The organism is Sporosarcina luteola (assembly GCF_007991495.1).
Taxonomy (GTDB): Bacteria; Bacillota; Bacilli; order Bacillales_A; family Planococcaceae; genus Sporosarcina; species Sporosarcina luteola.
In genome coordinates this window covers 1-57,671 of record NZ_BJYL01000002.1, presented here as the reverse complement: position 1 = coordinate 57,671, position 57,671 = coordinate 1, and the positions used below count along the sequence as shown (strand labels likewise).

The 57,671-nt window shown below is 46.9% G+C and carries 50 protein-coding genes; 4 read left to right on the top strand and 46 right to left on the bottom strand.

The window, feature by feature from the left end; translation table 11 throughout:
• Positions 1-405 precede the first annotated feature (405 nt).
• Complete coding sequence (locus SLU01_RS00400) at positions 406-1,011, bottom strand: 3'-5' exonuclease (protein ID WP_147054167.1); 606 nt, start codon at positions 1,009-1,011, stop codon at positions 406-408.
• 393 nt (positions 1,012-1,404) lie between these two features.
• On the opposite strand from SLU01_RS00400, the gene SLU01_RS00395 reads away from it, so the two are divergent.
• Positions 1,405-2,886: a DHA2 family efflux MFS transporter permease subunit gene (locus SLU01_RS00395; RefSeq protein ID WP_147054165.1), complete on the top strand. Its 1,482-nt coding sequence runs from the start codon at positions 1,405-1,407 to the stop codon at positions 2,884-2,886.
• Between the two features lie 590 nt (positions 2,887-3,476).
• Here the strand turns inward: SLU01_RS00395 and SLU01_RS00390 are convergent.
• The 7 genes from SLU01_RS00390 to SLU01_RS00360 form a co-directional block, all read right to left on the bottom strand.
• On the bottom strand, positions 3,477-9,593 hold the full coding sequence (locus SLU01_RS00390; protein ID WP_147054163.1) for a S8 family serine peptidase: 6,117 nt from the start codon (positions 9,591-9,593) through the stop codon (positions 3,477-3,479).
• A gap of 311 nt (positions 9,594-9,904) precedes the next feature.
• The gene (locus SLU01_RS00385) at positions 9,905-15,094 is read right to left on the bottom strand and encodes a S8 family serine peptidase (protein ID WP_147054161.1); all 5,190 of its coding nucleotides are present in this window, start codon (positions 15,092-15,094) and stop codon (positions 9,905-9,907) included.
• 272 nt (positions 15,095-15,366) lie between these two features.
• The gene (locus SLU01_RS00380; protein WP_147054159.1) at positions 15,367-16,494 is read right to left on the bottom strand and encodes a polysaccharide deacetylase family protein; all 1,128 of its coding nucleotides are present in this window, start codon (positions 16,492-16,494) and stop codon (positions 15,367-15,369) included.
• Between the two features lie 212 nt (positions 16,495-16,706).
• Positions 16,707-17,981: an efflux RND transporter periplasmic adaptor subunit gene (locus SLU01_RS00375; protein ID WP_147054157.1), complete on the bottom strand. Its 1,275-nt coding sequence runs from the start codon at positions 17,979-17,981 to the stop codon at positions 16,707-16,709.
• A complete protein-coding gene (locus tag SLU01_RS00370) occupies positions 17,982-18,668 on the bottom strand; it encodes a hypothetical protein (protein WP_147054155.1) in 687 nt (228 codons plus the stop codon). It abuts the gene before it with no gap.
• Positions 18,669-19,085: 417 nt separating this feature from the next.
• Positions 19,086-19,529, bottom strand: coding sequence for a transcriptional regulator (locus SLU01_RS00365; protein ID WP_147054153.1), 444 nt, complete (start codon positions 19,527-19,529; stop codon positions 19,086-19,088).
• Positions 19,530-19,639: 110 nt separating this feature from the next.
• On the bottom strand, positions 19,640-19,957 hold the full coding sequence (locus tag SLU01_RS00360; protein ID WP_147054151.1) for a hypothetical protein: 318 nt from the start codon (positions 19,955-19,957) through the stop codon (positions 19,640-19,642).
• 121 nt (positions 19,958-20,078) lie between these two features.
• Between SLU01_RS00360 and SLU01_RS00355 the strand changes: the two genes are divergently transcribed.
• Entirely contained in the window at positions 20,079-21,659 is a 1,581-nt protein-coding gene (locus SLU01_RS00355) for a hypothetical protein (protein WP_147054149.1), read from the top strand.
• Complete coding sequence (locus tag SLU01_RS00350) at positions 21,656-24,400, top strand: DEAD/DEAH box helicase (RefSeq protein ID WP_147054147.1); 2,745 nt, start codon at positions 21,656-21,658, stop codon at positions 24,398-24,400. The genes SLU01_RS00355 and SLU01_RS00350 overlap by 4 nt, the downstream gene beginning before the upstream one ends.
• 38 nt (positions 24,401-24,438) lie before the next feature.
• Here the strand turns inward: SLU01_RS00350 and SLU01_RS17860 are convergent, their stop codons facing one another.
• Together SLU01_RS17860 and SLU01_RS00345 are read right to left on the bottom strand one after the other, a co-directional pair.
• Positions 24,439-24,600 carry a hypothetical protein gene (locus SLU01_RS17860; RefSeq protein WP_170232527.1) on the bottom strand — a complete coding sequence of 54 codons (162 nt, stop codon included), beginning with the start codon at positions 24,598-24,600 and terminating at the stop codon, positions 24,439-24,441.
• Between the two features lie 281 nt (positions 24,601-24,881).
• Positions 24,882-25,340, bottom strand: a complete 459-nt coding sequence (locus SLU01_RS00345) for a single-stranded DNA-binding protein (protein ID WP_147054145.1) — start codon at positions 25,338-25,340, stop codon at positions 24,882-24,884.
• 265 nt (positions 25,341-25,605) lie between these two features.
• Between SLU01_RS00345 and SLU01_RS00340 the strand changes: the two genes are divergently transcribed.
• Positions 25,606-26,043, top strand: coding sequence for a YwpF family protein (locus SLU01_RS00340; protein ID WP_147054143.1), 438 nt, complete (start codon positions 25,606-25,608; stop codon positions 26,041-26,043).
• Between the two features lie 129 nt (positions 26,044-26,172).
• Here SLU01_RS00340 and SLU01_RS00335 read toward each other — a convergent pair whose 3' ends face one another.
• The 36 genes from SLU01_RS00335 to SLU01_RS18105 all read right to left on the bottom strand — a co-directional run.
• A complete protein-coding gene (locus tag SLU01_RS00335) occupies positions 26,173-26,550 on the bottom strand; it encodes a hypothetical protein (RefSeq protein WP_170232526.1) in 378 nt (125 codons plus the stop codon).
• A 98-nt stretch (positions 26,551-26,648) separates the two neighbouring features.
• Positions 26,649-27,032 (bottom strand): hypothetical protein, encoded by a 384-nt coding sequence (locus SLU01_RS00330; RefSeq protein WP_147054139.1) that lies wholly within the window; start codon positions 27,030-27,032, stop codon positions 26,649-26,651.
• Positions 27,033-27,139: 107 nt separating this feature from the next.
• A complete protein-coding gene (gene fabZ, locus SLU01_RS00325) occupies positions 27,140-27,583 on the bottom strand; it encodes a 3-hydroxyacyl-ACP dehydratase FabZ (protein ID WP_147054137.1) in 444 nt (147 codons plus the stop codon).
• Between the two features lie 74 nt (positions 27,584-27,657).
• Complete coding sequence (locus SLU01_RS00320; RefSeq protein ID WP_308507710.1) at positions 27,658-27,993, bottom strand: DNA-directed RNA polymerase subunit beta; 336 nt, start codon at positions 27,991-27,993, stop codon at positions 27,658-27,660.
• 22 nt (positions 27,994-28,015) lie between these two features.
• Complete coding sequence (locus tag SLU01_RS00315; RefSeq protein ID WP_147054135.1) at positions 28,016-28,852, bottom strand: flagellar hook-basal body protein; 837 nt, start codon at positions 28,850-28,852, stop codon at positions 28,016-28,018.
• Positions 28,853-28,880: 28 nt separating this feature from the next.
• Positions 28,881-29,705, bottom strand: a complete 825-nt coding sequence (locus tag SLU01_RS00310) for a flagellar hook-basal body protein (protein ID WP_147054134.1) — start codon at positions 29,703-29,705, stop codon at positions 28,881-28,883.
• Between the two features lie 65 nt (positions 29,706-29,770).
• Positions 29,771-30,763, bottom strand: coding sequence for a rod shape-determining protein (locus SLU01_RS00305; RefSeq protein ID WP_147054132.1), 993 nt, complete (start codon positions 30,761-30,763; stop codon positions 29,771-29,773).
• A 363-nt stretch (positions 30,764-31,126) separates the two neighbouring features.
• Positions 31,127-31,396 (bottom strand): sporulation transcriptional regulator SpoIIID, encoded by a 270-nt coding sequence (locus tag SLU01_RS00300; RefSeq protein WP_147054130.1) that lies wholly within the window; start codon positions 31,394-31,396, stop codon positions 31,127-31,129.
• A gap of 820 nt (positions 31,397-32,216) precedes the next feature.
• Positions 32,217-33,197 (bottom strand): nuclease-related domain-containing protein, encoded by a 981-nt coding sequence (locus SLU01_RS00295; protein WP_147054128.1) that lies wholly within the window; start codon positions 33,195-33,197, stop codon positions 32,217-32,219.
• A 1,383-nt stretch (positions 33,198-34,580) separates the two neighbouring features.
• On the bottom strand, positions 34,581-35,237 hold the full coding sequence (locus SLU01_RS00285; protein WP_147054124.1) for a M23 family metallopeptidase: 657 nt from the start codon (positions 35,235-35,237) through the stop codon (positions 34,581-34,583).
• Positions 35,238-35,247: 10 nt separating this feature from the next.
• Entirely contained in the window at positions 35,248-36,222 is a 975-nt protein-coding gene (gene spoIID, locus SLU01_RS00280) for a stage II sporulation protein D (protein ID WP_147054122.1), read from the bottom strand.
• Between the two features lie 106 nt (positions 36,223-36,328).
• Positions 36,329-37,627, bottom strand: coding sequence for a UDP-N-acetylglucosamine 1-carboxyvinyltransferase (gene murA, locus SLU01_RS00275; RefSeq protein ID WP_147054120.1), 1,299 nt, complete (start codon positions 37,625-37,627; stop codon positions 36,329-36,331).
• 373 nt (positions 37,628-38,000) lie between these two features.
• Complete coding sequence (locus SLU01_RS00270) at positions 38,001-38,237, bottom strand: DUF1146 family protein (RefSeq protein ID WP_147054118.1); 237 nt, start codon at positions 38,235-38,237, stop codon at positions 38,001-38,003.
• Between the two features lie 120 nt (positions 38,238-38,357).
• A complete protein-coding gene (locus SLU01_RS00265; protein WP_147054116.1) occupies positions 38,358-38,759 on the bottom strand; it encodes a F0F1 ATP synthase subunit epsilon in 402 nt (133 codons plus the stop codon).
• Between the two features lie 24 nt (positions 38,760-38,783).
• Positions 38,784-40,199, bottom strand: a complete 1,416-nt coding sequence (gene atpD / locus SLU01_RS00260; protein WP_147054115.1) for a F0F1 ATP synthase subunit beta — start codon at positions 40,197-40,199, stop codon at positions 38,784-38,786.
• 40 nt (positions 40,200-40,239) lie between these two features.
• Complete coding sequence (gene atpG / locus SLU01_RS00255; RefSeq protein ID WP_147054113.1) at positions 40,240-41,097, bottom strand: ATP synthase F1 subunit gamma; 858 nt, start codon at positions 41,095-41,097, stop codon at positions 40,240-40,242.
• A 45-nt stretch (positions 41,098-41,142) separates the two neighbouring features.
• Positions 41,143-42,654 carry a F0F1 ATP synthase subunit alpha gene (atpA, locus tag SLU01_RS00250; RefSeq protein ID WP_147054111.1) on the bottom strand — a complete coding sequence of 504 codons (1,512 nt, stop codon included), beginning with the start codon at positions 42,652-42,654 and terminating at the stop codon, positions 41,143-41,145.
• Positions 42,655-42,677: 23 nt separating this feature from the next.
• Positions 42,678-43,217 carry a F0F1 ATP synthase subunit delta gene (locus SLU01_RS00245; protein WP_147054109.1) on the bottom strand — a complete coding sequence of 180 codons (540 nt, stop codon included), beginning with the start codon at positions 43,215-43,217 and terminating at the stop codon, positions 42,678-42,680.
• Positions 43,214-43,744 carry a F0F1 ATP synthase subunit B gene (gene atpF, locus SLU01_RS00240; protein WP_246110825.1) on the bottom strand — a complete coding sequence of 177 codons (531 nt, stop codon included), beginning with the start codon at positions 43,742-43,744 and terminating at the stop codon, positions 43,214-43,216. Before atpF ends, SLU01_RS00245 begins: the two co-directional genes overlap by 4 nt.
• 191 nt (positions 43,745-43,935) lie before the next feature.
• Complete coding sequence (gene atpE / locus SLU01_RS00235) at positions 43,936-44,160, bottom strand: F0F1 ATP synthase subunit C (RefSeq protein ID WP_147054105.1); 225 nt, start codon at positions 44,158-44,160, stop codon at positions 43,936-43,938.
• Between the two features lie 70 nt (positions 44,161-44,230).
• Entirely contained in the window at positions 44,231-44,941 is a 711-nt protein-coding gene (gene atpB / locus SLU01_RS00230) for a F0F1 ATP synthase subunit A (RefSeq protein ID WP_147054103.1), read from the bottom strand.
• A gap of 29 nt (positions 44,942-44,970) precedes the next feature.
• Positions 44,971-45,345, bottom strand: a complete 375-nt coding sequence (locus tag SLU01_RS00225; protein ID WP_147054101.1) for an ATP synthase subunit I — start codon at positions 45,343-45,345, stop codon at positions 44,971-44,973.
• Between the two features lie 592 nt (positions 45,346-45,937).
• Positions 45,938-47,038, bottom strand: a complete 1,101-nt coding sequence (gene wecB, locus SLU01_RS00220) for a non-hydrolyzing UDP-N-acetylglucosamine 2-epimerase (RefSeq protein ID WP_373866377.1) — start codon at positions 47,036-47,038, stop codon at positions 45,938-45,940.
• Positions 47,039-47,105: 67 nt separating this feature from the next.
• Positions 47,106-47,735 (bottom strand): uracil phosphoribosyltransferase, encoded by a 630-nt coding sequence (upp, locus tag SLU01_RS00215; protein ID WP_147054097.1) that lies wholly within the window; start codon positions 47,733-47,735, stop codon positions 47,106-47,108.
• A gap of 116 nt (positions 47,736-47,851) precedes the next feature.
• Positions 47,852-49,105, bottom strand: a complete 1,254-nt coding sequence (glyA, locus tag SLU01_RS00210; protein ID WP_147054095.1) for a serine hydroxymethyltransferase — start codon at positions 49,103-49,105, stop codon at positions 47,852-47,854.
• A gap of 137 nt (positions 49,106-49,242) precedes the next feature.
• A complete protein-coding gene (locus SLU01_RS00205; protein WP_147054093.1) occupies positions 49,243-49,806 on the bottom strand; it encodes a TIGR01440 family protein in 564 nt (187 codons plus the stop codon).
• Between the two features lie 18 nt (positions 49,807-49,824).
• On the bottom strand, positions 49,825-50,262 hold the full coding sequence (gene rpiB / locus SLU01_RS00200) for a ribose 5-phosphate isomerase B (RefSeq protein ID WP_147054091.1): 438 nt from the start codon (positions 50,260-50,262) through the stop codon (positions 49,825-49,827).
• 137 nt (positions 50,263-50,399) lie between these two features.
• Positions 50,400-51,683, bottom strand: a complete 1,284-nt coding sequence (locus SLU01_RS00195) for a methyl-accepting chemotaxis protein (protein WP_147054089.1) — start codon at positions 51,681-51,683, stop codon at positions 50,400-50,402.
• The gene (locus SLU01_RS00190; RefSeq protein ID WP_147054087.1) at positions 51,680-52,126 is read right to left on the bottom strand and encodes a low molecular weight protein arginine phosphatase; all 447 of its coding nucleotides are present in this window, start codon (positions 52,124-52,126) and stop codon (positions 51,680-51,682) included. Before SLU01_RS00190 ends, SLU01_RS00195 begins: the two co-directional genes overlap by 4 nt.
• A gap of 60 nt (positions 52,127-52,186) precedes the next feature.
• Positions 52,187-52,687 (bottom strand): manganese efflux pump, encoded by a 501-nt coding sequence (locus tag SLU01_RS00185; protein ID WP_246110824.1) that lies wholly within the window; start codon positions 52,685-52,687, stop codon positions 52,187-52,189.
• Positions 52,688-52,758: 71 nt separating this feature from the next.
• On the bottom strand, positions 52,759-53,787 hold the full coding sequence (locus tag SLU01_RS00180) for an L-threonylcarbamoyladenylate synthase (protein WP_147054083.1): 1,029 nt from the start codon (positions 53,785-53,787) through the stop codon (positions 52,759-52,761).
• A 60-nt stretch (positions 53,788-53,847) separates the two neighbouring features.
• Positions 53,848-54,423, bottom strand: a complete 576-nt coding sequence (locus SLU01_RS00175; protein WP_147054081.1) for a stage II sporulation protein R — start codon at positions 54,421-54,423, stop codon at positions 53,848-53,850.
• Positions 54,424-54,466: 43 nt separating this feature from the next.
• Positions 54,467-55,333 (bottom strand): peptide chain release factor N(5)-glutamine methyltransferase, encoded by an 867-nt coding sequence (gene prmC / locus SLU01_RS00170; protein WP_308507709.1) that lies wholly within the window; start codon positions 55,331-55,333, stop codon positions 54,467-54,469.
• Positions 55,308-56,384 carry a peptide chain release factor 1 gene (gene prfA, locus SLU01_RS00165; protein ID WP_147054079.1) on the bottom strand — a complete coding sequence of 359 codons (1,077 nt, stop codon included), beginning with the start codon at positions 56,382-56,384 and terminating at the stop codon, positions 55,308-55,310. The genes prmC and prfA overlap by 26 nt, the downstream gene beginning before the upstream one ends.
• A 107-nt stretch (positions 56,385-56,491) precedes the next feature.
• Entirely contained in the window at positions 56,492-57,469 is a 978-nt protein-coding gene (locus SLU01_RS00160) for a VanW family protein (RefSeq protein WP_246110823.1), read from the bottom strand.
• Positions 57,466-57,671: hypothetical protein (locus SLU01_RS18105; RefSeq protein WP_218029681.1), on the bottom strand; the 206-nt coding region annotated here is incomplete at its 5' end. The genes SLU01_RS18105 and SLU01_RS00160, both read right to left, overlap by 4 nt.

Below are 57,671 nucleotides of genomic sequence, written 5' to 3'. Positions count from 1 at the left end.
GTTCCGTTTGGTTTTTCCACTGAAGTAGCATCAGGCTTTTAAAGGGAATTGACCGATTCACCGTCTTGCTCTACAAAACGATTACTTCTAGTTCCTGCTTCACGAAGGCTTCTTCCATCCTTCGATCCGGACCACGATCGGGTTTATGATTTTATCCCAACCACTGTAAGGCGGATTTCCCCACCTTCCACTAGTAGGTGTTCACCTTTAATCACTGACTTTGGCATCCGTCCCCTATATGACAATGAAAGTGAATAATTTTTGTTTCAAACCATTCACTCCTACTCAATTTGTTTTCTATTCCATTATATACTATCATTTCTTTTCGTATTTTTAAACAATTGAAAAATATGGGAAGTGTGTAAGTTGGAGGTTTTCATTCAAAAAAACCGCCTGGCTCGGCGGTTATTGGGTGCAGTATTGGTAGATAGCGGCTGTGGCGAGGCAGTCGCCGATTGCGTCATGGGCATCGTGTTCGAGTTGGAGGTGCTTGGCCAGGGTACCCAGTTTGTGGTTCGGTGTTTCTGTGATCATTTTACGTGCGAGTTTGACCGTGTCGATGACAGTGTATTCGGGGATTCGGATGCCTTCAATGTTATCGAGGGCGTAGAGGAATCCCATATCGAATGGTGCGTTGTGGGCGATGATGGGCAGGTCGTCGATGAATTCGATCAGGTCGTCGATCTTGTTTTCGATTGTCGGTGCCCATTCGACCATTTCGTTCGAGATGCCGGTAAGTCGTGTGATGGTGATTGGAATGTGACGTTCTGGGTTGATGAAAGTGTTGAGGACTTCGACGCGCTCGTGGTTGATGTATTTGAGGGCTCCGATTTGGATGATGCGGTCCGCGCCAGCTCGGAAGCCGGTTGTTTCGAAGTCGAGGACGATATAATCTGTGACGTGCCTGGATGTCGTTTTGTATTTCTTTTTCCGGTTGGCTCTTCGGGCACCCCAGTTTTGGATGTCCGTTTTTGACTGCAGCAGATCGGCGGCTTTACGGTTTGGGCTCATCTTGGATGCACATCCTTTTTATCGATTGTTTCAATTCTATTACTATATTACACGTTTTTTAAAGTATTAAACTAGATATCTGTTTTAGTGTTTCAGTTATCAGTTGCAAAGTGTTTGCGAGCATGCTATTATTGCCGTACATTTTCGAACGGAGGGTTTTAAAAATGGCAACTATTCTATTCCGAATCATGATGAATGGCTAATTGAATAGCTATGGACGGCTCTGCTTATGTGGAGTGCTCGGAATGGGACTGCCTTTTTACAATTTCATACGGAATTACTAAGAGATGGGATTGCCCTCTCTTTTTATTTTTGAGTTTTGAGAAACTCCTTTCCGACTACTTTTACGTAAGAAAGCCAACAATACTGAAGTAGATGAGAGGAGTTTTTTATATGCAGGAAACTGTGAAACCGAAAAAATATGAGTATTTGGCGGATGATCCGAATGTGAAAGTCATGCCGATCATGCTGTCACTCATTATCGGTGCTTTTTTTGCGATTTTGAATGAAACATTGCTGAATATCGCGATGGTTACGTTAATGGATGAGTTTTCGATTGAATTGCCGACCGTGCAATGGATGGCGACCGGCTTCATGCTTGTGATGGCGATTGTCATTCCGATTTCCGCGTTGCTTATGCAATGGTTCACGACGAGGCAATTGTTTCTTGGAACGATGATTGTTTTCACGATTGGTACGATTGTCAGTGCCTCAGCCCCGACGTTTTCGATTTTGCTCGTCGGACGGTTAATTCAGGCGAGTGGAACGGGCTTGTTGATGCCCATCATTTTCAACGTTTTCTTATTGATTTTCCCGCCGGAACGCCGAGGAAAAGTGATGGGGTTGATTGGCCTTGTCATTATGTTTGCGCCGGCAATTGGTCCTACACTTTCCGGAATCATTGTTGAATATCTCGGTTGGCGTTATTTATTCATCGTCGTTATTCCGTTTGCACTGTTTTCAATTTTGTTTGCAGCTAAGTATTTGATTAATGTGTCAGAAGTGACGAAGCCGAAGATTGACTTCATTTCATTGGTCTTTTCAACGGTCGGTTTCGGAGGGATTGTGTATGGTTTCAGTGCGGTCGGAGAAAGTACAGATGGATTTTTAAGCGCAAATGTGTTGCCCGCAATTATTGCAGGCGTCATCGGTATTGTTTTATTTGTGCTACGGCAATTGAAGTTGGAGGAGCCGGTAATGGATTTGCGGGTATTTCGTTACCCGATGTATACGCATGCGGTCATCCTGTTTTTGATCATTATAATGGCGATGTTTGCGTCTGAGATCATTTTGCCGATCTATATGCAAGGTCCGTTGGCGTTGACTGCCGCTGCTGCCGGCTTGGTCCTGTTGCCGGGAAGCATTTTGAATGGAATTATGTCTCCGTTCATGGGACATCTTTTTGACAAATTCGGGCCGCGCGTCCTGATGATTCCGGCGACGATCGTGTTGAGCGGAACGATGTTCATGATGAGCAGATTGACGGTCGACACTCCTGTTTGGGTCGTCGTTGTCGGGTATATTTTAATCATGTTGACTGTGTCGGCGATTATGATGCCGGCGGAGACGAATGGGTTGAATCAATTGCCGAAACGGTTGTATCCTCATGGAACCGCAGTTATGTCGACGTTGCAGCCTGTTGGCGGCGCGATTGGCGTTTCGATTTTCATCAGCATTTTGAATGCAAGGCAGATGAAGGTTTTGGAAGGCTCTGCGACTCCTGAGGATCCTGGGACGATTGATCTTGCGATGGTGGCAGGCGTTGAACTCGTCTACTTTATCGCCTTTGCGATGTCGATTGTCGCGGTTATTTTAGCTTTCTTCGTATATCGTGCGAAGCCGGATGAAGAGGTGTCGGTGGAGGAGAAGGAATAGACTAGGATAGGTGCGTTTGTTGTGTTGCGGAGTGGGTTGATTGTGTTACGATTGGTGTTCGTTGTGTTGCGGTATGGGTTGATTGTATTGCGAGGGGCTTTCGTTGTGTTGCGATTGGTGTTCGTTGTGTTGCAAACCGAATTGATTGCGTTGCGAGAGGCTTTTGTTGTGTTGCGGCGGTTTCATTGTGTTGCGAACAGAATTGATTGCGTTGCGAGGGACTTTCGTTGTGTTGCGGCGGTTTCGTTGTGTTGCGAACCGCATTGATTGCGTTGCGAGGAGCTTTCGTTGTGTTGCGGCGGTTTCGTTGTGTTGCGAGCCGAATTGATTGCGTTGCGAGGGGCTTTTGTTGTGTTGCGACGGTTTCGTTGTGTTGCGAACCGAATTGATTGCGTTGCGAGGGGCTCTTTCGTTGTGTTGCGGCGGTTTCATTGTGTTGCGAACAGAATTGATTGCGTCGCGATAGCTTTTTATTGTGTTGCGCGGAGCATTGATTGTGTTGCGCCGGAACGGACATTAGTCGCGCCCAATGCTTTTGACAAATTAAGAGAAAACCAGCCTTTCCGATTACCGGAAAGGCTGGTTTTGTTTTAGATTTCGATTGCTACGAAGCTGCCGGCATTGTCTGATTTGAACTCGACTTTGCCATTTTTCGGCTTATCATTCTTAGAAACGACTTCATTTGTTAATACATTCAGGATGTTGACTTTCTTATTGCCATACACCGACATGACAATTTCAAGCTTTTTGTTGAGCGCTGTTAATTGTTGTTTTGCTTCGCCCATTCCGCTCCAGAATGTAATTGTGTACATATCGGATACGGCACCGTCAATAGTTGATGCATCATTTTTCGCCACTGAGATTGTAAGATCAGTGTGCAAATCCTTAAATGCATTTTTATGAAGCAAGAAGACTGCGCCGTCTTTTTGGATTGTGATTTCGTTTTTCGCATCAACGAGGCTGCGTAAGACAGCTGCACTGATTTCAATGTCGGCTTCCCCGTCAAATGCTGATAGGTCGACATAAAGACTTCCATTTTTGCCGCCAACGTGATCTTCTGTAACGACGTACACATTTGTTGCAGGCTCTTCAACTTCCGGCTCTTCGACAGCTGTGACTGTTACCGTGACAGTCGCTATGAATTCACCGTTTGTCACAGTGATTTCTGTTTCACCTGCGCCCGTTGCGGTAATGAAGCCGTCAGCGATAGTTGCGACGTTTTCGTTACTGGATGTGAATGTCGATGCAGCTGTGACATCCTCATCAGAAGAAGTGCCGTCCGCTTTTGTCGTTGTTTGCGTTACTGCCAATTGATCCGTTTCACCTTCAACGAGTGCAACGTGTTGTTTATTGACTGCAAACGTGATTGTATCCGGTGTTTCCGGCTCTTCTGGTTGTTCCGGTTGTTCAGGTGCGCCCATCACTTCAAGGTAGACGAGCGTGACGTCACCGTTTGGCATGACGACGCGGACTTGCGTTTTGCCTGGTGCATGTGCGGAAACGAGTCCTCTTTGGACAGTCGCAAGCGTGTTATTGACGACGTTGAATTTCGAGTCGACTGTTGCATCGCGTTGCGTCGTGTTTCCTGCTGGCGTCACGATTGTTTCAGTTACTTTCAATTGCTTTTGCTCGCCAACTGCCATCGTCATCTCGTTCATGTTGAGTTCGTAAGTGACGATGTCTTGCGGGAGTGCTTCCACTTTCACGTAGACATAGATTGTTTCTTTAAGATTGTCTTGTTTATTGCTGTCGTAGACGTTGATGCGCAATTGGGATTGGCCCGCTTTCACACCAGTGACAAGACCTTTTTTCACTGTTGCGACTGAGTTATCGATCACTTTATACTGACCAAATCCTGTTACATCCTTTTCGAAAACATCGCCTTCAGGAGTGACCGTTGTTTCCGTTACAATCACTTGCTCTTGCTGGCCGACACCAACGTTTAAATGCGTTTGGTTGACCGTGTAAGTGACGATATTTTGTGGGTTTTTCGTTACTTCCAAGTAGACGTAGATCGTTTCTTGACCATCGATCATGACGCGTACTTGTGTCTTTCCTGCTTTCTTAGCTGTGACGAGTCCTTTTTGAACTGTTGCATGCGTGTTATTGACAACATTGTAGCGAAGATGTCCAGTGACATCTTTTTCGATGACCGTGCCGTCTGGTTTCACTGTTGTTTCCGTGACGTACAGCTGCTCTTGCTGGCCTTCGCCAAGGATCATTTGTGTTTTATTGACGGAATACGTAACTGTTTCTTCACCGACCGCCTTTTCAGTTACTTCCACTGCCACTGTTTCAGTGAAGTCTTTGTATGACACTGTAACTTCAGTTTTACCGGCTGCCACTGCTGTAATGTTGCCGTCTTCGACTGTTGCGACTGCTTCATTGGCTGAAGTGAATGTTGCGTCAGCTGTGACGTCCTTCTCTTCTTTCGTGCCATCCGCTTTTGTCGTTGTTTCAGTTACAAATAGTTGTTCCTGATGACCTGCTTCAAGGGCAACTTTTGTTTTATTCACCGCGTACGTAACTTCATCTTTCACTTCTTCAGTCACTTCGATTGCGACTGTTGCAGTGAAGTCTTCGTATGTCACAGTAATTTCAGTTTCACCAACTGCTACTGCAGTGACTACTCCGTTTTCTACTGTTGCAATTTCTTCGTCAGCTGAAGTGAATGTTACGTCTGCTGTGACGTCTTTTTCTTCTGTCGTGCCGTCTTCTTTTGTTGTTGTTTCTGTTACTGTTAATTGCTCTGAAGCACCGACTTCAAGCGTAAGAGATTCGTTGCTGACAGAATACTCAACCGTCGATTCTTCTGTCAATTCAAGTGTTGTTTTTGATATGTTTTGTACGATATCCTGTGCAAAAACAGTTACTTCACTTTCCCCTTTTGCCCCTTTCAGAGCTGCGGAGAACGTACCGTCTTGCTCAAGCGTGATTTTGTTTTCCGTCGTCTCGCCATCCTCATCTTTAACTACCGCGATGACTTCGACATACGTGTTCAAGTCGTATTCTTTATTGAACTGTTCTTTGACGATCGTTTTGTAATCAATGAATTTGTCATTGATTGAACCAGTGATCTTATTGCCCTCAGCTGTGACCGTCAATTCAGGCGCAGTCGTTTTAACGAATACTGGCTGGAGCCAAGCCGAGATGACTGTACGATCTGCTGTTTGAGAATTCAATTCTAAACCATAAACGCCGTCTGATAATGTTTTCTTATCGAATGTCTGAGCATCTGTATAGACACCGTCGAACTTGCCTGTTTTACTTTTCGGTTTCGTATGATCCCAGAAGATGTCTCCGATAATACCGTTACCATATCTTCCAGCTGTCGGTCGTTGTGCATCGAATACATTGATGGCGACCGAAGTATTCGGATCAACCTTCATGTTGAATTCGAAATTCGCTACATCACGGTTTCCATCCGTATTCGGAGAAATCGCAACGTTGTCCAGGCTGAACGTCGATACAGTCGGATGATCAGCTGCAATCGGTTCGCTCGGTACTTTAGCCATCGGATCGATTTCAACAGGAGTTCCCGTTCCACCGTCGCCGACTAAGAGCTGTTCAGCTTTATTACCAGCCGCATCTTCGTATTTCACGATGACGCTTGCGTCTTTATCCAACGCACCAACGTCGAATGTGAACGATCCATCCTGTTCAAGCTTAACTGGACCGGATGCAACGACTTCATCTTTCTTCAATACTTCGTAAGTCGCTTTCAACTTCGTGTTGATGTCGTAGCCCATGCCGTAGTCGACAAGTTCTGCTTGGTATGCGATGTAAGCGTCATCGATTTGACCGGTTGCAGTAGTGCCTTCGACCGCTCCTTCGATTGTGCCCGCTTCAGATTTAACTACGATTGGACCGACATAGTCGCCGATGACTGGCGGGTTGCCGGATACTGTTTGTGCTGTGTAGTCGATTGTGTAAAGACCGTCCGGAATCGTTGCAGAGCCGGTACCATCCCACGGTGTATAGTTACCTTTGATCGCTAACTGGTAAGAGCCTGCACCGAGTGCACTTCCCGCGTGAAGGTAGCCGATGTAGCCGTCATCGTAGACGCCGCCTTCAGGGTCCATGATGTCCCAAAGTTCTAGGAAGTTCGTCGTAACGTCGCCCGTGATTGTGAAGTAAAGCATTGCTTCGTCTTTCACGCCGTCGCCGTTGAAGCTCAGGTCAGTTTCTGTAATTTCCATGTCTTGCAGTTCAACTGCTGCTTCTCCGCCGAAATCAGCTGCGAAAGGCAATGATGCAGTCGTGCTGCCACCTGTAATGTGAATGTATCCAAGAAGTTCAGATCCAGGTGCCGGGTTTGCATTTGCGGAAGCTGTCAATGTGACGTTGAGCAGCTGCTCGCCTGAAACTGTGAATGTCGGCTTGTCGATTGTGACAGTTGCATCCGCGAAGCTTTTCGTCACTTCAACTGTTGCGTTATATGTGCCACCGTTGCCGTTTTCGTTCTTAACGAGAATTTGCTTTGTTACTTCAACATTGTTCGTCAAGTCCTGCGGGCCGAATGTAACGGTCCCTTTCTTGTTTTCAACAGTTTCACCGTCATTGTTTGCGGTGTCGATTGCGTATGCTAGAATTTCCGGGTGCGCTGCTGCGTATGCTTGTACGCGGCCGGCTCCTTGTGCGAATACGTCGTACTTGCTTGTGTCGAGGACTTTAGCTGTGTTGGAAAGCGCGACTTTGACGTCGAAGGCATCCCAATTCGGATTCGCTTGCTTTACTAGCGCCGCGATTCCCGCAATATGTGGTGTGGCCATGGAAGTTCCTGTTTTACGCGCGTAAGCTTGTTCGTAGGTGGCTTCCGGGAAATCTGCTTTGTACATCGGGATTGTTGACATGATGTTCGTGCCCGGTGCTGCGACGTCAGGTTTGATGTCGAAGTTCGGTGTGGACGGTCCGCGTGAGCTGGAGTCGTTCACTTCGTCGCCAGTCGTATAGATTAGGTTCGCTACATCGAATACGATTTTTCCGACTCCGTTATCCAACCCATCCTTGATGGCCTTTCCATCATTGTATGACATGTTGAATGAAGGGATCTCAACATCGAAAGCAGCTCCACTGCCGACGTTGGACATAGGATTATCATTTCCGTCTGCATGATCTTTTGAATTGTAGATAATGATCGCTTTAGCGCCTTTTTCCGTTGCAAATTGGATTTTTTCCGTGAATGCGATCTCTCCACGGGATACATGGACAACTTTTCCTGTGACGTCTAACTGATCATAATCGGATTCTTGACCGAAGCCAGGAATTGCGATGATATCCAACTCACCAGCCAATTCTTCTTTAAGGTTTTTTCCATATGGTGTGAAGAAGAATTTCACGTTGTTGGATAGGTTGAATCCTCCGTTTGTCACTTCCGCTTTGACAGCAGATAGTTCCGGGTTCGTCGTGTTGCCGACTGCGATGCCGAGGCGGGCTGTTGCTGGCGTGCCCATCGTTCCGCGGTTCGGCCCGGAGTTTCCTGTTGCGACAACAGAAATTGTGCCAGCGAGCATGGCGTTGTTGATAGCGAATGAGCCAGCGTCTGTTTCAGTGTTGGCGCCGCCGCCTAGTGACAGGTTGATGACGTGCATTTCTTCTTGGACTGCTGTGTCGATCGCGGCGATGATGCCTGACGTGGATCCGCTGCCGTATGCGCCAAGTACGCGGTATGCGTAAAGGTCAACTTTCGGTGCGATTCCTTTAATGCCGTATTCATTGTTGCCGATTGCAGCGATTGTTCCCGCAACGTGTGTGCCGTGGGAAGTGTAGAAAGCGCTTCCTCTGTCATTGAATTCAGGTCTGTGCGACGGGCGTTCTACAGGTGATGTTTCGGAAGCGTCGTCGTCAGCGCGCGGGCGTGCATAGTCGTTGCCTGTGTGCGGGACGAAGTTTTTGCCGCCTTTGTAGATGCCTTTGAAATCAGGGTGATCGGCGTCGATGCCTGTGTCGAGGACGGCGACTTTGATGCCTTGTCCTTCGTAACCTTCATTCCATAGTGCTTCGATTCCGAGGAATCCGATGCTTGTGTCCATTTGAGCGTCAACTTGTCCAGCTTTAGCTTTCTCTTCAAGTTTTGATTCGGATGGTGCTGGTTTTTTGAGGCCTTTTGAAGAGTTGAGTTCTTTGGATTTGTCGAGTGCGGATGCGTAAACGATTGTATCCGGCTCAACGAGTGTGACGCCTTTCACTTCGAGTAGTTTCTCGAGGTCGTCAGCTTTTACAGTTCCTGACATTCCGTTCAGGACGGTGTCATATGTGAAGCCTTCTGTGAATTGAATGCCTTTAATGACCATTTCCTTTTTCGCCATATTTTGTTGGTTGCGCACTTTTTGTTTTACTTGTTGCGCTTCAGTAGCGGAAAGGGATTTGCCTTTTTGTTTGTTGATACCTGTTTGGAGTCCGACTGATTTCTCGGATAAATGAATGATGACAGGCACCAGTTGGTTCCCTTTAACGTTTTGGAGTTGTTCATGCAGTTTTGCATCGCCACTGAGTAGGTCGAGCTGTTCAGCGATGGCTGCTTTTTGCTCCAAGGTGCTTTCATCTGAGAGTTTCTCTTTGAAAGCTTTCGTTTGTTTTTCGGTTGCTGCTTCTGCCGCATCGGCCGGATCCGTGTTTGCGGAAACCGTGTACGGCGTAAGCATGGATAGCACTAAGACGAACGCAAGGAACGTGCTTAGCAGCTTTGCAAAAGAATGATTCTTCAAAATACCTATTCCCCCTTGTAGTTTGGTAGATTCGTGCCAATACAAGATAGCATAGGGAAACTAGTTTGAAAATAGCGATTCTTGTTGATATGCGGTATATTTCAGAAAAATCGTTCAAAGGTAGGTACGTTGTTAGTTCGGAGGGATTATGGATAATCGTGGAATTATGAGAATGTAGCTAAGTTGCTAAATTGGGGATTTTGGTAGGGGGTGCCACGGTGTTTTCAAACTTTTTTTTGGGTGGCAGGCACCTCCAAAAGAAGGACCAACCTTCGCGATGATGCGGATAGGTTGGTCCTTCTCTTTTAGTTTTAGATTTGGATTGCTGTGAAGCCAACGTTTGTGTCCAGAATGATGATTTCATCCGTGGAATCAATATCTGTGAGTGTGGATGGATCTTCAGCTCCGTTTTGCCCTGTTACTTCAAGATAGACGAACGTATTGACTCCGTCCGGCAAGGTTACATTGACTTGCGTTTTGCCCGGCTTATGTGCCGAGACAAGACCTTTTGAAACGGTCGCGATTGTGTTATTGACGACTTTGAATTTCGCGTTTACCGTTACATCGCGTTGTGTCATTACCCCTGCAGGTGTGACGGTTGTTTCTGTCACTTTCAATTGCTTTTGTTCGCCGACTTCCATTTTCATGTTAGTCCGGTTAAGTTCATATGTGACTTTGTCCGGCTGAGGTTCCATAACAGTGATGTAGGCATAAATTGTTTCTTTAAGCTCACCGCTGTTTTGATCTTTCACCTCAATACGCAATTGTGATTTGCCGGCTTTCAAACCTGTCACAAGGCCTTTTTTCACTGTGGCAACTGAATTGTCAATCACCTTATAGGATAAGTCTCCTGTAACGTCCCGTTGGGAAACCACATTGCCGTCAGCTGTTACGATTGTTTCCGTTACATATAGCTGTTCCTGTTGACCGACGTTAATATACACGTCCGAAAGATTGATGGAGTAGGTTGTCGTGTATTGCGGTTTTTGTGTAACCGTCAAATAAACGATAATCGTTTCATGTCCGTCAATCAGGACACGCACTTGTGTCATGCCCGCTTCTATTGCTGTAACGAGACCTTTCTGGACAGTTGCGTAATTGTTGTTCATAACATTGTATCGAAGGCTTCCTGTAACATCTCTTTCGATGATACTGCCATCAGGTTTCAAAGTTGTTTCCGTGACATACAGTTGCTCTTGTTCGCCTACGCCAAGAGTCATCTGTGTTTTATTCACTGAGTATTTGACGATATCGACAGCTTTTTCTGTTACTTGAACTGTTACTAACGTCTTGAATTCGTTATGCGTGACCGTGATAGTCGTCTTGCCTGGTGCCACTGCTGTGACGAGACCTTTTTTAAGGGTTACAACAGCTTTGTTCGCCGGAACGAATTTCGCGTCGGCTGTGACATTCTTCTCAACTATCGAGCCATCCGCTTTTTTCGTCGTTTCTGTTAAGATAAGTTGCTCTTGCTGACCTTCTTCAAGCGTAAGAGCCGTTTTATTCACAGAATAAGTGACGATGTCTTTTTCTTTATCGGTTACTTCAACCGCTACTGTCGCTGTGAAGTCTTTGTGAGTAACTGTGATATCAGTCTTGCCTGCTCCTTTTGCTGTGACAAGGCCTTTATTAAGAGTTACGACAGCTTTGTTTGCAGGGACGAATTTCGCGTTTGCCGTGACGTCTTTCTCAACTATCGAACCGTCCGCTTTTTTCGTCGTTTCTGTTACTGTCAGCTGTTCTTTTTGACCTACTTCAAGCGTGAGGTTTGTTTTATTCACAGAATACGTGACCACGTCTACCGCTTTTTCGGTTACTTCGACCGCGACTGTCGCTGTGAAGTCTTTTAGAGTCACAGTAATGTCTGTCTTCCCTGGACCTACCGCTGTGACAAGACCTTTATGGACAGTTGCGACCGCTTTATCGCCCGATTTGAATGTAGCGTTAGACGTGACGTCCTTCTCTACAATCGAACCGTCAGCTTTTGTCGTTGTTTCTGTTACTGTCAGCTGTTCCTTTTTCCCTGCTTCAAGAGTGATTTTCGACTTGTTTACAGAATAGGAGACTGTATCAACCGCTTTTTCAGCAACTTCTACCGCCACCGTTGTCGTGAAGTTCTTGTAAGTGACTGTGATGTTCGTTTTGCCTGCGCCCACCGCTTTGACGAGACCATTTTTGACAGTTGCAACTGCTTCGTTTGCAGAAGTGAATGTTGCGCGATCTGTAACATCATTCTCTGTTGTTGGCGTTGTTTCTGTTACTGTCAATTGCTTGGACTCGCCGATTTCAAGTGCAAGCGATGTGTAATTGATTTTATATGAAATCTCTTCTTCCACTTCGTCGCCGGCTTTGTAGATGACCGCTTCAGCTTTATTGCCTGCTGCGTCTTCATACTTCACCTTGACCGAGTTGTCTTTTTTATTCAACTGTGGAAGATCGAATGAGAATTTACCGTCCTGTGCCAACTTGACTGGGCCGGATGCGATGACTTCCCCTTCTTTTATCACTTCGTAGGTCGCTTTAAGCTTCGTATTAATGTCGTAGCCCATGCCGTAGTTGACAAGTTCTGCTTGGTAAGCGATGTATGCGTCATCGATTTGACCGTTTGCAGTTGTGCCTTCGACCGTTCCCTCGATAGTGCCCGCTTCAGATTTAACTACGATTGGACCGACATAATCACCGATTACTGGCGGGTTGCCGGATACTGTTTGTGCTGTGTAATCAATTGTGTAAAGACCGTCCGGAATCGTTGCAGAGCCGGTGCCGTCCCACGGTGTGTAATTTCCTTTAATCGCTAACTGGTAAGAGCCTGCACCGAGTGCATTGCCCGCGTGAAGGTAGCCGATGTAGCCGTCATCGTAGACGCCGCCTTCAGGATCCATGATGTCCCACAATTCAAGGAAGTTCGTCGAAACGTCGCCCGTGATTGTGAAGTAAAGCATCGCTTCGTCTTTCACGCCGTCGCCGTTGAAGCTAAGATCAGTTTCTGTGATTTCCATGTCTTTAATTTCAACTGCGGCTTCTCCGCCGAAATCGGCTGCGAATGGCAAGGAGACTTCTGTATCGCCGCCTTTGATGTTGATATATCCGAGGATTTCATCGCCGGCTTTTACGTTCGCATTTTTTGGAGCTTTCAAAGTGACGTTGAGCAGCTGCTCGCCTGATAATGTGAAACTTGGTTTGTCAATTGTGACAGTTGCGCCTGCGAACGCTTTCGTCAATTGGACAGTAGCGTTATAGTTGCCGCCTTTACCATTAGCATTTTTGACAAGAATTTGCTTTGTCACTTCGACGTCGCCCATCTTGAGATCATGAGGACCGAATGTGACTGTCCCTTTCTTGTTTTCGACAGTTTCACCGTCATTGTTTGCGATGTCGATTGCGTATGCAAGGATTTCCGGGTGCGCTGCTGCGTATGCCTGTACGCGACCGGCTCCTTGTGCGAATACGTCGTACTTGCCTGTGTCAAGGACTTTAGCTGTGTTGGAAAGCGCGACTTTGACATCGAATGCATCCCAACTCGGATTCGCTTGTTTCACTAATGCCGCGATTCCCGCAATATGTGGTGTGGCCATGGAAGTTCCTGTTTTACGCGTGAAGGCCTTTTCATAGGTCGCTTCCGGGAAATCTGCTTTGTACATCGGGATTGTGGACATGATGTTCGTTCCCGGTGCTGAGACGTCAGGCTTGATGTCGAAGTTTGGTGTGGACGGTCCGCGTGAGCTGGAGTCGTTCACTTCGTCGCCTGTTGTCATTGTCTTACTGAAGTTGCCGAAAGAAATTGTGCCTTCCGCTTGTTTGAGTGCTGCACGGATTGCGTCGCCGTCCGTTTGGGACATATCGAATGTCGGGATGAATTCGAAGTCGTCGCCAAGGAATGTACCGGATACGCCTGGTGCGCCTGTTCCGCCAGCAAAGTTGTGGACGATGATGGCGATGGCGCCTTCGCCTTTCGCTGCTGCGATTTTATCGACGAATGCGATATCCCCTCGAGAGACGAGTGCGACTTTGCCGTCTACGTCAAGTCCTGCGTAGTCAGACGGTTGTCCGATGCCAGGGACTGCGACGATGCTGTATTCGCCGTTCAGTTGAGTGGCGAGGTCTTGTCCGTAAGTTGTACCCATTAGGTTAAGTGTTTTGGATAGGTTGTAGCTGCCGGAGATAATGTTTACTTCACCGGAGTAGTTCGCTTCAGGGTTTGTCGTGTTACCGACTGCGATGCCGAGACGGGCTGTGCCTGGTGTGCCCATCGTGCCACGGTTCGGTCCGGAGTTCCCAGTAGCAATGACTGAAATTGTGCCTGCGAGCATGGCGTTGTTGATGGCGAACGAGCCAGCATCTGTTTCAGTGTTGGCGCCACCGCCTAGTGACAGGTTGATGACGTGCATTTCTTCGATAACTGCTGTGTCGATTGCTTTAATGATGCCTGATGTGGCACCGCTGCCATATGCGCCGAGTACACGGTATGCGTAAAGGTCGACTTTCGGCGCGATTCCTTTAATGCCGAATTCGTTGTTGCCGATTGCGGCAATTGTCCCCGCGACGTGTGTACCGTGGGATGTGTAGAATGAGCTTCCACGATCGTTGAATTCCGGTGTGCCTGCCGGGCGTTCTACAGGTGACGTTTCGGATGCGTCGTCATCTGCGCGCGGACGTGTGTAAGTGCCGCTATTCGGAATGAAGTTCTTTCCGCCTTTGTAGATCCCTTGGAAGTCTGGATGATCGGCGTCGATGCCTGTGTCGAGAACAGCGACTTTGATGCCTTGTCCTTCATAACCTTCATTCCAAAGTGCTTTGATGCCGAGGAAACCAATGCTTGTATCCATTTGAGCATCGACTTGTCCGGCTTTGCCCTTCTCTTCAAGTTTCGAATCGGATGGGGCTGGTTTTTTAAGTCCTTTTGAAGAATTAAGTTCTTTCGATTTGCCTAGCTCCGATGCGTGCAGGATGGTGTCAGGTTCGACAAGCGTGACTCCTTTCACGTCTAGGAGTTTTGGCAGATCGTCTGCTCTGACTGTACCTGACATACCGTTTAGGACAGTGTCATAAGTGAAGCCTTCTGTGAATTGGATGCCTTTGACAACCATTTCCTTTTTCACATTGATTTGTTGGTTCCGTACTTTTTGCTTCACTTGTTGCGCTTCGTTTTTGGAGAGTGTTCGTCCTGATAATCTGTTAAGACCCGTTTGGAGCCCTACTGATTTTTCGGATAGATGGATGATGACTGGAACTTGCTGGTTCCCTTTGATGTTTTGAAGTTGTTCATGCAGTTTCGCTTCTCCGCCGAGCAGGTCGAGCTGTTCAGCGACAGCCGCTTTTTGCTGCATGACTTTTTCATCTGAGAGGTCTTCTTTGAAGGTTTTTGTTGCGTTTGTTGCAGATGTTTCAGCTGCGCCAGTCGGGTCCGAGTTTGCGGAAACCGTGTACGGCGTAAGCATGGAAAGCACTAAGACGAACGCAAGGAACGTACTTAGCAGCTTTGCAAAAGAATGTTTCTTCAAAATACCTATTCCCCCTTTAAGATTGGTAGATTGGTGCCAATACAAGATATCACAGGGGAAGAACATTGAGAATAGCGCTTTTTGTCGAAATAAAGATTATTCAGAAAGATTATCCGAAGGTGGTATAAACCCTTATTTCTTGCGGTACGAACGTATAATAGGCCCCCCACTGATGAACCAGAAAGGAATGCTTCTGAAGTATTTTCTTTTTTATGGTGCCTGCCACCCGAACAATTCAGAGTTGTTCGGGTGGCAGGCACCGCAAATTTGGTTTAGAGTGCTTGCTCGTGAAGGAAGTTCTGGACGATATGTTCATTCGGTTCATAGGTTTTCAAGTTGTAGCCTTCTTTTTGCAGCCACTCGATGATCGTCGGCAAAGCGATGGTAGTTTGGCTGCGGTCGTGAAGCAGGACGATGATGTTGTTATCGCCGGATTTGGCTGCTTTCGTCACGCCATCCTGGACGTTTTTGATGATTTGTCCCGCTTGTTTGTCGCTGTATCGCCAGTCATTGGAATCGACGTCCCAATCCCACATTTTAAAACCGTGTAAGATGAGGGATTTCTGCATGCCTTGTGTGACGTGCGGAACGCTGCCGTATGGGACACGTACGAGGTCGGCCGATTTCCCCGTTATTTCTTTGATCATCTCTGCTCCGCCAGCCATCTCGGCAATGAACGATTCGGTCGATCCGTAGACGAATGCCCGATCATGCGTCATGCTGTGCGAGCCAATGTAGTGACCGCTTTCCGAGACGGTTTTAACGATGGATTCATTATTTTTCATTTGATTGCCAAGAAAGAAGAAGGTGGCAGGCACTTCGTATTTTTCAAGTGTTGTAAGATTCTTCAGCGTGGACTGATTCGGGCCGTCATCGAACGTTAAATAGACATTCGCTTTTGAAGTTTGCGAAGGCGGCTGCTCGTCGATATGCAACTGAATCACTTCCTCGAATGCCGGATGGCTTATACGATTAAAATCATTGCGGTAAATGCGGATCGTGTGGTATTTCTGGAAGTACTCTATTTGAAACCCGATTTCTCGGGCGATATATTTCACGCTAATGAAAACTTGGTCGTCAATCATCGCAAGCGGCTCCCATTTCTGAACGGCACCATCCAACGTTGTGACGCCGGTTGTTGAATCGAATACAATCTCTTTTCCGCTTTTACGGATCGTCGTTTTCCCGTTCTTCACGTCGACGGGCAAGTAAAGAAACTTTGCGATGTCCATGAGCGGCACTTTCGTATCCCCGTCGATGACGCGAATATCTTCAAGCGGCAAAATGCGATCGTGAAGTCCGACATATCGCTTTCCGGTTTCACTCGCCTCCACCTTATCGATACCTATGAATAAAATCCAAATGATTGCTAAACTGCACACCAAAGCCCATTTCCTCATTCGCTGTCCCCACTCCCCCGTTTTATCTCCTTACTTCACTATATTGATAGAGGGACAGGGGTAGAATCAGATATTTTCAGGAGACAGGAGTGCCAGGAAATAAGTCATAAAACGAGCAAAACTTTGCGGTAATCGCGTCCGGGGTGCTGCGGCTGACTGGGAATGCTCCGCGTAAGACAACAAAAACCGCCATCATGGCGGTTTTTGTTGTCTTATTCTAGAAATCCATATTTCACATAGTTTTTCCAGCCGAATGTTCTCCATTCATTCTTCGATGGCAATTCAAGCGGCAACGGCAGAATAACGCCGAATGGTTCTTTATAATCTGCGATTTTCTGATTGTAAATGGCGACATCGCCGACTTGTAAGCCCTCTGCGATGACACCGCGTGAGTTGGATTCGAACGGTACGGCAACTTTAGTTTTGATGCCACGCCCTTGTTCATCGAGCTTCCAACCGATAGCGCTATTTTTAGAATAAGACTCGAGCCAATGGATTTTTACGGATACGGCATCCGCTTCATTGACGATAATTAACGCACTGACATTTGCGCCGAATGGAAGTGCATGGGGTTGCTCGCTCGTCTTCATGCGTATTTCGTAAATATCGAGTGGGTTTTTCCGTTCGTTTCGGTCCAGCGAGTCATACGCTTCCTGCCATCTGCTATCTGTTGCAGGGACAGCGGAAACGGAGTGGACCTCCCCTTCAATGACGGTATCCAAATTGTTTTCTTGGATGCGGACGAGGTCTCCGACTTCGATTTTCTGCCATTCATCCAGCTGTGCGTATGTCGTGATCAGTTTCATTTCGCTGTAAATTTCCGCTGCTAATGTGACACCATTTTTACTCACATTCGAAACCGTTCCGTCAACAGGGCTAATTAATGCCGGCCGCGATGGGTTTTGGTCGAGCTGTGCTTGGACGATAGCCAGTTTGCGGTCGATTTCCGATAGTTCCCGTTCCGCTTCCGCGATTGCTTGTGCAAAAGAGCCGTCTTGGCTCACGTCAACTTGGACGTCGACAGTCAACTCGATATCGCTATCCCCTGGTGTTTCGGTAGTGTTGACATTGGCGGAATTATTTTGAGCGCTGGCGCGGTCCGCTTCCAAGGCAGATAGGATTGAATGCAAAGAGCTTCGCTGTTCAAGGAGCCCTTCTTCCTCAGCGCTCCATGCCGCGAGTTGGCTCTCTGCACGTTCCGTTTGCAGTATCGCGATTTCATCCCCGACCTGCACTTGATCGCCTTCTTCGATAAGCCATGTTTCAATGGCCTCCCCGTCTCCGACGTAGACAGTGTAAATTTCTTCTGGCGTGACGAAGCCTTCTTTCTGGATCGTTTCTTCGAAGTGGCCGGGTGTCATGCGTTCGTATTGGTGGACATACAATGATTTCGGAACCGTGCTTTTATTTGAATATAAAAGGTGGATGTTCAGGGCGATGAAGGCGCTGACGATTATGGCAATCGTGATGCCCATTCGTTTATTCATCTAGAAGCCACCTCCGAAAAGTGAATTGAGGATTGCGTCGAACGGAATGTAGGCGACGGCAGCTGTGATAAGGGCCATTGCGACATGCACCCCAATGAGCATCCAAAGTTGTTCGCGCCATTTTCCGTCAGCTATGAATCCACGGATGAATCGGTATTGCAAAGTGATGATGAGTGCGCTTGTAATTGTTAGTTGGTTCAGGAATAAGATTAAATACCAATTCTCCATGACCGTGACGGCAAGCGGGCCGAATGATAAAAATGAAAGGCTGACAGATTCGCCTTTTATTGCGAAAACGATAAAGATGACCGCTTTTTCCATAAGCAGAATGCCCGTCATGAGCACTTGCAGGGGGACGAATTGCCGGGATGGAATTTTCGTTATCCACGAAAGGATGATGGCAACCCCGAAAATATGAAAGGCTATGTATATGATTGACCAGATAATCGTGCCGGCTAAAGAAGCGAATCGAGCAATGATGTAGTCCGTCGTTGTCATTGTCGTCATCAATGCCGTAATTGCTTCGGTGTTCATTCCCCAGCTGTTTCTTATGGCGAACAGGATAATTCCTGTGAGGAAAACGATGTACAGCCTTTTATGAAAGTTCCGCATCGTTCCGGTTTGTAAATGGGTGGCGAGTTCGAATGGCCTCGTCAAATAATGCCAAAACCTGTAGTCAAAGAACATGGCGACAATCCTTTCTGCTAATGAAGTGCCTTATTTTGGGCCCGTAGACTCTACTTTATCAAATCTCGCAAAATTATCAATTCTTACTAGATGGTCTATGTATGAAAATTGGAGAATTTGGCCAAACTATTTGTAGAATTTTTCATTTCCAACTAGACGTATTTCCCGGGAAATCGACAAAGGAGCGGATTTTAATGAATCATGATGAAAAACATCGATTTACTATGACAGATTTCTTGTTTGGATTAACCGGTTCCACTATATTCGTACTTGCATTGCATTTTTTTACTAGTTGAACCTAGCAAGCAAGCTATCTATACCCTCTTATTCTTTCATGGAAACTTACTGTTTTTCCAATATAAAAACACTTATCGTTTATTCTGGAACGATAAGTGTTTTTTCATGAGTTATTCAATGTTATTGCATTCCTTCCGTCAGTTGAGTGAATAAGCTTCGGTTGTTAGTTTCGAGCGCATAGTCGATCATGCGCAGTTTGTGATGGGCTTCCATCTGTTCAATCATTTTGCCGGCTTCCTCGGTGACAGCTTCGGGCATTTCGATTTTAATGTTTAATGTGCCTTCGAGGATTGTCGATAGGTGTAAGTGAAGATCCGAGATGAGGAGCAGCTGGTACAGTGGCAATCGGATGAATCGGCTGCCTCGTTGAAAAACGAATACTTCGCCTAAGTTTTCGACTTGCAGGCTTTTCATGTTGACGACGATTTCTTTCCCTTCGGATGGTACGAATTGATATACTTCACCGCCTTTAATAATAGAGAAATATTGATAGGCGAACACGAGACGTAGACGGAAATCCTCCTGGCTAGTGAAAAACGGCGTCATACGTTGAACAGAAAGCATTTTCTATCCCTCCGTCATTGAATATTCCGATTATTATTATTCTATCACAGTTGTGGCGATTTTGTGAATGATTTGTTTCTAGCATATTCAATGAGACTGAAATAAATGCTTTACGTGCGGGTAGGCGATTGGCTTTTGTCGGGACGTTCTGTCAAAAATGCTATTTCCCGTGGCTCGAAGTCGATTTGATTTTCTAGTAACTGTTGAATGATTTTCCCTTTCCCATCCATGAGAACTGTCAATTCATCTAATTTATAATTAGCGATGAGCACTTTGCGATCGCTCGTCAAAAATGTTTCCGGTGCGATGAATCCTCCGCTATTATTTTTTTCATGGATTGTTCCCCATGCTGCGTTTCTTTTCATGTTTTCATTAAATAGATGACGTTTTTCATAGAGTTGTGGGATATGTATGATTAATGTTTCCACTTGATTTCCTCCTTTTTTGTGAATGTAAGTGCTCGTATTAGATGTTTGGGATAAAAGCGTTTACGGTTGTGGTCTTAAACCTTTATAATGAAGGGAATGCTTTATTTTAGGGAGTGAGCGAATGCACATGACTGTGGAACGTGTTTCTTATTTGCATGAGCGTGAAATAGATGAATTTATGAATATGATTGAGCATTCTTTCCGGCCGGATGTACAGGAAGAGGTCGTTGTTGTTCGGAAAGCCGTGTCCATTGTCCGGAAAGGGTCCTTGTTTCACTATTGGTGTTCGGCGGATGGGTCCACGTTTGAGGTGTCGCTGGCCGATGGAACTGTGGAGAATGTTGTGAAGCTGACTTTTCCAGAGATGGACGTGTCTTGTACTTGTGATGAAAATGAGTGGTGCGTTCATAAGATGGCGGTTGTCTTCTATCTTTATTCCCAATTCAATTCCTTAACGGAGTGGATGCATAATTGGCAGCGGAGGGAGGTCGAACAGATGGCGCTGACCATATCGGAGCGGACTCCGGAGGCGTGGAATCAGGTGTTGTACAGACTGACGGCGCCGCTGCGAGATATGAACCCAAGTGAAAGTCCAAATGTGTTTTTGCATGAAAGTTCTTTGTTGGATCAGAAGATGATTCCGCTATCCCCTTTTGAATATGAATGGAAGCCGCTGTTTGAGCTGTTTTACCGGTTGCATTTACTCGATGCCGCATGGACATATCTTTATGCGCATTTGGAATTGCAAAATCATTTCACGTACCGTGAATGGCAAGTGAAGATGTGGATCAATGATCAGGTGAGTAAATTGCGCAATCACGTCCATACGCTTGGGAAGAATCCGCGGTTGTTTGAAACGGATGTTTTTTATGCGTCATTGAAAACGAATGCCCGTGAACTTGTTCTACATCATGATGGGTTGTTCCCGGCCAGGCTTGAAATCTATTCGATCATGTGGGACTTGCTGTACCCGAAAGATGCTGAGCGGGAGAGAGAGATGGCAACCCTGCTCGACGAGGACAAAGCAGATGCCCCATATTTTGCGGCTTTCTTCTATTTGACGCATGGCGATGAGGAAGCGCTTCAAAAGATTGCGGACAAGACGGGCGGCGAGCATGTCGATTATTGGCTGCCGCTTGCTGATCACGCTGCAGAGCTCGAAGATACCGATTCGTTGTACGTTATTATGGATACGATTTTCCCTCATATCGGCGGATACTTTGCCAATATCAATTCTTCGAATGAAACATATCATTTCATCCGGAAAATCGATGGCTTGCTGGAAGAAGCTGAGTTCCCGGAAGAGCGGCGGGAGGAGCTGTTCATGCTGTACGGAGAAGCGGGTGTGAGTGCATTCGGCGATTTCCTTATTGAACGCGAACGCTTCGCTGAATGGGCTGCCCTTATGCATCGGTTCAATATTCCGTATGATGGGATCGAGCCGGATACATTGAAATTCGTTTTAGCGAATGACCCCGCTTCCGTCATGCCGCTGCTCCATACGTACGCGATGCGGTTCATCCAGGAGAAGAACAGACATAGCTACCGCCGCGCCGTCAGATTGTTCAAGAATATGAAGACAGGGGCGAAAAAGAGCGGAAAAGCCGATTTCTGGAATCGGTACATCGACACGGTTCGCGAGCAATATAAAAGGCTTCGCGCGTTGTCCGAAGAAATGGAAAAGGGGAATTTGAATCTATGACGAAAACGGATGCTTTGAATCTTCTCTTCCAATTGGCAATCGACCGGAATGAAGCTGGCGGTTATAAGGTTTCTGCGACGGACGCTTCCGGCAGGACGGTTCCCCCCGACAGGCTTTCCTCTTTCCTGTATTTCAACAATGAACAGGCGTTGTATGGGTTGCTGTCGGTGACGGATGAAAATGCTGTCCATTTGAAAACGAATGATTTCCTGCAATTGTTTACAGGCAAGACGCATCCTTTCGCTTCATTCAGCGGACGGACATCGGATGATGAAGCGCATCTGGCCGCGTTGCAGGAGGCAGCGAAGGTTTGGAATGAACCTGACTTCTGGCAGCATGCAGAGTTGGACGCAGGGATGATCCGATTTGACGAGGAGAAAATCGGGATTTCTGCCCTTTCTTCGATGATTCTCCATGATGCGATTCGTGAAAAGATCGAGGCTTCTGCTATCCGGTTCGAACAGTTGCCGGCGCTGTTGCCGCATTTGCGAAAATTCGGGTGGCCGGGTGAAACTGTGACGAATATGCCTGTCCGGGTCGCTTTCCGTCTGACCGAGCCGGATGCCGAGACGGATACGGAGTGGTTGCTTGAGACGGTTGTTGTGAGTGAGCGCGGGGCACATTGGACGCCAGCTGTCCGGAAATTGAATGCCGATATGGCGGATGCTTTGCCAGCGAAGTGGAAAGAGTTTGCTGATGAAATCCGTGAAAAGCAGTCTGAAATGGCGTCTTTCCTGCGTTCGGTGGAGATTGATCCGGGTAATCGCTTTTTGTCGATGCCGATGTCTGATCCTGAAGTTCGTATGTTCATTCAGGAGGATCTCCCTGTGTTTCAGTCGTTCGGTTATTCCGTCATTTTGCCGGCATGGTTGAAGTCGGTGACGGAGTCGAAGATGCGCGTCCGGACGAATGCGAGTGTGCAGTCGTATCGTTCGGCGGCAGGCTTGGATGAAGTACTCTCTTTCGATTGGAACTTTTCGCTTGCCGGCAAAGACATCGATCAGGATTCGTTCCGGAAGTTGGTTGACGAGAATCGTGAGTATATTCGTTCAGGTGATGAATGGTTCCATATCGATCCACTTTGGCTGAAGCGGATCCGCGAGCTGATGGAGCAGGCGGATGCGGGCGAGTGGACGGTGAAGGATCTGTTGTTCCAGGAGATTCCTGAGGAGATCGTCCCGGTCGAGGATGATGATGAGGCCGATGATCCGTTGCTCGCTTTTTCAATGCAGCAATCATTGCGTGAATATGTTGATATGGTAGCGAATAAACACGGTTTGCCTGACGCAGGAGTGCCTGCCGCATTGAAGGCTGAGCTTCGTCCGTATCAGATTGAGGGCTATAATTGGCTCGTTTTCATGCGCGAGTATCGTTTTGGCGCTTGTTTAGCCGATGATATGGGTCTCGGGAAGACGGTGCAGCTCATTTCGTATTTATTGAATGTCCATGCACGCCCTGAAACGGATGCCCCTTCTTTGATCATTTGCCCGACGAGTGTGCTTGGCAACTGGCAGAAGGAGATTGAGCGGTTTGCGCCGTCGCTCATCGTGCATACACATTATGGGCCGTCACGTGCGAAGGATGAAGAGTTCGATCGGCTCGTGGCGGAACGAAAACCGGATGTCATTTTGACGACATATGGCACTGCGACTCAAGACGATGAGACGCTAGGCGGGACAGTGTTTGCGAGCATCACGCTCGATGAAGCGCAAAACATTAAGAACATGCAGACGAAGCAGTCGCGTGCGATTCGCAAATTGCATGGCGACCATCAGATTGCGTTGACGGGGACGCCAATCGAGAACCGGTTGTCGGAGCTTTGGGCGATTTTCGACTTTATCCATAAAGGGTATTTCGGAAGCTTCCGGACGTTTACAGATCAATTCATCATTCCGATTGAGCGGGATGATTCGGAACTTGAAAAGCGGAAGCTGCGTGCGAAAATCCGGCCTTTCTTGTTGCGGCGCACGAAAAACGATCCCGATTTGCAGTTGAATTTGCCGAAAAAACTTGAACAGAATGAGTATTGTCCGCTGACGACCGAGCAGGCAGCGCTCTATGAAAGCTTTATAGAGGATACGAAGTTCAAGTTGGATACGCTGACCGGATTTGAACGGAAAGGGCTCATTTTGAAAATGTTGAGCCGGTTGAAGCAGCTTTGCAATCATCCTTCGCTCTTCTTGAAGGAGCCGCATGCGCCTGCCGACCAAATGCTGGAACGGTCGGTGAAATTAAATCGAATCGTGTCGATGGCTGCAGATATTGCAGCGAATGGCGAACAATGTTTGATTTTTACGCAGTATATCGGAATGGGGCAATTGATCCGTCAATGTTTAAGCGAGTTGCATGATATCGATGTGCCTTTCTTGTCTGGCAGCATGCCGAAGGGGCAGCGCGATCATTTGGTCGAAGCGTTTCAGGCCGGCGAATTCCCGATTTTCATTTTATCATTGAAGGCTGGTGGAACCGGTTTGAATTTGACGGGTGCGAATCATGTGCTGCACGCGGATCGCTGGTGGAATCCTGCGGTTGAAAATCAGGCTACGGACCGTGCTTACCGCATCGGTCAAACGAAGTTCGTGCATGTCCATAAGTTCGTGACCGTTGGGACGATTGAAGAGAAGATCGATAAGATGTTGGAAGAGAAGGCTGCTCTTTCTGCTGATCTGATTCAATCGAGTCAATGGCTTACGGAGCTTTCGGATCGTGAATTGGATGATTTGTTGTCGTTTGAACGATAGTTTTGTCGACCCTGGTTCCGTGATGGAGCCGGGGTTTTTCATATTCGGTGTGTGGCTTGCCGCTTATGTATCGAGATGATTTTTCCGTCGCGTTCTTTTTCTTCAATATTTTTTATCCGTTCGTTCAGGTGCGCAAGAATGCGGATCAGTTCACCTACTTGCAGTTCCAGTCTGATGATTTTCCTTTCGACATTTTCCATTTACTTCCCTCCTTATAGATACGGCGGGAGCGACCCCCGCCGTGTTTGGTCGGCCAAGATCAGTTGGCCCTATGCAGCAAGCATTCCACCACTAAAGGTGACAATGCTCCCCGTTGGATACTGGGCAGATCCCCACCTGCCTAGTATCCGATCGCCTTTTATCATCCTTTTTCAACGTAGAGCTTTTTTATTTCACAAAACTATTTAGTTTGTGTACCATTCGCTTTTCCGCCGGTCCCCCTTCCCCGTTTTTCCCTATCCTTATGTATCTGCCCGATAGGTCAAAAAATTGGTAATCCATCTTTTTCGTCCTGCGGTAAATGGAAGTTCGACTTCGCTTTTTCCTGTTCACTTCCGCTTTCATTTCCGCCAGTCCGTTGCACATTCTGTTCAGGCTCTCCATACAAGTTGTCGCTGCTTCTCCGTTTCGTTGACAGGAACCGGATTTCTTCACCGATTACTTCGGTGACGAATACGCGGCTGTTGTCTTCCCGTTCATACGTTCTCGATTGAATGCGCCCACCAACTCCTATTAAAGATCCTTTTCCACAATGCTTTGCCGTGTTTTCCGCAACTTTCCCCCAAGCCGTGCAAAGTATGAAGTCGGCGTCCACTTCGCCATGCTGGTTTTTGAATTTGCGGTTTACGGCTAGGATGAAGCTCGTTTGCAATCTTCCTTCCGAAAGCCTTCTTAAAATCGGATCTTTAGTTATGCGCCCTACGAGTGCAACTTGGTTCACTAGTCCCCCTCCTTTCGTTCCATGATGCCCTCATCATACAAATGGAGCGGCCAAACTGGCAAACTCGCATAGTTGGATTATGGAGGTATTATTAACTCTTTCGTGTAATGAAATAAGGATTTTGTCGGCCCTATTATTTCCATCTACAAGGACATCAAGCGGTTGGAAACTTTCATTTATCCGTAATAACACGAGTTCGTCATGATTCTGAAGTTTTTTTGCCGATATGGTATACTTGTTGCAAAAAGTGAGGCGGGTGGCGCGTTTGAAGACATTTAAAATGATATCGGTCGGGATCTTGGCGGATGAAAAGATCCAAGACTTTCCGCTCATTGATGGGATTATTATTAATCAAGAGAATAGCCACCGGATGTGGATTCTTGAGATGTTTATCGATCAGCAGCATGAAAAGCTGTTTGAAGATTGGAAGGAGTCCGAGGAATTGTTGGAAGCGCGCGTCGTCATTTCCTATCCGGAAAACGAACCGGCGGGTTTCCGTGTTGCGGTGGATGCTGTGGAACGAATTGGGGATCATATTTCAGTCTTGCTGAAGGGACGGTTGAAACGAGCCCGCACGCAATATGCTGAGCATTTGTTGGAGGAACTGATTACCGAGGGGCTTAGTGGAGACGAGTTATTGAAGCGTTTTGAGTCGGATATGCGTGAACGTCCACGGTTGAAGAAGGACCGGGAGTTGGAGTGAGAGGCTGCCTTTGATGGCGGCTTTTTTTTACTCGTACGCGGGAGTTCTAGCACGTTGGTGACCCGATCGACGCGATTCCAACACAAGAAAAACCGCCGGGGGGTGGCGGTTTTCTTGTTCGGCTTGCGGTTAGCGGTTGTTGTTTCCAGTTGTTCCATCTTTGTTCTTACGGTCACGATTGGTGTCGGTGTCGTTCGGAGTTGTTGTGTTGTCATCTGTTAGGATGTCGTCGTTTGGTGCCGTTGTATTGTCACCATTCATGTCTCCGTTGTTACGGTTGCCATCATTGATGATTCCGTTGTCCACACCGTTGTTCCGATCGTTTCCGTTGTTGATGCCATCCATGTCCGAACCTGCACCGTTGTTGACTCGTGGTGTCGTATCACGTAATCCGTCATCTAAGTTTTCCATCGGCGTTTCGTTATTGTCCGGAACGTCGTTGTTGTTGTTGCACCCTGTCAAGACGAGACCAGATACAAGTACGAACGGTATCGCTTTTTTGAACATGAAAATTCCCTCCTTTCCACAAGCCGTCTATCATACAAATCCGTATGATACTTGTAGGTTGGCTCAAAAGGAGGGAACTATCCATACTTTTTTTGTTCTTATTCCATGCGTTCTTTCAATAAATTCTCGACATAAACGGCTTCTGCTTTGCAGTCGTATGTGTAATGCGTGTCGAGTTTTTCCTGCATCATTTGAATCGAAGCGATTTGGTCTTCGGACGGTGGTTCGCTAATAACACGCTGGATCACTTCGTTGATGCGTTGGGCGAGGTCTTCATGAAATTTCGGATCCAGTTTCATTGCATCCGGAATTTTTGAATACCATAGTGCTTTTGTCGTGATGTATTCGCGCCAAGTGGCCATGAAGTCTTCGATGCTATACTCCTCTTCATCCCAAGCGATGTTCGCCATGTATTGCTCGAACGTTTGGGTGATGGAGCGCGTGATGCTGCTTTTTATATTTGGAGAAAGATCTTTGAACATAACTGAATGGTACCTCCCACTAATAAACGTGCATGTTTGTCTGCTTTCATTCGACATTTCCAGACATTGCACTTTTCATTGTACCTAACATTTTACAGGCGTGCAAATTAATCTGCGGCCTGCTCAACCGGTCCGAGAGCAAATGTGATTTCCGTTTCACAAGCAATTTCGCCGTCTACGGTTGCAACCGCTTTCCCTTTTCCAATGGTGCCGCGCATTCTTGTAATTTCCACTTCAAGTTTCAATGTATCTCCAGGGACGACTTGCCGTTTGAAGCGACAATTGTCGATTCCTGCGAAGAACGCAAGACGACCCCGGTTCTCTTCTTTTTGAAGCATGGCGACGGCGCCGACTTGAGCAAGTGCTTCGACGATCAATACGCCCGGCATGACGGGGTATCCCGGAAAATGACCGTTGAAATAGTCTTCATTGATGGTGACGTTTTTAAGGCCAACCGCCCGTTTGCCTTCGTCAATTTCTGTAATCCTATCAACTAATAGAAATGGATAGCGATGGGGAATGATTTTTTGAATTTGTTCTGCTGTTAGCATGACGTTTATCCTCCCTATTATGTATTAGAAAAAAGCAAAAGTTGGATTTTTTAAAAAACAAAATGAAAGAGCCGTTAAGACTCTTTCCCATTTATAATATCCACAATATGGGTCCACGTCTCTTTTTTGAGCACATCACTTGGAGTGCCATCGCCGACATAGCCGTAGCCAATCATCGAGCCGAGAATTGCTGCACCCACAAGCAAGAGAAGGACGAGAATGACACGCAGCCAAATCGGTAGAATGCGGATTTGGACCCATAGTCTTCTTTTTCCACTCGTTTCCTCGTCCGCTGACTTTCTCTTTTTTTGCTTGTTTCGATCCATCCGTGAAGCGACGATTTGCCGTTCCGTGTGGTCTTTTTGATTCATATGGTCCCATTGAGGGCTTTGCTGCTTATCATCTATCATATCGAATTCTCCCTAACACGACTTATCGAATGTTATTGATCAATCCTAACATTTGATCGGCAAGCGTGACTGTCCGCGCGTTAAACTGATAGGAACGCTGAACATTAATAAGATCTGTCATTTCTTTTTCGTAATTCACATTGGATGCTTCAAGCTTTTGGTTTTCCATTCCGATGCGATTCCGGTCGGCGCCAGTCATTTCAGTTAAAATATCGGCAGGTGCGACGCCAAGATCCGCCATATTGCCAGGAAGCGCGAATAGTGTAGCGGATAGCCGGCTCATCAAGTTTTGGCGTTCTAACGTCGTTACGCCCATTTGAATTTGCTGGACTGCGCCGCTGTTATGCGTCACTTCGAGCACACCGCCAGGAAGCATATTGTAATTGCTAACGTCTTCCGCAAATGTGATCGGCTGTCCCGCACTGTCCGCGACAGGATATCCGTCGCCATTGACGAGCATTAGGTTGCCGCCTTCAACAGGCGAAACGTAAAAATTCCCTGCACGTGTGTAAACGGTTTGTTCGCCGTCTTCTCCAGGCATGATCAGGTTGAAATACTGTTTCGGTTCCGTCAATGCAAAATCGAGTTCACGACCGGTCATCTGCAAGGAGCCGACTTTCCAGTTCATTTGCGCGGAGCCGAGCATGGCGCCGACGCCGTACCGGATTCCTGCAGGTGAGTTACGCTCTGCCGTGTCGCCTTTGTCATTATTGAATTGCTGATAGAGCATTTCCTGAAAATTGGCTTCACTCGATTTATACCCGTTCGTAGCAGAATTTGCAAGGTTATTACCGATTATATCTATTTGGCTTTGCAATTGATTCATTGTATTGACTGCTGTTGTCATCGACCGTATCATTCGTTCCGGCCCCTTTCAAATCGCGTCATTAGTTGACACGCCCAATTTCCACTGCTTTTTCCATGCTCCGGTCATATGCTTGTAAGATCTTTTGATTCGCTTCGAAGGCACGGTATGCAGCAAGCATGTCCGTCATGGTTCTTCCCGCATCCACATTGGAAGCTTCCAAATAGCCTTGTTGGAATGAATAGCTGTTGTTTTGCGCCCCAGGCAAGTTGCCATCATTGCTCGCGAACAGGCCATTTCCTTGTTTCATAAGTGCTGAAGGCTGCTCCGCGAATGAAACACCGAGTGTCGCTACCGCTGCGCCGTCCTGCATGATAATGCCAGCATCTGAAATGCTGAAATTGTCATTTTGAAGCTGAATGCGTTGACCGTTTGAATCGAGAACATAATGTCCCATCGGATTCGTCAAATTGCCTGCCGCGTCAAGAGTGAAATTCCCGTTTCTCGTATAGAGTTCATTTCCTGCTCCATTTTCAAGCCGGAAGAAAAGAGCACCTTTTTCGCCGGTTTCTTCATTGACCGGAAGGTTTCCTTCAATAAGTGCAATGTCCGTCGTCAAGCCGGTTTCGCGTAGAGAACCTTGCGTGAAAAGCGGCATCGTCTCCTGCATGTAAACACCTGTCGAAAGTTCCCCGACTGGTGATAGACCTTTCAGATTGAGGCCTTTTTCCGTTGGGATACGAGTAGCATTCAGGTTTGACATGAACATTTCTGGAAATGAACGGATGCTTGACTGCTCCGCCTTGAAGCCTGGCGTATTGGCGTTCGCCATATTGTTTGCCAGCATTTCCGTTCTTCTCTGTTGCGCGATCATGCCGGAGCCGACTGTGTAAAATCCACGGAACATGGGGATCCCGCCTCCTTCTATTAATTACTTAAATTGATTTTTGATTCAATCACATGATAATTCCATCAGTATGCAATTGTTTTACCGATGCTATCCAACAGGATGCCCGTGCCGATTGCGACGCAGCTTAAAGGGTTGTCCGACACGAACACCGGCACTTTCAGTTCTTCTGCAAGCAACTGGTCGATGCCGTGCAATAACGCGCCGCCGCCTGTTAGGAAAACGCCTCGGTCGATAATGTCAGCGGATAGTTCGGGCGGTGTTTTTTCCAATACATTTTTCGCCGATTGGACGATCATTTCAACAGATTCGCTGAGCGCTTCCCGAATTTCTTCGGAATCTACGGTAATTGTCCGTGGAAGTCCCGTCACCATATCGCGGCCACGGATGTCCATCTCCTCTTTCCGGCTGCCCGGGAAGACGGTTGCGATATTCTTTTTGATCGTTTCCGCAGTTCTTTCTCCGATCAGTAATTTATGTTTTCGTTTGATTGATTGTATAATGTCATTGTCGAACATGTCGCCGGCCGCCTTGATCGATTCGGACGTGACGATATCGCCCATCGATAGGACTGCAACGTCAGTCGTTCCCCCGCCGATGTCGATGACCATATTCCCGCTCGGCTGGAAAATGTCCATCCCGGCACCGATTGCTGCGACTTTTGGTTCTTCTTCAAGATATACTTTTTTGCCGCCGGATTTTTCCGCTGCATCTTGGATCGCCTTCTGTTCGACACTCGTTATGTTTGTCGGGCAGCAAACGAGAATCCGCGGTTTCGACAAAAATCCTTTGACATCCAATTTATTAATAAAATGCCGCAACATCGCTTCCGTCACATCAAAATCGGCGATGACGCCATCTTTCATCGGACGAATGGCAATGATGTTGCCAGGAGTCCTACCTACCATTTTACTCGCTTCTTCGCCAACAGCCAACACTTTGTTCGTATGTTTGTCGATTGCAACGACTGCCGGTTCGTCAAGGACGATCCCTTTCCCTTTTACGTGAATCAACACATTCGCCGTGCCAAGGTCGATTCCAATATCCTTTGCAAACATCAATCCCGTTTCCCCTTCCAACTTCGCTCATCGAGCATACTCTTATGACTATATATTGTATCATATTGGCTCTTTTTTGAACACAAAGATTGACATCTATTTTGCATATTTTTATTCAGAAATAAAATACTTCGGGAATATTGTCGATTGGGGGTTTTTTACAAGTTTTTATGGAGAGTTGGTATTTTATTAACCCATTTTTCGTAGTTCTTTTTTATTCCATTCTAAAAGGCGTGGGTATATTCATTAAACATATGGAGATTAAATTAGGGGTTTAAATGGGCAAGCGAACCGGCTTTTTCCATGTGAAAAGACAGGGTGTCCGCCTTCCTGTAAGGATGGTCATGGCCCCGTCTATTCCCGTCACATGTTGCGGGCTTTCTTATTTTCATTCATCCATTTCATCCGTGTTGCTTCACCGCCTCTTAAATGTCTGACAGACTTATGATAGGCAAGTATTTTGGCGACTTCTTCAGACAACTCCACATCAACATTCGGCAGCCGTTCCGTTAAATCCTTATGGACCGTGCTTTTCGAATAGCCCGTCGCTTTCGCCAGTGCCCGTACTGTAAGTCCAGTGTCCAGCAACATTTTACCGAGGCGCACGCATCGCCTCCGAATTTGCTCGTGCACGCCCTCTTCCTTTCCCTGTCAGCTCCGTTTCTTCCTTTATCCTATGCGCGCCGGCGGGAAGTTATGTCTGGGCGGTGTTGGAAGCAGAGAGTTAGGGAGAATACTTTGTGATGGAATGAGAACTTTTTGGTGGAGAATGAGAACTCTGAGTGTGGAAATGAGAACTCTTTGGCGGAGAATGAGAACTTTGAGTGTGGGAATGAGAACTCTTTGGTGGAGATTGAGAACTTCGACTACGGGAATGAGAACTCCTTGAGAGAACGAGAACTTCGTGTGTGGGAATGAGAACTCTTTGGCGGGGAAAGAGAACTCTGAGTGTGGAAATGAGAACTCTTTGGTGGAGAATGAGAACTTCGTGTGTGGGAATGAGAACTCCTTGGCGGAGAATGAGAACTGTTACTATAGGAATGAGAACTCTTTGGCGAAGAATGAGAACTGTTACTGCAGGAATGAGAACTGTTATTACAGGAATGAGAACTCTTTGGCGGGGAACGAGAACTCCGGACGTGGGAATGAGAACTCCTCGGAGTAGAACGAGAACTTCAGGCATGGCATTGAGAACTATTCGATGGTGAACGAGAACACGAACTTGATAGCGTGAACTATTCTTGGATGAACGAGGTTTCCTAACGTAGCAATGCGTAAAACTTTTTTGTGGAATTGCACTAGGCGCGATTGATTTGCCGCTTAAAGCATTTGAACTTCCCGCGGAAAGCTTTCTTGCCCAATACGAAACAATTCGCGCCAAATGCCTTTGACCATCAAAAATGTAAAATAGGAAATTCCAATAAAAAGTAAAAAGCCCCACAATCTTGCGGAGCTACACCTCATTATTTATTTGCTGTTGCCTATCCATCAGAAACTCATAATGGGCATTTCGACCTTGCCCGATTAGCTTGGTAGAGGCTTTCCCAAGTAGATATTTTGCGACATGCCTGCATTCATGTTGCGTGAAGTATCTAAATTCCCTATTCGTCATTGTACATTTTATTAACGTATACCAATCCTCTATCGCTGCTTTATGTTCATCTACTCCTTTATGTCCGCAAGAAGAGCAACACCATTTTCTGGTCTCCCATTTCATCTTGAAGTTGCCACATTTCGTACAAATAACGCCTGGCATTATTTCGGCAGGATGAATATTGTATCTTTGAACCATGGGAAATGGGTTAAACTCACGGTGTTTTCTTAGCATTTCATAGGCAAGTGATCGAATTTCATGTCGGCTAAGAATATCTTGATGAACGGGGAGAGATCTTAAATGTGCTACTACGTCATACGTAAACATGATATCCATACTAGGAGATTCCTCGATTTGCATCTCGTTATTATATGCAAACGCTACTAATCCCCTTACCGGCACCTGAATGTTTCTTTCATGCAACCAATTCTCTAATAGATATATTTTCCGTTCAACCTCTGTAATCGGATTACGAAAAGGCTTGCGTTGCCCCGTAGTATATTCCTTTATAAATTGTAATGGTTTTGTCTTAACTATTATTTTTTCAGCAAGGTTCTTTACTTCTGAGATCATAATAAATGATGGTGTAATTAAAATTGAATCCATTTGAAAGTAAATTCCATCATAATTTAAAGTTACATCGTGAAGGATTGCGTGTGGATAGCGAGGTTTGAACTCGGTCAAATATTTATCATATTGGCATTCCCCGCTGTAACCCGCCTCTAGCTTGTACAGTTTCTCCTTTATTCCCTGCTTGTTTTCATTCCCCCTTCTCAATCTCCTTTCCAATGCAATCAAGCCATCCATTTCTTTAGTCCTTTCCCTTCTTTTCACTATCATTGAATCACCTCAATGCCATTGTATACCTAGTCGGTTCTATTTTGAATAGTCTGCCGGATACTCGAAGTAAAAGGGCTTAATAGGGCACTTAATTGAATTTAAATGCCGATTTTGGGGAGATAAATTGATTATTACCGTTTTAGGTACACTGCAAATACTAAAATTTGCTGAGTGATCTTGGCGCGATATGAGAGTCGTATTAGGGATTATAATTACCGCGGGAGGATTTTCATGCTATTGAAATAAGATTGCGCTAAATGCATTTGACAATCTAAAATCATTTGGGTCGATGAAATGAGAACTGTTTGATGAGAATGAGAACTTCGCTAGCGAGAATGAGAACTCTTTCGGTACTAAAGAGAACTCCACCCGAGAGAATGAGAACTATTCCGGGATAACGAGAACTATTCCGGGATAACGAGAACAACCTACGCTACAATGAGAAAAATCATTATTTGTGGAAAGGCATTTGGCGCGATAAGAGAGTCGTATTAGACGATTATACATTCCGCGGGAGGATTTTCATGCTATATGAAATAAGATCGCGCTAAATGCATTTGACAATCTAAAACCATTTTTGGTCGATGAAATGAGAACTGTTTGATGAAAAATGATAACTCCACACGAGTGTATGAGAAGTCTTTTGATACTTAAGAGGACACCGCGAGCTGGAATGAGAACTCCTCGCACGGGAATGAGAACTCTTCCTGCATTAACGAGAACTCCTCGCGCGGGAATGAGAACTCTACCGGTATTAACGAGAACTTCTCGCATGTGAATGAGAACTCTCCCGGTATTAACGAGAACTCCTAGCGCGAGATTGAGAACTCTTCCTACATTAACGAGAACTCCTCGCACGAGATTGAGAACTCTTCCTGCATTAACGAGAACTACACCCGCGGGAATGAGAACTCTTCCTGCATTAATGAGAACTCCTCGCACGAGATTGAGAACTCTTCCTGCATTAACGAGAACTACATGCGCGGGAATGAGAACTCTTCCTACATTAACGAGAACTCCCCCGCGCGAGATTGAGAACTCTCCCGGTATTAATGAGAACTCCTCGCACGGGAATGAGAACTCTTCCTGCATTAATGAGAACTCTCCCGGCATTTACGAGAACTACACGCGTGGGAATGAGAACTCTTCCTGCATTAACGAGAACTCCTCGCATGTGAATGAGAACTCTTCCGGCATTAACGAGAACTCCTCGCACGGGAATGAGAACTCTTCCGGCATTAACGAGAACTACACGCGCGGGAATGAGAAATCTCCCGGTATTAACGAGAACTCCTCGCGCGAGATTGAGAACTCTTCCTGCATTAACGAGAACTCCCCCACCACCACCAAAAAAGCCACTCTCCAAAGAGAGTGGCGGGTTGGTTAGAATCCTAGGAATGAGCGCGGGTTGACTGGGTTGCCGTCTTTGTGCACTTCGAAGTGCAGGTGTGTGCCGGCTTGGGCGTTCCATTCGTTGCTGGTGGCGGTGCCGAGTGATTGTCCTTGGATGACTTCGTCGCCTTCTTTGACGAGGATGCCGGTTAGGGAGCTGTAAATCGTCGACATTCCGTTGGCGTGTGCGATTTTGATTTCGCTGCCTTTGAATGAGTCGATAATGACTTCTTGCACTGTTCCGCTCATGGCTGCGACGACTTCGAATGGTTGGCCATCCACTGAGATCGAAACGCCTTTGTTTGTAATGTAGGTTTGATTGAAGACGAGGAGTGCATTTTCTCGCATTTCTTCGTCGGCTTCTGCATCATAGTACTCTTGTAAAATGGACACGTCATCGAAAAGTTCTTCGTCGAACGGGTATTTGAGTACTTCGTTTGCAGCGTTTGTTTCTACGACTGGCGGAGCATTTGGATCGATTGCGACGTCGGCTGTTTCGTTAGGACCTTTTTGGATGAGGGCGTTGTAACCCCAAATCATGCCGACGAAGACGACTGCGATGCCCACATAGATGGCAGGCCAGAACCATCTATTCTTTCTTGTACTCTTATTCTTTTGAGAAGGGGAATTCGGTTTTTCTTCTCGCATTGTCATCACCTCACTTGCTATTGTTTGCAAGTGTTGGTGTTTTTAAACATTCGGATTCATCAAGTTCAAACTTTTTTATTGTGGTGCCTGAATAATAGTACGGAATGATGTTTTCTGCGGTCCATCCTTTCTGGGCAAATGCCTCGGCCCCGTATTGGCTCATGCCGACGCCATGCCCGTATCCTTTCGTCGTGACGATGACAATTTTATTTGTGATGTCGTAGGCGATGTCGAAGTCGGTGGAGGCCAGTCCAAGGACTTCTCGCATTTCCCGGCCGCTCATTTCGAAATCGGTGGACACGGCTTTCTGGACGCGCCCTGTTTGATTGCGGACGAGTTGAAGGCTTTTGAAGCGATCCGCTTTCCAAACGGAGCCTAATGCTTCATTCCATTCTTCGAGCGGCAATTCAAGCCGACGTTCCACTTCCGCTGCTACGGTCGACTCTCCGGGACTTTCAACGCTTTGCAAATAAGGGACTGGGTTGCCGCTGTAGTTTTGCGCAGTTTCAGTTTTCCCGTTAGACGTTGAAAAAAACATAGCAGTGATCATTTCGTCTTCGTAGACGATTGTGTCTCCAGCTGTCGATTCAACGATGCCACGCAGCCTCTTCTCGTTTGCCTTGAACTCCTTTCCCCAGCGTTTTTTCCGTTCCGCCGCGTTTTTATACACTTGGGCAGAGACGGTTGCCGCAATCGGTTTTTTTCCGGCTTCCGTTGTCCTTAGCGCGTATGTCCGTGCCGCAATCGCTTGGGCCCTTAATGCTTCATCATGGAAGCTGATCGGCATTTCGCCCGCGACGACTCCTAAGACGTATTCCTCTAGCGGTAAAGGCTTGTCCTCTCCTTCCACAGTAATGTAGAGTACGCAAGGTTCCTCTTCCATTGCTACATTTTTTTCGGTGACAATCGGCTTTTTCATCATGATGGGAATAAAGAACAGAAGTACAATAAATAAAACGGCGAGTAGTTTGTCAAGTTTGTCCATATTCGATTGTATGATGAAAAATCATATTTAATTCAAAAAAACTGCCTCTGCATCGGTTATCGATGCGGAGGCAGTTCGAGAAGCTTCATAAATGTATGAGTTCATTTTAAACGAGTTGCTTCGATTTTTCTGTTTTCTTTTCTTCGGAAACACGTTCAATATCAGCACCAAGTGCTTTTAATTTTTTATGGAAGTCAACATAGCCTCTATCCAAATGAGCAAGCTCTGTGACACGTGTGACGCCTTCAGCGACGAGTCCTGCCAAGATGAGCGCAGCGGCTGCACGCAGGTCTGTTGCCGACACTTCTGCGCCTTGCAAATCAGACGGCCCTGAAATGATGACAGAACGTCCTTCGATTTTAACGCTCGCGTTCATGCGGCGGAATTCTTCCACATGCATGAAACGATTTTCGAATACGGTTTCCGTCAATACGCCGGTTCCGGAAGCTGTTAACATCAATGCCATCATTTGTGATTGCATATCTGTCGGGAATCCTGGATGCGGCATCGTTTTCAAATCGACTGCTTTTAGAGGATGTTTCGCCTGAATGCGAAGCCCTTCATCCAATTCAGTGATGACGACGCCCATTTCACCAAGCTTGGAAATTAACGCAGCATTATGCTCTGGAACTGCGTTGTCAATTGTCACATCGCCGCCAGTTATCGCTGCAGCGACCATGAACGTTCCCGTTTCAATACGGTCGGGAATAATATGATGTACTGTACCGTGCAGCTGACGGACGCCTTCAATACGAATCGCATCTGTTCCTGCTCCGATGACCCGGCCGCCCATTTCATTGATGAAGTTCGCTAAATCGACAATTTCCGGCTCTTTCGCCGCGTTTTCGATAATTGTCGTGCCTTTCGCTAACGCAGCAGCTGTCATGATGTTTTCAGTTGCACCGACACTCGGGAAATCCAAGTAGATCTTTGCGCCCTTCAATCCATTCACGGCTGTCGCTTCTACATGTCCATGACCGAATGTAATTTCCGCGCCCATCGCTTCGAACCCTTTCAGATGCTGATCGATCGGCCGGGAGCCAATCGCACAGCCGCCAGGGAGAGCAACGCGTGCAAAACCATTGCGCGCAAGCAATGGTCCCATTACCAAAATCGATGCCCGCATTTTCCGTACATATTCAAAATGTGCTTCACTTGCGAGCTCTTCCGTTGAATCAATGATCACTTGCCCTTGCTCAGGGTCATATTCCACTTTTGCGTTTAGGCTCTTCACCACTTCGTTGATCGTGGAAACGTCCGAAAGATTAGGCACATCGCGTATGATGTTTGGACCCTCAGACGCGAGTAATGCAGCAGCCAATATCGGCAGCACTGCATTTTTGGCACCCTCCACACGTACATTTCCGTGAAGAACACGTCCACCGTTAATAATTATTTTGTCCACAAAAAGCCCCTCCGACTCCAAATTTATACTTTTTGCCATAACTTTATCAATTAAATTTTTTCGTCATAAATTAAACATAAAAACACATACTATTCTACAACGCTCCACTTTATTAAACAAGTAACTACAGAGCTATTTTCCCTCTATCTGCAAGATAGTCTATAATATGTACCCAATTGACGATTTGTGTCTTATCTTGAATAGGCATTCATTGCTCTTACTAAATGTAATTCCCGGAAATACCCGGAATTCAAACATTTTTTTCAGTTCATGCCATCGCCCCGTATACAACAGTGTATATACGCGGCGATAGCATGCTTTCAGCTAATGGCCTACAGGTTACTTACCCAAAATCCGTTTGTCACAACCGTGTTTATTTAAATAAAGAAGGAATCCTTCCTGACCAATAGGATATGTCCAAAAAGAAATTTGATACGGTCGAACCGATCGCAAAACTCAATAAAATAAAAAGAATTTGCGCTTGAATAACATGGTTCTTTTTTATGATCTTTTCGGGCATGATTGCTTGCAATGCATAAAAGGATAGTCCGATGAAAAAAATATGCGAAACGATTGCAAGCATCGGGTTGTAAGCAAAAGCAGTGCTCATTGAATTGACTCCTTTTTCAACTAAAATTCCGCTGTATGTACGCATGAATGATGAGCCTTCGTTAAGAGAAAAAGCGGGCAGAAGAAAAGACTCCCTCTGCCCACCGCTTCGTCAAAGCTTTTATTTCATTTCGTAAACGTTGATTCGGGTGATGGCCCTTTTGAGGTCGAGTTCCATCAATTGAGCATCAAGTTTGTCTGACTTCGCTTGTAGCGCTTCTTCCGCACGCTTCGCCGCACGTTTAGCGCGATCGATATCGATGTCGGTAGACAATTCAGCGTTTTGCGCTAAAACGGTGACAACATCCGGACGAACTTCGATGAACCCGCCATGGACGGCGACACTTACAGTCGAGTTGTCTTTTTTCAGGCGAAGTGCACCGATCTGAAGCGGTGCAACCATTGCGATATGGCCGGGAAGGATCCCGATTTCACCAGTCTCAGTGGCTGCAATCACCATATCCGCTTCAGTTTCACTAACAGGGCCGTCGGGAGTGACGATATTGACTTTAATTGTCTTCATTTGTTTCCCTCCTGATCCTGTAGATTATACTTCTACGCCCATGCCTTTTGCTTTTTCGATAACTTCTTCGATGCGACCGACAAGACGGAATGCATCTTCTGGAAGGTGGTCATAACGACCGTCCAAAATTTCCTTGAAGCCTTTAACAGTTTCAGCAACCGGCACGTAAGAACCTTGTTGTCCTGTAAATTGCTCGGCAACGTGGAAGTTTTGGGATAGGAAGAATTGAATACGACGAGCGCGTCCTACGACTAACTTGTCATCTTCACTTAATTCATCCATACCAAGGATCGCGATAATATCTTGAAGTTCACGGTAACGCTGCAAAGTTGTTTGTACTTGACGTGCTATATCGTAGTGCTCTTCGCCGACGATTTCCGGGCTAAGTGCACGTGATGTAGAAGCAAGTGGGTCAACCGCAGGGTAGATACCCATTTCAGATAGTTTACGTTCAAGGTTCGTCGTTGCATCCAAGTGAGCGAATGTCGTAGCCGGAGCCGGGTCCGTATAGTCATCGGCTGGTACGTAAATCGCTTGAATTGAAGTAACAGAACCTACGTTAGTTGAAGTGATACGCTCTTGTAGCTGACCCATCTCAGTAGCAAGTGTCGGTTGGTAACCAACGGCAGAAGGCATACGGCCTAAAAGCGCGGATACTTCAGAACCTGCTTGTGTGAAACGGAAAATGTTGTCAATGAACAATAGAACGTCCGCGCCTTGTTCGTCACGGAAATATTCCGCCATTGTCAAACCAGTTAGAGCAACACGCATACGCGCACCAGGAGGCTCGTTCATTTGACCGAATACCATCGCTGTTTTATTGATAACGCCAGAGTCCGTCATTTCGTGGAACAAGTCGTTCCCTTCACGTGTACGTTCCCCAACGCCTGCGAATACGGAAATACCACCGTGTTCTTGGGCGATGTTGTTGATCAATTCTTGAATAAGAACTGTTTTACCTACACCGGCCCCACCGAAGAGGCCGATTTTACCACCTTTGATGTATGGTGCAAGCAAGTCAACAACTTTAATGCCTGTTTCAAGAATTTCAACTTCAGTTGAAAGGTTTTCGAATTGTGGAGCCAGACGGTGGATCGGATCGCGTTGTTCCGTTGCCGGAATTTCCTCTCCAAGGTCAATGATTTCTCCAAGTACGTTGAATACACGTCCAAGTGTCACGTTACCGACTGGAACTGAAATCGCTTCGCCTGTATTTACTACAGATGCACCACGCTTAAGGCCATCCGTAGATGACATCGCGATCGTGCGCACTGAGTCGTCTCCAAGGTGAAGCGCGACTTCAAGTGTCAACGTTTCAGGTTCCGCGTTCGGACGTTCGATTTGAACCTTCAATGCGTTATAGATTGCAGGAAGTTGACCGTTTTCGAATTTAACGTCAACGACCGGACCCATAACTTGAAGGATATGTCCATTACTCATGCTTTTCCCTCCTGTCTTACTTTTACCGTTCAGTACGTGCTTATTCTAAAGCCGCAACTCCGCCGACGATTTCTGTAATCTCTTGCGTAATTGCCGCTTGACGTGCACGGTTGAATGAAAGTGTTAACGAATCGATCAATTCGGATGCGTTATCTGTAGCAGTCTTCATCGCTGTCATACTGGAAGCATGTTCGCTCGCTTTTCCATCAAGCACTGCTCCGTAGATGAGGCTTTCCGCGTATTGCGGAAGAAGCGTTTCAAGAATCGCTTCTGCGGAAGGCTCAAATTCATACGAAGCAAGCGCTGACGCTGATGAAATATCCGTGAGCGGAAGCAATTTCTTTTCCGTCACTTCATGGGAGATGGCGGAGATGTAGTGGTTGTAGTACAAATACACTTCATCGTATACGCCTTCTGTGAACATGCCAACAGCTCGGTTCGCGATTGATTTTATTTCATCGAAAGAAGGGTGGTCGGAAACACCGACTAGGCTTTCGACGACGTCATAGCCGAGGCGCTCGAAGAATTCAAGCCCCTTGCGGCCGATCGCAACAATCTTCACTTCATCTTTCGATTTGTGTCGTTGTTCGATCGCCCGTCTCGCAGCACGGAAGATGTTACTGTTGTAACCACCAACTAGGCCGCGGTCGGATGAAACGACGATATAACCTGTCTTTTTCACGGGGCGGTTCACAAGCATCGGGTGGCCGGAGTCGCTTGTCGCGCTCGCAATCGCACCGACGACTTCCTCGATTTTTTCCATGTAAGGGACGAACGCTTTCGCATTCACCTCAGCACGGTTCAATTTGGAAGCTGAAACCATTTGCATCGCTTTTGTGATTTGACTCGTCTTCTTTGTCGATTTAATACGGTTTTCTATATCGCGTAATGATACCACTGGCAATTCACCACCTTATTGTTTAATTAAATCAAAATCCAGAACTTAAGACTCGGACGGTACGAAGTTTTTCTTGAATGCGTTGATTGCATCTTTCATTACATCGTCAGACGGAAGGTCTTTCGTCGTACGGATATGATCAAACACTTCAGTGTGGTTTGATTCGAGCCAGCTAGTGATTTCAGCTTCGAAACGAAGAATATCATTTACAGCAACATCGTCAAGAAGGCCGCGTGTCAACGCATATAGGATGACAACTTGATATTCGACTTTAAGCGGTTTGTTCAAGTCCTGTTTCAGAACTTCAACTGTACGCGCTCCACGGTCAAGTTTCGCTTTTGTTGCTGCGTCAAGGTCGGAACCGAATTGCGCGAACGCTTCAAGTTCACGGAACGCTGCAAGGTCAAGACGAAGTGTACCCGCAACTTTTTTCATCGCTTTGATTTGCGCGGAACCACCAACACGGGATACGGAAAGACCGGCGTTGATCGCTGGACGTACACCCGAGAAGAATAGATCCGATTGCAAGAAGATCTGTCCATCCGTGATGGAAATTACGTTCGTTGGAATGTAAGCGGAGATATCTCCAGCTTGTGTTTCAACGAATGGCAGGGCAGTGATTGAACCTGCGCCCAATGTATCGTTCAACTTCGCTGCACGCTCGAGTAGACGGGAGTGCAAGTAGAAGACGTCACCAGGATAAGCTTCACGGCCTGGAGGACGGCGAAGTAGCAAGGAAAGTTCACGGTAAGCAGCCGCTTGTTTAGAAAGGTCATCATAGACAACAAGGACGTGCTTGCCTTGGAACATGAATTCTTCACCCATTGTTACACCTGTATATGGTGCTAGGTATAGAAGTGGTGCTGGTTGTGAAGCGGATGCCGTTACAACGATTGTGTAATCTAGCGCTCCGTTTTTACGAAGTGTTTCAACAACCCCACGCACTGTGGATTCTTTTTGTCCGATTGCAACATAGATACAAATCATGTTTTGATCAGCTTGGTTTAGAATCGTATCGATTGCGACAGTTGTTTTACCAGTCTGACGGTCACCGATGATCAATTCACGCTGTCCACGGCCGATCGGTACAAGTGCATCGATCGCCTTGATGCCTGTTTGTAGTGGCTCATGAACGGATTTACGTGCCATGACGCCTTGTGCAGGACTTTCGATTGGACGAGTTTTTGTCGTTGCGATTGGACCTAATCCATCTACCGGCAAGCCGAGTGGATTGACGACGCGTCCAATTAATTCCTCACCGACAGGAACTTCCATAATACGGCCAGTTCGACGTACTTCATCGCCTTCTTTAATGTCTGTGTATGGTCCTAGGATAACGATACCAACGTTGTTCGCTTCCAAGTTTTGCGCCATACCCATGACACCAGTAGAGAACTCAAGAAGCTCTCCGGCCATGACGTTGTCGAGGCCATGAGCAAGAGCGATACCGTCACCGATTTTGATAACCGTACCGACTTCGCTTACTTCCATCTCAGACTGATAGTTTTCAATCTGCTGCTTTATCAGCGTGCTGATTTCTTCAGCTTTGATGCTCATGTATGTCACCCCTCAATTTCAAATTAGGATCCGATCAAATTACGTTGCAGTTTGTCGAGCTTCGCGCTCAAGCTGCTGTCGTAAATTTGATTGCCGATTTGAAGGCGGATGCCCCCGATCAGACTTGGATCGATTATATTTTCAATGCGTAATGATTGTTTGCCGATCTTGTTTGCGAATGTTGCTGAAATGGAGTTTGTCTCAAGCTCCGTCAAAGGACGTGTCGAGTACACTTTCGCTTCTGCGACTCCTGCAGCACTATTTGCAAGTGTATGGAATTCATCGAAGACGTTTTGTACTTCATCCATGCGTTTTGCATCCAGTAGGACGAATAATGTATTCATCACAATCGGATTGACGCCTTTGAAGATATCAGCGATCATTTCCTTCTTTTTTGCGACTGATAATTTTGGGGAACTTAGTAGTTGTCCCAATCCTTTATTGTCGCGGAACGCACTCACCAATTCTTTTAGTTCTTCTTGAATTGAGGCGGTTTGTCCTTGTTGCTGGGCAAGTTCGAACATTGCGGATGCATAGCGTTCTGCTACGACCGAATTACTCATCGGCCTTCGCCTGCCTTCACAATCGTTTCTTCAATCAAAGCACGGTTGTCTTCCTCGGAGATTTCTTTACCAAGTACTTTAGAAGCCGCCAGGATTGAAAGCGAAACGAATTCTTCGCGGACAGCTGCAACAGCTTTTTCTTTCTCTGTCGCGATTTCAAGTGTTGCGGATTCTTTCATCCGGTTCACTTCTGAGCGCGCTGCTGTGATCAGCTCTTCACGTTGTGTTTCACCTTGCTTACGAGCATTTTCAACAATCGATTGTGCGTTTTCACGCGCTTCTTTCAAAAGAGCACGTTGCTCTTCCAAAAGCTTGTGTGATTCCAAGCGGCTATTTTCAGCTGCTTCGATTTCATTTGCAATCAATTCAGCACGTTGATCCATAATCCCCATAAGTGGGCCCCATGCGAATTTCTTCAATAAGACCATGAGGATCGCGAAAAATACAATTGTGACGATAATGTCACCTAGATTCAAGCCATCCGGGTTATTCAATGATGACAGAAATCCTCCGCCGTTTGCGGACAATAGGATGAAGGTGTTTCCTAACACGATTGTTTCACTCCCTTCAAGAGCTCATGTCAATTTTCGTTATTGTATAGAAAGAACGTTATTCTTAATTTTCAACTTCAAATTAGCTTTTCAAACGTCAGTTGTTACATAAATGAATGGCGAAGGGCAGTTAGCCGCGTTCTTCGCCATTTGTAAAATTGTCTTTATTATTGATTCATTACGATGAACGCGATAACTGTCGCGATGATCGGAAGGGCCTCAACTAACGCTACCCCGATGAACATTGTAGTTTGAAGCATACCGCGTGCTTCTGGTTGACGAGCGATACCTTCAACTGTTTTAGAAACGATCAAACCGTTACCGATACCTGCTCCTAGTGCACCAAGACCAACTGCAAGTGCTGCTGCTAATAGACCGATTGAACCTGTCATTGTTTAATATCCTCCTAAAAATTCAAGTTTTTTTTGTTGTTTATCAACCCTAAATAGGGGCAATATATGTTTAATGGTCCGTTTCGACTTTATGCGCCATGTAGACCATCGTTAACATAACGAAGATGAATGCTTGGATTGCTCCGATGAAAACCGAGAAGCCTAACCAAGCGAGTGCTGGGACGACTGCTCCGATAAGACCGAAAGCACTTCCAGCTCCTAATGTCGCGAGTAGACCGATCAGGATCTCCCCTGCGAAAATGTTACCGTAAAGACGTAGACCGAGTGTCAACGTGTTTGCAAATTCCTCGATGATTTTAAGTGGTGCCAGGAATGGCATCGGCTGAAGGTATGTTTTGAAATACCCTTTTGTGCCTAATTGCTTAACTCCATAGTAATGGGTTAGCACAACAACCATCGATGCGAGCGTCAATGTAATGACTGGATCCGCTGTCGGTGATTTCCACCAAAGTTCGCCTTTCCAGACGACCCCCGCCGGTAATCCAAGCATATTTGCAACGAAAACGAACATGATCAAAGTGATTCCAAGTACGTGGAATCGGCCACCCGTTTTCCAGTCCATATTGTTCTTAATGATCCCTTTGACGAAATCCATGACCCATTCCATGAAGTTTTGCATGCCTGTGGGCTTGACTTTCAAATTACGGGTAGAAATGACGGCGATCAGGAATACAACGAGACAAGTTACAAATAGCATGAGGATGTTTGCTGGGTTAAAGTTTAATCCGAGGAAGACTATATTCGGATTTTCATGGTTCACGTTTCGTTCACCTCCCTTATGCGTGTCAGTTAGAAATGCTTTACGTGGACTACAATCCTGTCGATTAACAACAAGACGTATGGAATCATCAGTCCGATCACTGTACTGATCAGATCAAAGTTTTCCGGCATCGACAACGCAATGGCTGCCGCCGCCACACCCGATCCGAATCGCAATGCGGTTCCACCGATGGACTTTGTTTCTTTCCCCTCCGAAATAGATTGATCGAATCTTTCCATTCTACGGACAAGTATCCAAAAATTATACAATCCGAATAATGAACCTAAGATTAATCCACCGAAAACTAGTCTGAACTCAGTAAAAGCCCATCCTATGACGAACAATGCGAGCAAAAAAAAGAGCGCTTTCCTCTGCCTATTAAAAATTTGTCGCAATGTATGCATGATGGGTGATTCTCCTGATTCATATTTTCGGTTTTCCATGACGAAAGTGGATAGTACATTATGTGTATCAAACGAATGATAGACTTCGCCCTAAGAGGGCTTGTACTAATAGAGACTCCGATAACAGGTCGGAACCTACTTGTTAGTGAATCGTCGAAAGCAGGCTGATCACCAGGTGGCGTTGCTATTGCGCAAGCCGAGGGAAGCCGGTGAACGACGTCCAGTGAAAGGATGATAGAATCGTGTCGAAATGTGTATCAAGACACTTTTCATATGTATGAAACCCCTATCATTCTTACCCTTTGTTAGCATACAATAGGGGCATTTTGATGTCAATTGATTCCCGTGAAATTCTTCACAAAGTGTAGTTTTTGTCAAATTATCGTCATATTTAGAAACAAATTATTTTTCGGTAGATGCCAGTGAGGGATTTCCCTCGGTTTTATTAGATGAGTGAAGGGGCAGATAAAAAAAAACGCCGCATGTACACATAAATTCTCAAATGACCTTTTCATAGGATTTATGCGCTTTTTACGGCGTTTTTGCTTGCTTTCAGGTATTTAGTAGGCACCAGCCGATAAATCCTGTCTGTTTAATTCGTTGAAGAAAGGTATTCCTTTAGCGCACTGACAATCCGTTCGGATGCGTGTCCGTCCCCATACGGATTCGAGGCTTTCGCCATCGCGCTGTACTCGGCTTCATCAGATAAGAGGACATCGGTCAGATGGAAGATCGTGTCTTCATCTGTTCCGGCAAGTTTCAATGTTCCCGCATCGATGCCTTCAGGGCGTTCCGTTGTGTCCCGAAGCACGATGACCGGTTTCCCGAGGGATGGTGCTTCTTCTTGAATGCCGCCTGAATCGGTCAAAATGATATGCGAACGCGCTGCGAAGTTGTGGAAATCAACGACTTCAAGCGGTTCGATCAGATGAACGCGGTCATTGTTGCCAAGAATTTCATCCGCGACTTCCCGTACTGCTGGATTCATATGAATCGGATAAATGACTTGCGTATCCGGGTGCTTTTCGAGAATTCGGTTGATGGCACGGAACATATTGCGCATCGGGTCGCCCAAGTTTTCGCGACGGTGCGCAGTGAGCAAGATAAGACGGTCGTCACCGATGCTCTCAAGAATCGGATGGTGATAGCTATCGTGGACGGTCGTCTGAAGCGCATCGATCGCCGTGTTCCCTGTAATGTAAATCCGATCTTCCCGCTTTCCTTCATCTAATAGGTTGCGGGCGGATTTTTCAGTCGGCGCAAAGTGAAGATCGGCAATGACGCCTGTCAGCTGACGGTTCATTTCCTCCGGGTATGGAGAGAATTTATCCCATGTGCGAAGCCCTGCCTCGACATGACCGACTGCAATTTTATTGTAAAAAGCGGCGAGGCTTCCGATGAAGGTTGTCGATGTATCTCCGTGCACGAGAACGATGTCCGGCTGTGCTTCCTTCATGATTTGGTCAAGCCCCTCGAGGCCACGAGTTGCGACGTCAACTAACGTCTGCCGATCTTTCATAATATTAAGATCATAATCAGGTGTAATGTCGAATGCATGCAAAACTTGGTCGAGCATTTGACGATGCTGCGCTGTTACAGTGACGATCGACTCGATTGTCTCCGGATGCTTTTGCAGCTCAAGTACGAGTGGTGCCATTTTAATCGCTTCCGGTCTCGTACCGAAAATCGTCATCACTTTCCATTTTCGTTTCAATCCATTCACGCCTTCCCCATTATTTCGTGCTTATTTAAATCCGTCCTTATTTTGTTCCGAAGAGACGGTCCCCTGCATCGCCGAGACCTGGAACGATGTATCCGTGGTCGTTCAATTTTTCATCCAATGCGGCAATGTACACATCGACATCCGGATGCGCTTCAGTGAACACTTTTACGCCTTCAGGAGCAGCGATCAAGCACATGAACCGGATGTTTTTGGCACCGCGTTTTTTCAATGAATTCACAGCCTCCACTGCTGTCCCGCCTGTCGCAAGCATTGGGTCGACGAGGATGAATTCGCGTTCTGCTACGTCGGACGGAAGTTTCACGAAATACTCATGCGGCTGCAATGTTTCTGGGTCACGGAACAAACCGACGTGACCAACCCTTGCCGCCGGAATCAATTTCAAGATGCCATCGACCATGCCGATGCCTGCCCGAAGAATCGGTACAATTCCTAGTTTTTTCCCTGCCAACACATTTGATTTTGCTGTTTGAACCGGCGTTTCCACTTCCACCTCTGTCAATGGAAGGTCGCGGGTAATTTCATAAGCCATCAATGTCGCCACTTCGTCGACAAGCTCACGGAACTCCTTCGTCCCCGTGTTAACGTCCCGAATATGCGTTAATTTATGCTGAATAAGCGGGTGATCAAATACATGTACTTTTGCCATTACGAATCGCTCCTTTTGGAATGTCCTGTACATTATAACAGAAAGACATTGATTCAGACATTGTGAAATGCGCTATCAGAAAACCCGCTCTCGTTGGAGGCGGGTTTGGTCAATGATTATGCGTATAGCGGGAATTTGTCTGTTAACGCTTTGACGCGTTCTGCCGCTTCTGCTTTTGCTGCTTCGTCTTCGTGGTTTTTCAGAAGGTTTGCGATGATGGAGCCGATTTCTTTCATCTCTTCTTCTTTGAAGCCGCGTGTTGTGACGGCTGGGGTTCCGATACGGATGCCGGATGTGACGAATGGGCTTTCCGTGTCGAATGGAATGGTGTTTTTGTTCACAGTGATGCCGACTTCGTCAAGAACGTGTTCAGCGATTTTGCCTGTGAGACCGAGAGATTTCAAGTTGATAAGCAATAAATGGTTGTCCGTTCCGCCTGATACAATGTCGACACCTTCAGCCATCAAGGATTCCGCAAGCGCTCTAGCATTTTTCTTCACTTGCTGAATATGCGATTTAAACTCTGGTTTTTGGGCTTCGCCGAATGCAACCGCTTTGGCAGCGATGACGTGCATCAATGGGCCGCCTTGGATGCCAGGGAAGATTGATTTATCGATTTTACGACCGAATTCTGCAGCGAATTCTTCGTTCACGAGGATCAATCCACCGCGTGGGCCGCGTAATGTTTTATGCGTCGTCGATGTGACAAAGTGTGCGTGCGGCACTGGGTTCGGATGTTCGCCGACAGCGACAAGTCCAGCGATGTGCGCCATGTCGACCATCAGATATGCACCGACTTCATCCGCGATTTCACGGAATTTCGCGAAGTCGATTTCGCGTGGATATGCGCTTGCACCGGCAACGATCAGTTTCGGTTTGTGCTCAAGCGCTTTTTGACGGACGTCTTCGTAATCGATTTGCTCGTCTTCCTTGTTCACGCCATACTCAACGAAGTTGTACATGACGCCTGAGAAGTTCACCGGGCTGCCATGTGTCAAGTGTCCGCCGTGGGAAAGGTTCATGCCGAGAACGGTGTCGCCTGGCTCAAGCACTGTGAAATAGACAGCCATGTTCGCTTGTGCGCCGGAGTGGGCTTGGACGTTTGCGTATGCAGCGCCGAAGATTTCTTTTACGCGGTCGCGGGCGATGTTTTCGACGACGTCGACGTGTTCGCAGCCGCCGTAGTAGCGTTTACCTGGATAACCTTCAGCGTATTTATTCGTCAAGTAAGATCCTTGGGCTTCCATGACTGCTTCTGTCACGAAGTTTTCGGATGCAATCAATTCGATGTTGGCGTTCTGGCGGTTCTTTTCAGCCATGATCGCTTCGTAAACTGCTGAGTCTTCGCGTTTCACATTGCTTAAATCCATGTTTTCATTTCCCCTTTTACTGAAGTTTTATATCCGGATGCAGGCGCCTATCATTATGAGAGCTTGTCCGGTGCTTTAACGCCCTGTTTTCATCCAGCACGGACGAAAGCAGAGCGGGCGCTTCATTTGAATGAAAATCAGTCTTCCTCAGGTCTCGTGTAAATCGCACGTTCGCCGCCGATCAATTTCGGCCGGGTCGTTGCAACGGTTACGATCGCATCCCCGATTTTATTGATGGACGTACGAAGTGGTACGGCGACCGGTTTCAGATGCATGCCGATCAATGTCTGGCCGATGTCGATGCCTGCGTTGGCACGAATCGATTCGACGACCACGGCATCTTTCAAGTGCTCGAATGCGTATGTGGACATTGACCCGCCAGCGCGTACCGCCGGGATGACGGAAACGGCGTCAAGATTGAATTTTTCCGCGGCTTCGCGCTCAATCGTCAACGCGCGGTTGATGTGTTCGCAGCCTTGGAAAGCCAAGTATACTCCATGCTTTTCGGCGAATGCTTGCAACGGAGCGAACAAGGCGTCGGCGACTTCAAGGGCGCCTCCTGTTCCAATCCGCTTGCCAGCGATTTCCGATGTTGAGCAACCAACAACGAAGAACGTTCCTTTTGTGAATGTCGTCTGCTCTGCCATTTCTGAAAGAAGCTGCTCAAGCTGAAGTTTCAATAAGTTCAATGCTTCGTCCATTGTAAATGCTCACCTCGTTTAATTTTCAAGTTCTGCCAATTTGGCGATGCGGCGCTCGTGGCGGCCGCCTTCGAATGTCGTGTCAAGCCATGCTGAAGCAATTTCCCTTGCAAGTCCCGGGCCGACGACGCGTTCTCCCATCGCAAGGATGTTGGAGTCGTTATGCCCTCTTGTCGCTTTTGCACTGAAGACGTCATGGACGAGTGCACAACGGATGCCTTTTACTTTGTTTGCGGCGATGGACATGCCGATGCCTGTGCCGCAAATGAGGATGCCCCGGTCGAATTCGCCGTTAGCGACTCCGTGGGCCACAGGTGTTGCATAGTCCGGATAGTCGACTGAAACATCAGAGTCCGGACCGAAGTCTACGTAGTCTAATCCCAATTCTGATAGTAGGTCCATAATTTCATGGCGAAGGCGGTTGCCGCCATGATCTGAAGAGATTGCGATTTTCACTGTGTCCCCTCTTTTCTTAATTTACTCACAAATTATTCTACCATTGTTCGACAAAAAAACACAGCCCTCGTTGACGATTTCGGGCTGTGAAATGAATTAAGTATGCGATTCTGAATGTTTATAGGTTCTTCAGCATTTTACGTTCGGTCAAACTGACTGATGACCTTGTACAAGTCCTCCGATTGTTTTTTCAAGTGACTTGCCATGACGTCTGTTTGTTCGATGGAGCGTACTTGTTCTTCAGTGGCAGCGCGGACTTCTTCTGCGCCGGCAGACGTTTCTTCCGCGATAGCTGCGACTTCCTGTGATTGTCTCGCTGTCGTTTCAATATTCGAAAGCTGGTGTTCGACGAGTTCCGTAATTTTGACGACGGAATCGGCCATGCCGTTCACTTTTTCCGCCATCGATTCTACATTGCTGCTCGTTGCGTCGGCCCGATTCGCTTCGATTGCCGCCTTTTCAACTTGCTGTTCAATTTCTTTTACGACTTTTGAAACATCGGATTGGATCATTTTGACGAGTTCATCGATGCTTTGAACCGCTTTCGCACTTTCATCCGCAAGAATCCGAACCTCTTCTGCAACGACTGCGAAACCTTTTCCGTGTTCGCCTGCGCGCGCCGCCTCGATGGACGCGTTCAACGCCAGCAAGTTCGTCTGCCCGGCGATGCTGCCGACGAGCTGGACGATTTCGCCGATTTTTTGCGCGTTATGATCCAGTTCGCGAATTGTACCAAGGGACTGCTCGCTTTGATTGGACATTTGGCGAATGCCTTCGACGAGCGTCCGGAACACTTTCGTTGTGCGCTCCAGTTCCGCGAGCATTTCGTTTGAACGGTCGGATGATTCGTCAGCACGGTTGCTTACTTCCGCAGCAAGCATCCGGACATCCTCGATCGCTTCCGCCGTTTCCTGAATCGCCACTGCCGAAGCTTCAGCGCCAGAAGAAATTTCCATAATTGTCGAAGCGACTGCATCTGCTTGCATAGCAGCGGAGCTCGTTTCGCCCGACAACTGGTCGACGGTGTGCGCCGTCTTCTCGAAATTCGTTTCGATCTGCTCCACAATCGTTCGCAAGTTGAGTACAAGCTTCTGAAATGCTTCCGCTACCGAGCGGATTTCGTCAGAGGATTTCGGCAATGTGATTTCCGTGCCGATTTTCCCATCTGCCACTTGGATTGCCGCTTCTTCCAAGTTTTGCAGCGGCTTCGTCAAAATCGTGCTGAATGCAGCGGCTAAAATACCTGACCAAATGATGCCAAGCGAATATGTAATGATACCAAACATGAATGGTCGGACATTCGGAAAGAATTCCGGTCCGATATAATTGATGAAAACAGCACTTGTTGAATATGTGACAATTGCTAGTACTGATACGAATAAAACCAGCTTTTTCCGCAATCCGAATTTCTTTCTTTTCATGTCCCATCCTCCGTCAGCTTCTTCATTAGTAGCTCAATTAATTCTTCCAACTCATCGAATGTCGTCCGATAAGTGCCCAGACTGCCGCCGTACGGATCGTGGACATCCTGATTTCCATTAGGCTTTACATACTCTTTCAATGTAAATGTTTTTGATTCTACTTCCGGGAATGAATACAAAAGGACCGACTTATGCGACATCGTCATCGTCAAAATGAGATCCGCCCATTCCAAGTCTTCTTTCGTGACCGCCCGTGAAAGAGGGGTATATGGCATGTCCGACGCCTCGATAAGCGTTTTCGCATTCGCAGAAATCGGCATTCCATCGACTCCGCTTACACCGGCAGACCGAACGTTCAACCCAACACCCGCTTTTGAACGTAGAATCGCCTCTGCCATCGGACTTCTGCAAGTATTCCCTGTGCAAATAAAATAAATATTCATAACATCATCACCTACCTATAGAATAACTGAAAACCACGAAGAAAGAAACACATAATTTCATCAAAAACATGACATTATCCCCATGATTAATAAAATCAATCCACAAATCCGGCGCAACACCTTGCCGTTCTTAATGCTCAAATACCTTCCGAAGTAAAGCGCAGTGCACGCCAACATGAAAGAAAGGAATCCTGCTGCAATAATGAATAGCATTTTATTCAACTGAAGCATGCCGAAAGAGACACTCACCGAAAACGTGTCCAAGCTGACAGCAAGCGCGATGAATGCCGGGTGAAGCTGACGTGTGAGTGAAGTTTCGCTGTCGTCATCGCTTAAAAGCATATGAATACCGATCAGCGCAAGCAGAATTCCGGAAAGCAGATGACTCCATACGGAAAACAGTGCGGCGGTCCAATCCCCCATGACAAACCCGAGGAAAGGCAGCGCCATATTGAGAAATGTTGTCCAAATGGCAAGTGGCAACCTGCCTTTCCTAAGACGTAGCAATGAAAAAATAATAATGACATCGATCGTCGTAACACCTGCAGCGATTATTTCCACCAATAAATTAACCTCCCAACTTCCGCATCTATCCATCTTATGCGGCCCTTTGAGAGGTCATTCATACCATATTAGATAGGGAACCGTTTTCCGTCAGCAGCTTTGATTAACCGATTCATAACCGCATCGCCTACACCCCCCATATCCGTTTCAGCTGCCAAAATAATATCAGCATCCGTCAAATCGCATTGGCGGATGGCACGGTACAAATTCGCCGCCATCGCCTCATGATCATGGAGCGGACCAACCGTAAAATACCAGTCCGCACCGTCAATATCGAATTCATCAGGGCCGATGACCGCCACCCGTTTCCCTTCTTCTTGCAGCATTCCGACTGCATCCCGAATTGCCTTTTCATCGGCTTGAATGACGAAAAGCGGCGATTCAGGCGCGTAGTGCATATATTTCATCCCCGGAGCTTTCGGCGCTTCTTCCCCTGGGGATTTGGCCTCCGCGTGAACAGAGCCGATCAGGCTTTCAATCATTTCACGCGTCATCCCACCCGGACGTAAAATCGTCGGTGGAACTGTCGTCATATCCAGCACAGTCGATTCGACACCGACGCCTGTCCTACCACCGTCGACGATAAGCGGAATCCGTCCGTGCAAGTCTGTCAATACATGATTCGCTTCCGTCGGGCTCGGCTTCCCGCTTCGATTGGCGCTCGGCGCAGCCAGAGGCCCGTCCAAAACACGGAGAAGTTGAAGGGCCACTGGATGATCGGGCATCCGAATGCCGACCGTTTCAAAACCGGGTGTCACATTTTCAGCGATGACACCCGGCTTTTTATTGAAAACGAGCGTCAATGGACCCGGCCAGCATTTATCTATCAACAACTTTGCTTTTTCTGAAATATCCACAGCATACTTATCCACATCTTCTTTATTGCCAATATGTACGATGAGCGGATTGTCGGACGGGCGCCCTTTCGCTTCGAAAATCCGTTGAACAGCTTTCTCATCTGTCGCAAGCGCGCCAAGGCCGTACACCGTTTCGGTCGGAAACGCGACGACGCCGCCATTTTTTAATATATCCACAGCACGTTGATAACTTAACGAGTTATCCATATGGTTATCCACTGAAACAATTTCAGTATCCACGAATTAAACCCCCGTTTATTCACATTTTACTGCACTTATCCACATATCAAGTGGATAACTTCAATCGAATAATGACTTTATCCACTCCCAAATGAAGAAAGTGACTTTATCGTTATCCACATCATCCGCTTTTTCCACGTCTTGATCCGGGAAACAGACTCTCGGGAACAACGAACACCACCAATTGTCTCCCCGCCCGCTGCCAATCGTCAAAATATACGCATCATACGGCGCTTGCGGAGTGATAACCAACCCTGAACGCTTCGGCGGGAATAAAGCAGCCTTCCTTTCAAGACTCACTTCTTGCCCATCCGCCAACGATTGAGCGATTTGAATAATCGTCTCTTCAATCGCCTCCAAGTTGTCCACAATTTCGGATTGTGACTGCGCTTGGGATACTGCATTGTGGATGAACGGCTCGATTTCCTGCTGGATCTCTTCCTTCAATTTCTGGTCTGCAGGTGTGTTCGAATGCGCCAGAATCCGGAATCTGAATGACTCCTCCTGCTCAACTTGACCAGTAAAAAGCATCAAAGCGGACTGGATAAGGAAGAGCACGAGAATGAACTCAGCAACCGCCATTATCCGATCTGTATTTTTAGTAGTAGTTTTAATAATTTCATAGTCTTGCAGCATATCGATCCCCTCCTGACCTCATTGTTGCCAGGGAAGGAAGGGTTTATTCACCAATCTCGCAAAATATCATTCGATCTTTTCCGTTCAAATCTTGAACGACGGAAACCCGTGCATTCGGGAAGGCTTTTTGAAAGATTTCACTGACCGCCTGTCCTTGTTTATAGCCGATTTCAAGACCAACGAGCCCCGGTTCATTCATAAGCTTCGGCAACTGCTTCGCCAGTTTCTTATAGAAGAAAAGCCCATCATCATCTGCAAACAATGCACTATGCGGCTCAAAATCGAGCACCGTGGGCGACATTTCGGCCGATTCCTCATGCGCTATATAAGGGGGATTTGACAGGACAACATCCCACTTCTCCCCTTCAAGCGGCTCCGCCAAATTACCGAGTCTGAAATCAATATGCGCATCGTTCCGTTTGGCATTCCGTTTCGCGATTTTGAGCGCTTTTTCACTAATATCCGTCGCCGTGACAATCGCTTCAGGCCGTTCTTTTTTGAAGGCAATCGCAATCGCGCCGCTTCCTGTACCGATATCCGCCACGCGGCATTTTTCAGGGAGCTTGCGGCTCCGTTCAAGCACGCCTAAAACGAGTTCCTCCGTTTCAGGTCTCGGGATGAGTACATGCCCATTCACCTCGAAGGACAGTCCGTAAAACTGTTCTGTGCCGATAATATGCTGGACGGGCTTGCCTGATAGGAGTTCCTCGGTTTTATTCCAGAAATTCGTCTTTTGCTCTTCGGTCAGCGGTTCCCGCAAATCCGCAAGCAAAGCTGCTCCGGATTTTTCAGTCACATGCTCCATGAGTAAATGAGCCGCATGAGCATCGAGATTTTTCGATTCGAGAAGCGATTTGGCTTTATTCAACGCCTCATGGATTTTTTCAGTCATGCGCATCCAAGCTTTCAAGCCGTCTCGCCTGGTCTTCGAGGATAAGGGCATCGATCACTTCGTCGAGTTTCCCTTCGATAACCTGATCGAGTTTTTGGATGGTGAGCCCGATTCGGTGGTCTGTCACCCGGTTTTGCGGGAAGTTGTACGTGCGGATCCGTTCGGAACGGTCGCCTGTTCCGACGGCCGATTTCCGTTTTTCGTCATACTCGGCTTGTGCTTCTTGCATGAATTTATCATAGATGCGGGCGCGCAGTACTTTCATCGCCTTCTCTTTGTTTTTGATCTGCGATTTTTCATCCTGACAGGAGACGGTGATGCCTGTCGGCAAATGCGTCAGGCGGACGGCGGACATCGTCGTGTTAACGGATTGGCCGCCTGGCCCTGAAGAAGCGAACGTGTCGGTGCGGATGTCTTTCTCATGGATGTCGATTTCGACTTCCTCCGCTTCCGGCAGCACGGCGACGGTCGAGGTCGATGTATGGATGCGGCCGCCCGATTCGGTTTCAGGTACACGTTGCACGCGATGCGCTCCGTTTTCATATTTCAGTTTAGAGTACGCACCGTTTCCGTTGATCATGAAAATGATTTCCTTGAAACCGCCTAATTCTGTCGGTGAGGAATCCATCACTTCGACTCTCCAATGGTTCATCTCTGCGAAACGGCTGTACATCCTGTAAAGATTGCCTGCGAAAAGGGCAGCTTCATCCCCTCCAGCCGCGCCCCGGATTTCCATAATGACGTTTTTATCGTCATTCGGATCTTTCGGTACGAGTAGCAATTTGAGCCTCGCTTCGAGATTTTCAATTTGTTCATCGAGCTCGGCGATTTCCATTTTCACGAGCTCTTTCATCTCATCATCAAGCGGTTCTTCGAGCATCTGTTTCGCATTGTTATAGTCGGTTGTCGCGGTTTTGTATTCCCGGTAAGCATCCACGGTATCTTGCAGATCCGATTGTTCTTTTGAATAGGTTCTTAACTTGGTCATATCGCTTACAATTTCAGGATCGCTCAGCAGTTCATTCAACCGCTCATACCGATCCTCCACGGCTTGGAGCCTCTCAAACATAATGTACACCTCTTATTTCTCAAGTCTTTTCAGTAAGTTCATTGTACGGGAATAGAGCGTTGAAATACAGTACTTTCTCCTTAAAACGGTGCCTGGCACCCGCGCGATTATTTGGCGAACGTTTCCCTGTATTTTTCTGCGGTCCTGATTTCGATTGTCAGAAACGAGTCGCCGTAGATTGCTTTGATGAGGAAAGGGACGCCGGTTGTGTTCCGAAATCTGAAGTCCAGACCGCCGTATGAAACGGTTGCATCCTTTCCTTTCGGGACATAACCGATCTCCCTGGAATGGTGATGCCATTCGACATAGGTGACCGGCATTTGGTCGACTGCATTGAATAGCGTCGAGGATGTCTGGCAGACGCCTCCGCCAATACCCATGACGAGTTCGCCATTGATAATTTCCGGTGCCGGTCTATAACCGCTCGCTTCGTCACGCGGTCCGACGACTGTGTTGAAGGAGAAATGATCGCCGTTTCCGACAATTACGTTATGAATGGCTTTCGCTGATAGCTCAATGTTTTTATTGCGATTGGCGTCTGTTTGATTGAAATAAGTTGTGTAAGATGCGAGTACCGTCTCATTCATTAGTGAGATTTCAGCTGGATTGTACCCACTTTCCGACACAACTATCGGCAATTCAACCGTGCCGCCTACAGCTGAAGCCGCCATGATGCTTTCAACCAAATCACTTTCTTTTAGGAGAATCAAGGGGCTTCCTTTTACGATGCGTCCTTGCTCATCCAATCGATCAAGCAGCATTCGTCTGTCATATCCCGGATTGCCTGCCGTTCCCCGTGCTAGTTTTTTTGCGAGCAGTTCAATTTCTTTTCTGTATAATTCAGTGTCCAGTTCATATCCTAACTCATGCGGCAAGATCGTCAGAATGATTTCCGACGTGTTCGGATCGACGATATGCACGGCACCCGGTTCTCTTTCTTGAATATAGGAAGCAATAATTTTCGGCTTTGCTGTTTTTCGTTCACTGTCGCCGGCCGGACTCGCCTTGCCTTGGGTCGTTTGATTTTGACAGCCGACAATGACGATTGAACATAAAAGAATAAGTGCAGTCATCCACTTCTTCACACCCTATCACTCGCCTTCATGGGATTTTCCATTGAATAGTCTATTCGTGGCTCAGTCATAGTGTGTTGTTTTTCAATCTTTTTATGAATGATCAATGGCGCTGGTTGGAAAGTCAGTATAAACTGGCTTATGCGGCTTTTTTCTTTTATTGTCCCGCGGATCGGAAAAATTAGCATGACCGGGCGATGGAATTTGGCTCCCA

Coding starts and splice junctions, on each gene's coding strand:
- spoIID (WP_147054122.1), bottom strand. CDS start 36,222: ATGGACAAACTTGACAAACTACTCGCCGTTTTATTTATTGTACTTCTG.
- SLU01_RS00305 (WP_147054132.1), bottom strand. CDS start 30,763: ATGTTTGCAAAGGATATTGGAATCGACCTTGGCACGGCGAATGTGTTG.
- fabZ (WP_147054137.1), bottom strand. CDS start 27,583: ATGCTAACAGCAGAACAAATTCAAAAAATCATTCCCCATCGCTATCCA.
- SLU01_RS00265 (WP_147054116.1), bottom strand. CDS start 38,759: ATGAAGACAATTAAAGTCAATATCGTCACTCCCGACGGCCCTGTTAGT.
- SLU01_RS00400 (WP_147054167.1), bottom strand. CDS start 1,011: ATGAGCCCAAACCGTAAAGCCGCCGATCTGCTGCAGTCAAAAACGGAC.
- SLU01_RS00195 (WP_147054089.1), bottom strand. CDS start 51,683: ATGAAAAGAAAGAAATTCGGATTGCGGAAAAAGCTGGTTTTATTCGTA.
- atpA (WP_147054111.1), bottom strand. CDS start 42,654: ATGAGCATCAAAGCTGAAGAAATCAGCACGCTGATAAAGCAGCAGATT.
- wecB (WP_373866377.1), bottom strand. CDS start 47,038: ATGACGATTTTCGGTACGAGACCGGAAGCGATTAAAATGGCACCACTC.
- SLU01_RS00175 (WP_147054081.1), bottom strand. CDS start 54,423: ATGCTGCAAGACTATGAAATTATTAAAACTACTACTAAAAATACAGAT.
- SLU01_RS00355 (WP_147054149.1), top strand. CDS start 20,079: ATGCACATGACTGTGGAACGTGTTTCTTATTTGCATGAGCGTGAAATA.
- glyA (WP_147054095.1), bottom strand. CDS start 49,105: ATGGATTTAAGCAATGTGAAACGCGAAGACTCAGCAGTTTACGAAGCG.
- SLU01_RS00335 (WP_170232526.1), bottom strand. CDS start 26,550: ATGTTCAAAAAAGCGATACCGTTCGTACTTGTATCTGGTCTCGTCTTG.
- upp (WP_147054097.1), bottom strand. CDS start 47,735: ATGGCAAAAGTACATGTATTTGATCACCCGCTTATTCAGCATAAATTA.
- SLU01_RS00310 (WP_147054134.1), bottom strand. CDS start 29,705: ATGTTCCGTGGATTTTACACAGTCGGCTCCGGCATGATCGCGCAACAG.
- SLU01_RS00225 (WP_147054101.1), bottom strand. CDS start 45,345: ATGCATACATTGCGACAAATTTTTAATAGGCAGAGGAAAGCGCTCTTT.
- SLU01_RS00380 (WP_147054159.1), bottom strand. CDS start 16,494: ATGAGGAAATGGGCTTTGGTGTGCAGTTTAGCAATCATTTGGATTTTA.
- SLU01_RS00375 (WP_147054157.1), bottom strand. CDS start 17,981: ATGAATAAACGAATGGGCATCACGATTGCCATAATCGTCAGCGCCTTC.
- SLU01_RS00395 (WP_147054165.1), top strand. CDS start 1,405: ATGCAGGAAACTGTGAAACCGAAAAAATATGAGTATTTGGCGGATGAT.
- SLU01_RS00270 (WP_147054118.1), bottom strand. CDS start 38,237: ATGAGCACTGCTTTTGCTTACAACCCGATGCTTGCAATCGTTTCGCAT.
- SLU01_RS00190 (WP_147054087.1), bottom strand. CDS start 52,126: ATGAATATTTATTTTATTTGCACAGGGAATACTTGCAGAAGTCCGATG.
- SLU01_RS00205 (WP_147054093.1), bottom strand. CDS start 49,806: ATGGACGAAGCATTGAACTTATTGAAACTTCAGCTTGAGCAGCTTCTT.
- SLU01_RS17860 (WP_170232527.1), bottom strand. CDS start 24,600: ATGGAAAATGTCGAAAGGAAAATCATCAGACTGGAACTGCAAGTAGGT.
- SLU01_RS00365 (WP_147054153.1), bottom strand. CDS start 19,529: ATGCTTTCTGTTCAACGTATGACGCCGTTTTTCACTAGCCAGGAGGAT.
- SLU01_RS00320 (WP_308507710.1), bottom strand. CDS start 27,993: ATGATAGATGATAAGCAGCAAAGCCCTCAATGGGACCATATGAATCAA.
- SLU01_RS00350 (WP_147054147.1), top strand. CDS start 21,656: ATGACGAAAACGGATGCTTTGAATCTTCTCTTCCAATTGGCAATCGAC.
- atpE (WP_147054105.1), bottom strand. CDS start 44,160: ATGACAGGTTCAATCGGTCTATTAGCAGCAGCACTTGCAGTTGGTCTT.
- SLU01_RS00315 (WP_147054135.1), bottom strand. CDS start 28,852: ATGATACGGTCGATGACAACAGCAGTCAATACAATGAATCAATTGCAA.
- SLU01_RS00245 (WP_147054109.1), bottom strand. CDS start 43,217: ATGAGTAATTCGGTCGTAGCAGAACGCTATGCATCCGCAATGTTCGAA.
- SLU01_RS00285 (WP_147054124.1), bottom strand. CDS start 35,237: ATGCGAGAAGAAAAACCGAATTCCCCTTCTCAAAAGAATAAGAGTACA.
- prfA (WP_147054079.1), bottom strand. CDS start 56,384: ATGTTTGAGAGGCTCCAAGCCGTGGAGGATCGGTATGAGCGGTTGAAT.
- SLU01_RS00370 (WP_147054155.1), bottom strand. CDS start 18,668: ATGTTCTTTGACTACAGGTTTTGGCATTATTTGACGAGGCCATTCGAA.
- SLU01_RS00295 (WP_147054128.1), bottom strand. CDS start 33,197: ATGATAGTGAAAAGAAGGGAAAGGACTAAAGAAATGGATGGCTTGATT.
- SLU01_RS00330 (WP_147054139.1), bottom strand. CDS start 27,032: ATGTTCAAAGATCTTTCTCCAAATATAAAAAGCAGCATCACGCGCTCC.
- atpD (WP_147054115.1), bottom strand. CDS start 40,199: ATGAGTAATGGACATATCCTTCAAGTTATGGGTCCGGTCGTTGACGTT.